We start from the raw sequence: 55,447 nt of genomic DNA on the forward strand, positions 1-55,447 counted from the left end.
TCGCGGTGCGGTGGACGGAACGCGGTGCAGTGCGGCGGGTCGGGGCCGGACGCACGCAGGCGTCAGGCGTCAAGCGCCACGCGTCAGGCGAGCCCGAGGGTCGCGAGCGCGCCAGCGTGCCGCACGAGACCTGCCGCGACGGCGTCGGGATGCGCGGCGTACCAGTCGAGATGCGCCTCCCGGACCTGCTCGACCGGCACGACGGCCCCGTCGACGACCCAGTGGTCGGTCGCCTCGTCGCTCAGCCCGAACGCCTCGATCACGGCCGCCTCACGCGGCGCGTGCACCCGGTCGAGCAGAGGGCGCCCCGGGTCGACGACGTGCTCGGGCAGCCCGAGGACCGCCCGCACACGCCCCGCCGCCGCCGCGAAGACCGAGTTGCCGGGGTGGTTGAGCGTCCGCATCTGGTCGAACAACGGGCGCAGGAACAGGTCGGACAGCACCACCGTCTCGTTCGCGGCCTCGCGTCGGCGCAGCTGCTCGAGGGACTCGTCGGCCACCGCATGCACCGCCGCCACGTCGAGTCGGCCCGCGAGCCCGGTCGGCCCGACGGCGCGGCCGTCGAGACGGGCGGCGGCCTCGGCCAGCACGCGGAGGTCGTGGTACTCGACCACGGGCGGCACGAGCGATAGGTCGCTGGGCGGCCGGACGATCGCATGGGTCGGATACAGCCCGGCGACGCGCAGCACCGGCACCCGCACGAGGCGTCCCCCGGCCGGCAGCAGCGACGCCAGCTGAGCCGTGCCGAGCGGCATGCCGTGATAGTCCGCCCGGACGGGCTGCGAGACGAGCACCGCGGCGCGCTCGAGCCAGTACCGGAGGTAGGGCAGGTCGTCGACGGTCAGCTCGTGAACGGCCGGGATGCGGACCGTCGCCAGCGCAGGCCCGTCGAGCATCACGCGCAGGCTCTCGGCCTGGCAGTTGCCCACGACGACGGTCGCGTCCGCCTCGGGCCCGTCGGCGAGCGAGTAGAAGGCGCCGTAGTGGTGCGACCGGGCGTCCGCGTCGACCGGCGGCGCAGGGCGACCGGCCCGGCTCGGGACGGAGGACGAGGAGGCGCTCATCACCCCAGCATGGCCCGCCCGGCCCCGACGCGGTCAGCGCCCGTAGCTGAGCCGCCGCAGCGCCCATTCGGCCGGTCCGGCCCGGCCTGCGCGTTCGAGCAGCACCGCCACGACGACGGTGACCAGCCACACCGCGACGGCGATCAGGCCGATGCGGAGGGTGCCCGCGCCCTCGCCGAGACCGAGCGACCAGGGCTTGAGCAGCGCCACGAACAGCACCGACTGCAGCAGATAGCAGGTGAGCGACCGACGCCCGACGGCAGCGAGCGCACCGACGACCGCGGCACCGACCCCCGGTGCCGAGGAGGCGCGGGTCGACCGACCCGCCGACCACCAGCCCACGAGACCGAGGAACGCGAGGGCCCCCGCGATGCCCGTCGTGCCGTGCAGCATCCCGAGCAGGTAGAGCACGACCGGACCCGGCTGCCCGACCCCGACGGTCGCGAGCACGAGCGGCAGGGCGCCGACGATGCTGATCGGGAACCCGATGAGGGCCAGGCGGCGGAGCAACGGCAGGTGCGCGGCCGGATCCTCGAGCACACGTCGGCGCCCGAGCAGGGTCCCGACGGCGGCGATCGGCAGCAGCATCGCGACGGTGAACGGCGCCGTGACGGCGAGCCCGAGCAGGGCGATGACCCGCCAGAGCAGATCGCCGAGCACGGTGTCGGGGCCGATCGGCAGCCAGCTGGTGTCGCCCATCCCCCCGGCGAGCCCGTCGACGCCTGCGACCACCACGAAGACGACCAGCGTCGACCAGCCGATCACCCGGAACGTCCGGTCGCTCGCGGCGAAGAGACCCGCCAGGACGAGTCCGAGCGCCCCGTAGCTGAGCAGGATGTCGCCCTCGAAGAGCAGCACGATGTGCAGCGCGCCGAACACGATCAGCCAGAGGCTCCGCCGCAGCAGCAGCGCACGGGCGGCGTTCCTCGGCACGCCGCGCTCGGCCTGCCGCCGTATCAGCACCGTGAACCCGTAGGCGAAGAGCAGGGTGAAGAGCGGGAACGCGCGGTTGTCGACGAACGTGCCGACGATCACGTCGGCCACGCGGTCGCCCGTGGAGCCGTCGACGGGTCGGGCGAGCGGCCCGAGCACCCGATCGCCGATGTAGTACACCGAGTTCGCCAGCGCGATGCCGAGCAGGGCGATCCCGCGCAGCAGATCGGGGGCGATGAATCGCTCGGACGCCGCGACGGGGCCGCTGTACGCGACGGGTGCGTCGCGGACCGCGACGGCCGGGGCGATCGGAGGCCCGCCGACCGGACGAGCCGCGCCGGAAGGCGTCCCGTCCGAGGATGTCGGAGAGGGCAGGCGCGGGCCGGGCGGCGGAGCGGCCGGCGATCGGTCGTGGTCGTCTGGGCTCGTGGTCACGGACCCAGCCTGGCCGACGACCGGCGCCTCCCACCTCCGCCGAAGGAGGGAGATGGTGGAGTCGGCCTCCCCCCCTCCGGCTGGGGAGGAGAGGGGCTCGGGGGCCGGTCAGAGCTTGGCGGCCAGCTCCGGGTCGGTGGGCTCGACGAGATGGCTGCCGTCGGGGAACACCACGACGGGGATGTTCGTGCGGCCGCTGACGGCGTAGGCGCGATCGGCCCCGTCGGCGACGGCCTCGAGGTCGACGTAGTCGTACTCGACGCCCGTCGAGTCGAGCAGCGCCTTCGAACGACGGCAGTCGCGGCACCATTCGGCGCCGAACATGAGGATGCGGTCGGGGGCACTGTCAGACATGAGCAGGAGTGTAATCCTCGACCCCTGAGTCCCACCGGGACGGCCGAGGAGGCGCGGGTAACGTCCCCGACACACGGCGCTGCTAGACACGCCCCATGCTCGAGATCACCGGCGCCACGCGCATCGTCGTCGACGAGACGACCGAGACCACCGGCAGCCTCTTCGTCGACGGCGGGGTGATCGTCGACGGCTCGTCGGGGGTCGTCACCGAGACCGTCGACGCGAGCGGCTGCGTGGTCACCCCCGGCCTCGTCAACGCCCACCACCATCTGCTGCAGAGCGGATTCCGCACCCTGCCGGGCACGCGCGGCGTGCCGATGAAGGACTGGCTGCCGACGATGGCGGCGGCCTACGGCGCCGCGCGGATCGACCCCTCGCTCGTGTCGGCGACGACCGCCGTCGGGGTCGCGGAGGGCCTGCTCAGCGGGGTGACGACCGTCGCCGACCACCAGCTGAACTGGCCGTCGCCCGAGACCGCGACCACCGACGACACCGTGGCCGTCGCCCGCTCGATCGCCGACGCCGCCCGGGCCCTCGGGGGCCGCCTGGTGTTCGTTCGCGGCTCGGCGCGCGACGACCCGCAGTCCGCGGCCGCGTCGGCGGAGGCGATCGTGCGCGACCTGCTGACCCGCGCCTCCGGGGACATCCCGACCGGCGGGGTGACCGACGACGGCATGCTGCAGATCGCGGTCGGACCGGCCGGCGTGCACAGCGACTCGCGCGAGACCTTCCAGCTGCTCGGCGAGGTCGCCGCCCGCCACGGGCTGAGGAGGCGCACCCAGGCGAACGAGCAGGTCGACGTCGTGATCGCCCTCGAACGGTACGGGCGCCGACCGCTCGATCTGCTCGACGAGTGGGGCTGGCTCGCCCCCGACGTCACCGTGGCCCACCTCTGCGCCGTGGACGCGAGCGAGATCGCACGGCTGGTCGCCGCCGGCGTCACGGCCACCCACGCCCCGGGCTGCGACCTGCCGATGGGCTGGGGCATCGCGCCGGTGGCCGCGCTGCAGGCCGCCGGCGTCGTGGTCGGGCTCGGCACGAGCGGCGGCGGCAGCAACGACGCCGGTCACCTGCTCGCCGATGCGCGGCTCGCGATGCAGGTCGCTCCGCTGGTCGGGCCCGCCCTCTCGGCCCGGACGGTGCTCGGCATGGCGACGGCGGGCTCCGCGGCCGGCCTCGGGCGCTCCGAGCTCGGCCACCTGCGGCCCGGAGCCGCGGCCGACCTCTGCCTCTGGGACGTCTCGGGCGTCGCCGACGCCGGCGTGGCCGACCCCGTCGCGGGGCTGCTCTGGGCGTCGCCGGGACGCCGACCGCGTGACGTGTACGTCGCAGGCCGACCCGTGGTGCGCGAGGGGCGCCTCCTCGCCGCCGACGAGCGCGACCTCGTCGCCGCCCTCGCCGCCCGCCTCGCTCGCTGAACGCCGCGCCGCGCTGAACGCCGCGCCGCGCTGAACGCCGCGCCGCGCTACAGGTCGAGCACGAGCCTCGGGCACGCCGCCCGCGACACGCAGACGAACATCCGGTCGTTCGCGGCCTGCTCATCGGGCGTGAGGATCGAGTCGCGGTGGTCGACCTCGCCCTCGAGCACAGTGGTCTCGCAGGTGCCGCAGGTGCCCTCGCGGCAGCTCGACAGGACGAGCACGCCGGCCTCCTCGACGACGTCGAGCACCGACCGGTCCGGAGGCACGGTGACGGTCAGCCCCGACTCCGCCAGCTCGACCTCGAACGCCTCGTGCAGCACGGGCTCGCCCACCGCCTTGGGCTCGAACCGCTCGACGACGACCTGCCGCCCGGCACCGGCGACCTCGATCGCCTCCACCATGCGCTCGGGACCGCAGCAGTACGTCGTCGTGAACGCGGCCATGCCGGCGAACAGGCCGTCGAGGTCGAGCCGCCCGCCCTCGTCGCCGACGTGCAGCACGAGGCGGTCGCCGTGCAGCGCCGTCAGCTCGTCGAGCATCGCCATGGTCGAGCGCGAGCGCCCCGCGTAGTGCAGCACGTAGTCGACCCCGGCGTGCGCGGCGGCGCGGGCCATCGCCGAGATCGGGGTGATGCCGATGCCGCCCGCCACGAGCACGTAGGAGGTGCCGCGTCGGGGCTCGAACTCGAAGTGGTTGCGCGGCCCGGCGATCCGGACCGTGTCGCCGACGGCCAGGTGCTCGTGGAGCCAGGCCGAGCCTCCTCGTCCGTCCGGCTCGCGCAGCACGCCGATCCGCCAGGTACCGGCCACGGGGTCGCCGCAGAGCGAGTACTGCCGCACCTCGCCGCCGGGCAGGGCGACGTCGACGTGGGCGCCGGCCTCCCAGCCGGGCAGCGGCGAGCCGTCGGGCGCGGCGAGGTCGAAGAGGTCGACGGCGTCGGCGGCGCGCGTGCGACCGGTGACGACGAGGTCGAGGGCGGTCTCGGACAGGCGGGTCGGGGCGGTCACACGGGCTCCGGTCTCTGTTTGACGACGAACAGGCGGTAGCCGCCGTCGTCCACGGCGTTCCAGCGGTGCGGGGTGCCGCCGACGTAGTAGAGCGAGTCGCCCGTCTCGAGCAGCCGAGTGCCCTCGGGCCTCAGGTCGACCTGCAGACGGCCGGCCAGCACGTGGACGAACTCGTCCTCCGCGTGCCGGAAGAACTCGCCGGGATCGCGGTTGTAGCCGGTCATCTCCATCGGATGGAACGGCCGGTCGCCGTGGGTCAGGAGGCGCGCGGACGCCTGCCCGTAGCTGCCCGTCGAGCCGTCGTCGGCCGACACGAAGACGACCCCCGGCTGGTCGTCCGAGCGCCGCCCGTCGACCGGGGCGAGCAGCTCGACCTGGCTCGACCCGAGCGCTCGGGCGATCTTCTCGAGCGAGACCATGCTCGGCCGGGTGAGGCCGCGCTCGAGCTGGCTGAGGAACGGGTGCGACAGCCGCGCCTCGCCGGCGAGCTGGACGAGGGTCAGCCCGCGAGCGCGACGGAGGGCGCGGATGCGGCCGCCGACGGCCAGCGCCTGCTGGTCGACGGGAGCGTCGAGGGACGTGACGGGGGCCTCCTGGGTCGGGTGGTCAGACGAGTGTCTATCACGGGGTCCGGTGCGGGATCCGAGCAATTTACACGGCGAAACGGTCGCGTCATCTGTCGGAAACGAGCCGTCCTTAGATTGACCCATGTTGACGCCATCAACATTCTGCGCGCAACCCGACACACCCGCCCGACCCGCTCCGAGCCTCCGATCACCCGATCGACGCGACCGAGCGGCACCCCCGATCCCGATCCGGAGGCTCCGCCGTGACCCGACTCCCCCGCCAGCTCTCGCTGCTGCGGAACGCCGCGCTGCCCGACGGCTCGACGGTCGACGTGCGGATCGAGGGCGACACCGTCGCGGCGGTGCTCCCCGCGGGCACGGCGCCGGCGGCCCCCGGGTCCGAGACGCTCGACCTCGCCGGCCACGTGCTGCTCACGGCGCCGGCCGAGCCGCACGCGCACCTCGACAAGGCCCTCTCGTGGGACGCCATCCGACCGCCGATGGGCGACCTCGAGCTCGCGATCGCCTCGTGGCGGGTCTACGCCGCGACGATGACCGTCGACGACATCGCCGACCGCGCCCGCCGCCAGCTGCTCGCCATGCTCGCGCAGGGCACGACGGCCGTCCGCACCCACGTCGACGTGCTGCTCGGCGGCGACGCCACGCGGGGCGCCGAGGCGCTCGTCCGGGTGCGCGACGAGCTGCGCGACCTGATCGACGTCGAGATCGTCGCGCTCGCCTCGCAGGACTCCCCCGACTCCGACGTCGAGGCGGTGCTCGATCTGGGCGTCGACCTCATAGGAGGCGCACCCCACCTCTCGAGGGACCCGCAGGGCGACCTGCACCGCCTCCTCGACCTGGCCGAGCGCCGCGGCGTCGGCGTCGACCTGCACACCGACGAGAGCCTCGACGGCGCCGTGACCCTCGACGCCTTCGCCCGCCGGGTCGTCGACTGGACCACGACGGTGTCCGCCGGGCACTGCAGCCGGCTCGGCTCGATGCCCGTCGAGCAGCGGGACGAGGTCATCGCGGCCGTGCGCGCCGCCGACATCGGCATCATCGCGAACCCCATCACGAACCTCTACCTGCAGGGCTGGGACCGCCCCGTCTCCACTCCCCGCGGCCTCACCGCCCTGCGCCCGCTGCTCGACGCCGGCGTCCGCCTCGCGGCCGGCGCGGACAACGTCCGCGACCCGTTCAACCCCCTGGGCCGCAGCGACGCGCTCGAGACGGCGATGCTGCTCGTCACCGCCGGGCACCTCACCATCGACGAGGCCTACGCGGCGGTGAGCGACAGCGCGCGGTCGGTCATGGGCCTGCCGCAGGCCGGAGCCGTGGTCGGGGCGCGAGCCGAGTTCCTGGCGATCCGCGCCTCCTCGCTGGCCGACGTCGTCGCGAGCGCGTCGCCCGACCGCTTCGCCGTGCACGCCGGGCGCCTCGTCGCCGCGAGCCGCGTCACCCGCGAGGTCGCCGACCCCGCGCCCACCGCCGCCGAGCACGCCCTGACCCTCACAGAGACCAGGTGACCCGACCATGACCACCACCACACCGACCATCGCTCCCCCGACGGCCACGCGCACCGACACCCTGCTCGACTTCCGCGACGTCGCCATGCGGTTCGCCAACGGCACGGTCGCGCTCCGCGACGTCGACCTCACCGTCGACCGCGGCGAGTTCGTCACCGTCGTCGGCCCCTCCGGCTGCGGCAAGTCGACGCTGCTGCGCATCGCCTCCGGTCTCGAGCGCGCCTCGGAGGGCGTCGCCGAGGTCGACACCGACCGGATCGGCTACGTGTTCCAGGACGCCACGCTCCTGCCCTGGCGCACGGTGCGCGACAACGTCGAGCTGCTCGCCGAGCTCAACGGCGCGTCGAAGGCGGTCCGCCGGGCCGCCGCGCAGGAGTCGATCGATCTGGTCGGCCTCTCCGGCTTCGAGTCGAACCTGCCGAAGGAGCTGTCGGGCGGCATGCGGATGCGCGCCTCGCTCGCCCGGTCGCTGACCCTCGACCCCGAGCTGTTCCTCTTCGACGAGCCGTTCGGCGCCCTCGACGAGATCACCCGCGAGCGCCTCAACGACGAGCTGCTGCGGCTGTTCGTCGAGAAGCGCTTCGCCGGCCTGTTCATCACCCACTCCGTGTCGGAGGCCGTGTACCTCTCGACGCGGGTGATCGTCATGTCGGGGCGGCCCGGGCGCATCGTCGGCGAGTTCGACGTGCCGTTCCCGATGCCCCGCGACCCCGAGATCCGCTTCACCGCCGAGTTCGCCGAACTGGTCGGCGAGGTCAGCCACGCACTCCGAGAAGGGCACAACTGATGGCCGTCGACACCCGCGTCTCGTCCGCCGAGCCCGCCGTCACGACGGCCACCCGCCTCTCGGGGCCCAAGCCGCCCCGGCGCGCGACGTCGCCCCGCGCCGAGCGCGTCCGCAACATCGTGCTGCCGATCGTCGTGTTCTTCGTCCTGATCGGCGTCGGCTACGGCATCGCCTCCTACTACGACCAGGTGCGGGGACTGCCGTTCCTCGTGCCGTACCCGCACCTCGTCGTGAACGCGCTGCTGTTCGACGCGGACTTCCGCCCCGACCTGCTCGAGGCGCTGGGCAACACGACCCTCATCGCCGTCATCGGGCTCGCGATCGCCATCGTGATCGGCATGGCCTGGGCCGTGCTCATGGTGCAGGCCACCTGGATCGAGAGCGCGCTGTTCCCCTACGCGGTGGTGCTGCAGTGCATCCCGATCCTCGCCCTCGTCCCCCTCATCGGGTCGCTCTTCGGCTACGAGATGCCGTCGCGCATCATCGTGACGGTCATGTTCGCGCTGTTCCCGATGGTCTCGAACACGCTCTTCGGCCTGCAGTCGGTCGACAAGGGCCAGCGCGAGCTCTTCCAGCTGCAGGGCGCCTCGCGGCTGACCCTGCTGACGAAGCTCCGGTTCCCGGCGGCCCTGCCGTCGATCTTCATCGGGCTGCGCAACTCGGCCGGCCTGTCGGTGATCGGCGCCATCGTCGCCGACCAGTTCTTCCAGCGCGGCAACGGCGGACTCGGCGTCCTCATCTCGGTGATGAACCAGCGCCTCAACGGCGCCGAGATGTTCGCCGCGATCGTCGTCGCCAGCGTGCTCGGCGTGCTCGTCTTCGTCGCGTTCGGCTGGCTCCGCCGCGCCGCGATCGGCAAGTGGTACAGCGCCAACTGACCCCGTCCCTCCCTGGCGCCGCCGGCCCCGCCGACCCGTGCCTCCCTCCGCTCACCCTCCGCACCACGGCACCGCCCTGCTCCACAGCACCGCACCGTCCCACCGCACACGCCCGGCTCCATCCCCTGCTCCACCCTCGACAGGAGAACCCATGCCCCGTCCCTCCCGCACCCTCACGGCTCTCGGCATCGTCGTCGTGACCGCCGCCGCCCTCTCGGCCTGCTCGGGCGGCTCGACCGACGACGCCGCGCCCCAGGCGGCGGCCAGCGGCTCGGCCGTCGACCTCTCGGGCGTCTGCCCGGCGACGGTCGTCATCCAGACCGACTGGAACCCCGAGGCCGAGCACGGCCACGCGTACCAGCTGCTCGGCGACGACTACACCGTCGACGCCGACCAGAAGTCGGTCACCAGCGACCTCGTCGTCGGCGGCGAGCCGACCGGCGTCAAGGTCGAGATCCGCGCCGGCGGCCCGGCGATCGGCTTCAACACGGTGCCGTCGCAGATGTACCAGGACGACGAGATCACGATGGGCTACGTCACGACCGACGTCGCCGTGCAGAACTCGGCCGACCTGCCCACCACCGCCGTCTTCGCCGAGAACGACATCTCGCCGCAGATGATCATGTGGGACCCGGAGACCTACCCCGACGTCAGCACCATCGAGGAGCTCGGCACCGAGCTCGAGGCCGACGGCGGCGTGGTCCGCTACTTCGGCGGCGCCGCGTACATGGACTACCTGGTCGGCAACGGGATCCTCCCCGAGTCGGTCACCGACGGCAGCTACGACGGCACCCCCGCGAAGTTCGTCGTCGCGCAGGGCAAGGACGCGCAGCAGGGCTTCGCCACCGCCGAGCCGTTCGTCTACGAGAACCAGGTCTCGGCCTGGGGCAAGCCGCTCGACTACCAGCTGATCAACGACACCGGCTACCCGATCTACCCCGAGGCGATGTCGGTCCGCACCGGCGACCTCGAGGAGCTCACCCCCTGCCTCGAGAAGCTCGTGCCCGTGCTGCAGCAGGCCGACGTCGACTACTTCGCCTCGCCCGACGCGACGAACGAGAAGATCGTCGACCTGGTCGACCAGTACGACACCGGCTGGGTCTACGACGAGGACGTGGCCGCCTACGCCGTCGACAAGATGAAGGAGCTGAAGATCGCGACCGACGGCGACAACGGCTACGTCGGCGACATGGACGAGGAGCGCATGCAGACGATCATCGACCTCGACACCGAGATCTTCGAGAAGCAGGGCTCGACCCTCAAGGAGGGCCTGGTGCCCTCCGACCTCTACACGAACGAGTTCTTGGACGACACGATCAGCCTCGGCTTCTGATCACCCGGGGGCCCGGTGCGAGCCGGGCCCCCTCCCCTTCTTCAGACAGGACGCACCATGAACGACATCCGGCCCCCGGCCTCCCCGGAGGCGCTGGTCGCCCTCGAGGGCGAGCTCCGCACCCTGCTCGGCGAGCGCGGCGTCTCGGTCGAGCTCGCCGCCCGCGAGAAGGCGTCGCTCGACGGCTCACGGCTCTCGCCCGTGATCAGCGAGCAGCTGCCCCTCGGTCTCGCCGACCTGGTCGCCTACCCGGCGACCGCCGAGCAGATCGCCGAGGTCGTGGCGGCGGCCGTCCGGCACGGCGTGCCGATCACCCCGCGCGGCAAGGGCACCGGCAACTACGGTCAGGCGATCCCGATGTCGGGCGGGCTGGTGCTCGACATGACGCGGGCCAAGGCGATCGTCGAGGTCGGCGACGGCTTCATCACCGCCGAGGCGGGCGCGACCATGGTCGCGCTCGAGCAGGCCGCCAACAAGGCGGGTCAGCAGATCCTGATGTACCCGTCGACCGCGCAGTCGTCGCTCGGCGGGTTCCTGTCGGGCGGGTCGGGCGGCACCGGCTCGATCAAGCACGGCTCGAACAGCTCGGGCTTCGTCACGGCGCTCGACGTCGTGCACGCCTCCCCCGACGCGCGGCTCGTGCACGTCGAGGGCGACGACGCGCAGCCCTACGTCCACAACTACGGCACGGCCGGCATCATCGCCCGCGCCACCGTCCGCCTCGAGCCGCTGCAGGACTGGCGCGGCTTCTTCGCCAGCTTCGACACGTTCGAGCAGGCGCTGAGCCTGATCCGCCCGTTCGCCGCCCTCGAGCCCACGCCCCGACTGGTCAGCGCCGACCTGCCGACCCTGGCCGACGCCCTGCCCGCCGACCCCGGCATCCCCGCCGGACGGGTGAGCCTGCGCGCCATCCTCGACGTCGCCACGGTCGCCGAGGCGACCCGGCAGGTCGAGGAGGCGGGAGGCCGCGTCGAGGACGTCCGCGAGGGCGCCCAGACCTCGATGAAGATCAGCATGATGTCGTACAACCACCCGATCGAGTGGCTGCAGAAGGCCTACCCCGACCGGTACTTCCACGTCGAGGTCTCGGGCGACGCCCTGGTCGACCGCATCGACGAGGTGCACGCCGTCTACGAGGGCGGGATGCTGCACATCGAGTCGCAGCACGGTCGCCCGATCGGGATGCTGGCCGGCGTCTACACGACCGCCGACGACGTCTACGCGGGCTTCGCGAAGCTCAAGGACCTCGGCGTCGGGTACCACAACCCGCACCAGTGGTTCGTCGACTTCGAGCCCGCCCGCACCCGCGAGCTCGCGGCCGGCACCGACCCCGATGGGCTGCTCAACCCGGGCAAGCTCGTCGACCCGACGACCGTCGGCGGTCCGGACACCGGGGTGAAGGGCGGGCACGCCGCGCCCACCGGACGCATCGGCATCGACACGGGGGTGAAGGTCTCGTGAGCGGCGGGGACGACACGACCCGCGCCTCATCGGCTCCCGGTCGCCGCTCGCGCGACCTGATCGAGCTGAGCGGCCCGGCCGCGGCCGCCGCGCTGAACGAGGACAGCATCCTCGTGCTGCCGACCGGCGCCATCGAGCACCACGGCCCGCACCTCCCGCTCGCCACCGACTGGCTCATGGCCGACCTGATCGGCCGGGCCGTCGTCGAGGAGGCGGCGGCCGCCGGTCAGGACGTCTGGCTGCTGCCCTCGCTCGCCTACTCGAAGTCGGACGAGCACCACTGGGCGCCGGGCACGATGTGGCTGAACGCCGAGACGCTGCTGCAGACCGTCGTCGACATCGGCCGCTCGATCGCCGCGACCCCGGCCCGGACGGTCGTCTTCTACAACGGGCACGGCGGCAACATCGCCCTGCTGCAGGTGGCCCTGCGCGAGCTGCGTCGCCGCTTCGGGCTGCGCACCTTCCTGATGGGCACCGGCATGGCCCCGGGAGACGGCGTCAACGGACCCGACGAGCACGGCTTCGGCGTGCACGGCGGTCACAGCGAGACGTCGATGATCCTGCACCTGCGCCCCGACCTGGTCGACATGAGCCAGGCGGCCCGGTGGATCCCCGACCACATGATCGACCTCGAGCACGTGAGGTTCAACGGCGGACCGGTGCACTTCGGCTGGCTGAGCGACGACTTCGGCCCGGCCGGCGTCGTCGGCGACGCGAGCGGGGCGAACGCCGAGTGGGGCGCGACGCTCTACGAGACGGCGCTGCGCAAGGGCGTCGACGCGCTGGCCGAGATCGCGCGATTCCGGCACCGGCCGCCGTCGGGGCCGGTGGGGTTCGGGGCGTGAACCCGAGCGCGGGGTCGGGTCCGGTCGCGGTCGCGGGGTCGCCCGGCGCCGCGCCCGGCACCTCGCCTGGGCCCGTCCCCGCTCCCGTCCCCGACGACGCCTGGGCCTTGCTCACTGACTGGCTGCCCGCGGACGACGACCCCGACCGGCCGCAGATCACCCTGTCGACGGTCGACCCCGACGGCGGGCCCGACGCCCGCACCGTGCTGCTGAGCTCGTTCGACCGCGACGGCTTCGCGTTCCACACCGACGCGGCGAGCCGCAAGGCGGCGCAGCTCGAGGCGGACCCCCGCGTGGCGGTCACGGTGCTCTGGCCCGGCTTCACCCGGCAGATCGTCGTGCGCGGCGTCGCGGCCAGGGCCGACGACGACCGCATCGCCCGCGCCTACCGGGCCCGCTCGCCGTACCTGCAGCAGCTCGCCTGGCTCAACTCGCACGACTTCGCCGCGCTGCCGCTCGACGAGCGCCGGGCGCGCTGGGCCGCGTTCGAGCGGGAGCACCCCGACGGCTTCGAGCAGCCGACCGGATGGACCGGTTTCGTCGTCCGCCCGACCCGCCTGACCTTCTGGACCAGCGCCCCCGACACGGCCAGCCGCCGCCGCGAGTGGTCGCTCGGGCCGGACGGCTGGGCGCACGCGTACCGCGCGGGCTGAGCGACCGGTGCGCGAGCGACCGTCCGGTCGTGGCCGCCCCGGGGACGAGACGTGCCCGCCGATGACGACCCGCGCCTCCTCGGCTGAAAGAATCGGACGACCCGTGCCGTGACGAAAGGACCCCCGTGAAGAAGTTCCGTGCCGACCAGGCGCGCATGCACCTGATCATGATGCTCGCGCTGACGTTCACGACCGGCATCATCGACGCCGTCGGCTACCTCGGCCTCGACCGCGTGTTCACGGCCAACATGACCGGCAACGTGGTGATCCTCGGCATGGCGATCGCGCAGGCCGACGGGCTGCCGATCGTGGGGCCCATCGTCGCGCTCGTGGCGTTCATGATCGGGGCCGCGCTCGGCGGGGCCCTGCTGCGCTCGGCGCGCACGGGCTGGTCGGGTCGCAGCACGATCGCGTTCTCGGTGACCGGCACGGTGCTGCTCGGCCTCGGGGTGTCGTGCTTCGTCGTGCTCCCGGTCGAGGGGTCGCCGTGGGCGTTCACGATCACCGGGCTGCTGGGGGCGGCGATGGGGCTGCAGGCCGCGGCGGCCCGCAAGCTCGCGGTGGCCGACGTCACCACGGTGGTCGTGACGTCGACGATCGTCGGGCTCGCGTCCGAGTCGAAGATCGCCGGGGGCACGGGCAAGAACTTCCCGCGGCGGGTGCTCGCCGTGCTGATGATCCTCGTCGGCGCGGGCGTCGGGGCGCTGCTGCTGCAGGTGCACATCGGCGTCGGCATGGGCACGGCGGGCGGCCTGACGCTGCTCGTCGCCTTGGCGGGGCACCTGCTGCGGATGCGGCGGAAGGAGCTCGAGGCGGCAGCGGCCGCCGAGGCTGCCGGCGCGTCGTCGGACGAGGAGGCGCGGGTCGCCTCGACCACGGAGGGCACCCGTGCCTGAGACCTCCCCGACCCCGTTCGACCTCGTGCTGCGCGCCGAGCGCACCCTCGTCGAGGGCGTCTGGCGCCCCGCGGCGGTGGGCGTGCGCGACGGCGTCGTCGCCGCGATCGGCGCACTCGACGCGCCCTTCGCCACGACCGGGCTCGACGCCGACCGCACGCTGCCCGCCGACCAGGTGCTGCTGCCGGGCATGGTGGACACCCACGTGCACGTGAACGAGCCCGGCCGCACCGAGTGGGAGGGCTTCGCCTCGGCGACCCGCGCCGCGGCGGCCGGCGGTGTGACGACGATCGTCGACATGCCGCTGAACAGCATCCCGCCGACGGTGACCGTCGAGGCCCTCGAGCTGAAGCGCGCCGCCGCCGCGGCGCAGTCCGTGGTCGACGTCGGCTTCTGGGGCGGGGTGATCCCCTCGAACCTCGGCACGGGCGACCTGCGGGCCCTGCACGAGGCGGGCGTGTTCGGCTTCAAGGCGTTCCTGTCGCCGTCGGGCGTGGACGAGTTCCCGCACCTGTCGACCGAGCAGCTGTTCGCCGCCCTGCGCGAGCTGACGGCCTTCGACGGCCTGCTGATCGTGCACGCGGAGGACCCCGGGCAGCTCGACGCCGCGGCGGCCTCGCTGGAGGTCACGGCAGGAGGCGCGGTGTACGACGACTTCGTCCGGTCGCGCCCCGAGGCGGTCGAGCAGACCGCGATCGAGCACGTGATCGACGCGCTGCGCGAGACCGGCGGGCGCGCTCACGTGCTGCACCTGTCGTCGGCGTCGGCGCTGGCGGCGATCCGGGCGGCGAAGGCCGAGGGCCTGCGGCTGACGGTCGAGACCTGCCCGCACTACCTCACCTTCGACGCCGAGTCGATCGGCGACGGCGAGACGCAGTACAAGTGCTGCCCGCCGATCCGGGACGAGCGCAACCGCGAGCTGCTCTGGGAGGCGCTGGTCGACGGGACGGTCGACATCGTCGCCTCGGACCACTCCCCCTCGACGGCGGCGCTGAAGTTCGCGGGCGACGGGTCGTTCGACCTCGCCTGGGGCGGGATCGCCGGACTCGAGGTGAGCTTCCGCGCCGTGTGGACGGGGGCGCGGGCGCGGGGTATCGCGCTCGAGACGGTCGTCGGGTGGATGTCGTCGGGGACGGCGGCGCTCGTCGGGCTCGGTGCGACCGGTTCTGCCGGGGCCGCTGCGCCAGGGTCTGCTGCGCCGGGGTCCGCCGGGCGGGCGCCGAAGGGGTCGATCGCCGTCGGGGGTGCGGCCGACCTGGTCGCGTTCGCGCCCGAGACGCCGTTCACGGTCGACGCGTCGACGCTCCGGCACCGCAACCCGGTGTCGGCGTTCGACGGCGCGTCGCTGATGGGCGCGGTCGCGGGGACCTGGGTGGCAGGCGTCCTCGTGGACTCCGACGCGCCTCCTGCCCGGCTGCTGCGCCGGGTCTGAGGCCCGCCGCGGCCGACCGTCACGACGGACGCGGCGTGACATCGGTCATGGATGGCGGTGACGTCACGACACTTCCGGCGCGGTGGGATCCGCGGTCTGCTGGGGGACGGCCTCGGGACTCCGAGGTGCCGTCCCCGAGATGAGGAATCGATGCGCCGACCCCTGAAGATCGCACTGTGGACGGTGGGCGTCCTCGTGGCGGTCCCTGTCCTGACCCTGGCGACCACGTCGATCGTGAACGTCGTGGCGACGAGGTCCGATCTCGCCGCGATCACGCCCTACGGCGAACTCGTGCCGGTGGACGGCAAGGAGATGAACGTCGTCGTCAGCGGCACCGGCGACGAGACGATCGTCCTCCTGCCGGGTCTCGGCACCGCCGCGCCCGGCCTCGACTTCCAGCCGCTGATCGACGAGCTCGACGACACCCGTCGGGTGGTCGCGGTCGAGCCGTTCGGCACCGGGCTCAGCGACCAGGCCGACACCCCGCGGACCGCCGCGAACATCGTCGGCGAGGTGCACGAGGCGCTGCAGCAGCTCGGCGTCGATCGCTACGCGCTCATGGGGCACTCGATCGCCGGCGTCTACGCCCTTGAGTACAGCGAGCGGTACGCGGACGAGCTCACCGCGTTCGTCGGCATCGACAGCAGCGTGCCCGACCAGCCCGGCTGGGACACCCCGGTGGCGACCGACGGGCTCGCACAGCTGCGCGACCTCGGTCTGCTCCGGGTGGCGTCCGCCCTCGGTGGCGACGCGTACGAGGGGCTGCCGTACGACGAGGCCGCGAAGGACCAGATGCGCCGACTCACGACGAAGAACGCGACCGCCCCGACCCTGCTGGACGAGATGGACCACGTGACGGCCAACTTCGCGTCGGTCAGCGGGGAGACCTTCCCGGCGACCCTGCCGGTGCTGCTCGTCGTCGCCGAGGACGATGCGGACGTCGAGGGCTGGCTCCGGCTGCACGAGGAGCAGGCGGCGAGCGTCGAGGAGGGGCGGGTCGTCGCCCTCGACGGCGATCACTACCTGCACCACACCCGATCGCCCGAGATCGCGGATGCCACCGACGGGTTCCTGGAGTCCGTCGCGGCGCGCTGAGCCCGTGCCTGCCGGGAGGCGCGTGTCCCGCCGGGTCGGCGGGGCGACTCCTCGACGATCAGGCCGCGCCCACCGCCGCACGGAGCTCGCAGCTGAAGTCATGCCGTCCGTGCGGCACGTCGACGACCGTTCCGTCCGGCAACGACACCTCGCCGGTCGTCCCCACCGGCAGAGCGACCGTCAACCGGAGCACTCCCCCGTCGACCCGCCACTCCGACGAGACCTCGCCGTACGGGGAGATGTGACGACCCGACGCGTGAGTCAGACCGCCGCCGGGGCGAGGAGCGAAGCGGACGCGCCGCCACCCGGCCGCCGCCGGAGCGAGCCCGGCGACGGTCGAGTGCAGCCAGTCGGCCACGGCGCCGAGGGCGTAGTGGTTGAAGCTCGTCATCTCGCCGGGGTTCACGGTGCCGTCGGGCAGCATGCTGTCCCACCGCTCCCAGATGGTCGTGCCGCCCATGTCGACGGTGTAGAGCCACGACGGACAGGAGCGCTCGAGCACCATGTCGTACGCGCGGTCGACGTGCCCCGTGCGGGTCAGCGCGGGGGCGACGACGGGCGTTCCCGCGAAGCCCGTGGCGATGCGATTGCCGGCCTCGGCGACGAGCTCGGCCAGGCGGTCGCCCCCGGCCTGCGCCTCCTCCCCGCCGACGAGCCCGAACTCGAGAGCGAGCCCGTAGGCGGTCTGGGCGTCGCTCGTCGTCCGACCGTGGCCGTCGGTGTAACGGCCGACGAACGCCTCGCGCACCTCGTCGGCGATCGAGCCGTATCGGGCGGCGTCGTCGTGCCTCCCGAGCACGCCGGCCGTCTCCGCCAGGTGCCGCGTCGACCAGTACAGGTAGGCGGTGGCGACGAGGTGGCGGTCGGTCAACGCGTCGGCCGGGTCGTCCGGCGGGGCCGCCGGGTCGAGCCAGTCGCCGAGCTGGAAGCCCTCGTCCCAGATCCGGTCCTCTCCGGCTCGCGACAGGATGAGGTCGACCCAGGCCTTCGCGGAACCCCACTGCCGGGCCAGCACGCCGGCGTCGCCGAAACGCTCCCAGAGGGTCCAGGGCGTGAGCACGGCCGCGTCGCCCCAGACCGCGCCCGGCTCGATCGGCTCCCACGACGGGCCGCCGGGGATCCGCGGCACGAACCACGGCACGGTGCCGTCGGGCAGCTGGTCGATCGCGAGGTCCTGCAGCCAGGAGCCGAGCATCCCCGAGCAGTCGAACAGGAAGGAGGCGGTGGGCGCGAACACCTGGATGTCACCCGTCCAGCCCAGACGCTCGTCGCGCTGCGGGCAGTCGGTGGGGATGTCGACGAAGTTCCCCCGGGTGCTCCAGAGGACGTTCTCGTGCAGGCGGTTCAGGCCCGGATCGGAGCTCGTGAACCACCCGGTCCGCTCCATGTCGGTGTGCAGCACGCGGGCCACGACGGCGGAGGGGTCGAACTCTCCCGGCCAGCCCGTGATCTCGGCGTAGCGGAAGCCGTGGACGGTGAAGCGCGGCTCCCAGGTGGTCGGTCCGTCGCCGCGGAGGATCACGACGTCCTCCGCCGCGGCCAGACGGAGGGTGCGCCGGTAGAGCTCGCCGTCCTGGAGCACCTCGGCGTGGTGCAGCGTGATCTCGTGGCCGGTGTCGCCGTCGACCGTGATGCGCAGGCGTCCGACGAGGTTCTGACCGAAGTCGAGCACGACGGTGCCGCGCGGTGTCGTCCGGTGGGCGACCGGCGCGACCTCCTCGGTGCAGCGCACCGGCGGCTGCTCGGGTGCGACGAGGGTGCTCGGGTCGCGCTCCGCCAGGGCGACGGGGGTCCAGCCGTCGTCGTCGGCGCCCGCGATCGACCAGCCGTCGCCGTCGAGCCGCAGGTCGTGACGTTCGCCGTCGTAGAGCCCGCTGAACGCGATGGGGCTGGGCTGCGCCTCCCACCGGTCGTCCGTGGCGACGACCACGCGCCTCCCGTCGGCGAGTTCGACCTCGAGCTGGGCGAGGAACGAGAGGTCGGTGCCGTAGAGGTCGTGGTATCCGCCGTTGAAGCCGAGGCGGCCGCGGTACCAGCCGTCGCCGAGCCACGCGCCCACGACATTGTCGCCGGCGACCAGGAGCTCGGTGACGTCGTAGGTGCGGTAACGCAGACGGGCGTCGTACGAGGTCCAGCCCGGCGAGAGCTCGTCGTCGCCGACCCGCACGCCGTTCACCTCGGCCTCGAAGACGCCGTGAGCCGTGGCGTAGAGACGAGCGGAGACGACGGGCGCGTCGAGCCGGAAGCCGCGGCGCACGCGGGAGGGGCGGCGGTCGGTGCCGGGCTCCTCGGCCCAGGCGCCGCCGACGGGCCGGGCCTGCCAGTCCGAGGCGAGCAGGAGGCCCGTCTCGACGGGCTCCGGGCGGCTCCACGGCGAGACCGACCCGTCGAGTCCCGTCACCCGGACGCGCACCTCGACGCGCTCCCGCGAGCCGAGGTCGGCGAAGGGCCAGTCGACCAGCACCTGGTCGGTCGTGTCGAGCACGACCGTCTCGGTCGCTCCCGACGCGGTGTCGAGGGCGATCTCGGCGGACGCCTGCCGCCAGCCGGAGGGACCGGCGAGCCGCCAGGAGAGGCGGGGTCGCGGGGTGCCGAGGCCCAGGGCCTCGCCGCCGTGCTCGATCCGGAGATCGGTGACTGCAATGCTCATGGTCAGCCCTTGACCGCGCCGGCGGTCAGCCCCTTCTGCACTTGCTTGTTCAGGAACAGGTAGATGACGAGGATCGCGACGACGTTGAGGCAGATCGCGGCGAAGAGCGGTCCGTACTGCACCGAGCCGAACTGGCCGGTGAAGTTGAGCAGGCCGACCTGCAGCGTGCGGAGCGAGCCGGAGTTCGTGAAGGTCAAGGCGATGAGCAGGTCGTTCCACAGCATGAAGAACTGCACGAGACCGACCGTGAAGAGGGCGTTGCGCACCATCGGGAGGCCGACGAGGAAGAACGACCGGATCAGACCGGCGCCGTCGAGGGTGGCGGCCTCGAAGATCTCCCGCGGGACGGCCCGGAAGAACGTGGCCATCAGGAACACGGCCAGCGGAAGGCTCGTCGCCGTGTAGGTGATGAGCAGGGGCCAGAGCGTGCCGGTCAGGCCGAGGCGGAAGTAGGCGGCGAACAGCGGCAGCAGGATCATCTGCGTCGGCACCATGATGCCGGCGAGGAACGTGATGAGGATCGCGCCGCGGCCCTTCCAGACGAGCACCTCGAGGGCGAAGCCCGCCATGGAGCCGAACAGCAGCACGAGCAGCAGCGACGGGAAGACCGTCAGGATCGAGTTCGACGCGTACTGGGCGAAGTTCCCCTGGGTCCACGCGAAGACGTAGTTGTCGAGGTTCCACTGCTGGGGCAGCGCCCAGACGGGCTGCTCGAGGAACTCGGTCTGCGTCTTGAACGAGCCGAGCAGCATCCAGACGAGGGGGCCGACGACGATGACGAGGAGGAGCGCGACGAGGGCGCCGCTGACGATCTGCCCGAGGCGTCGCCGGGGTGCGGGACGACGCCGCGGCGTCGGGCGGCGGGCGGCGGCGGTCGGGACGGGGACGGTGGTGTCGACGGAGGTCATCGGTCAGTCCTTCGTGAGGTCGCGTCGGTTCGCGCGGAAGATGAAGACGGTCACGAGCAACGACACGACCGTGAGGAGGAACGCGACGGTGCTGCCGTAGCCGTACTGCCCGAAGCGGAACGACGTGTCGAACATGTAGATCGTCAGCGGGCTCGTCGACGTGCCGGGGCCGCCGTTCGTGAGGGCGAGGATGCTGTCGAAGACCTTGAGCGTGCCGTTGACGGAGAAGATCAGCGACGAGATCAGCACGGGCAGCGAGAGCGGCAGCACGATGCGTCGGACCAGGCCGAAGCCGGAGGCGCCGTCGATGCGGGCCGACTCGAAGACCTCCTCGGGGATGTCGAGCAGTCCGGCGTAGAGGAGCACGCCGTAGAAGCCCATCGACCGCCAGACGTCCATGATGATGATCACCAGGAACGCGGTGCCGCCGTCGCCGAACCAGTCGACGGACGACAGCCCGATGGCCTCGAGGGCGGTGTTGACGAGGCCGTTCCGGGGTGCGATGGCGAACATCTGCTGGAACAGCAGGGCCACGGCGACGGTCGGCAGGACGACCGGGAAGAACACGAGGGTGCGGACGGCGCTCGACCACTTCCGGAGCACGAAGACGTAGAGGAGCGAGAGCAGGTAGCCGAAGCCGACCTGCAGGATCGTCATGAGCACGGCGTACCGGACGGTCAGCAGCAGCGCGTCGCGCACCCGGGTGTCGGTCAGGAGGCGCTGGTAGTTCTCGAGCCCCGAGAAGGTGAACCCGGTGATCGCGTTGCCGCTGGTGAGGGTGTAGCCGAACGAGACGATGATCGGGACGAGCATCACGACGGAGTAGATGAGCAGCGCCGGCCCGATGAGGATCAGGGTCGCGCGCCGGTCGCCGAGCAGGGGGTTCATGAGGGGCCTTCGGTGCGAGCGGGAGGTCGGGTCGGGGTCGCGACGGGGCGGGGACGCGCTCGGCGTGCCCCGCTCCCGTCGCGGGAGGCGCTAGCCCAGGTCGCCCTGGACGAGCGTCATGAACTCCTCGGCCGTGATGGCGCCGGTGACGAGCTGCGCGGCGTTCTGCTGCGAGGTGGTCGTCGCCTGCGTGCTGAAGTAGGCCTCGAACCACGGGATCGTCGTGTCGGTCTCCGAGATGCGGTCACGCACCTCCGTCGTCAGGGCGTTGCTCGAGGCGTCGCCCGAGACCGTGAAGCCGGAGATGCGGCTGCTGTCCTCCAAAGCGACCTGGCCGTAGTTCTCGGCGATGCAGGCGACCCACGCCTTGCTGTCGTCGTTCAGCGCGCTCGGGTTGATCGTGAAGGGCAGACCGACGTTGGCCACGAGCTCGCTGCTGTCGCCCTCGCCGCCCTCGACGTCGGGGAACGGCAGGTAGCCGATGGCGTCCTCGCCGATCCGGTTCGCCGTGTCGTCGGCGAAGTTGCTCAGCACCCAGCTGCCCATGTAGAGCATGGGCGAGCTGCCGTTGAGGAACTCGTTGATCGAGGTGTCGTAGTCGATCGAGCCGACGCCCTCGCCGAAGTAGCCCTCCGCGCCGAGGTCGGCGACCTGCTGGGCCGCGGCCACGTACTCGGGGTCGGTCAGCGAGGCGTCGCCGTCGGCCACCGCCTGGAGGGCGTCGGCGCCGAGCTCGCGCTCGATGAGGTTGCCGACGAGGCGGGTGAGGGGCCAGCCCTGCTCGCCGCTGGCGGCGAAGGGGGTCAGCCCGGCGTCCTGGAAGGTCGCGGCCGCGGCGACGACGTCGTCCCAGCTCTCGGGCACGTCCACGCCGTTCTCGGCGAACTGGTCCTTGTTGTACCAGATGCCCTCGATGTTGTACTCGGTCGGCAGCACGAGGAACTCGCCGTCGTAGAGCGACTCGACGGTCGACCGCGCGGCCGGCTCGATCGAGTCGGCCACCCCGAGCTCGTCGAAGAGCTCGTCGAAGTGCGCGACGAAGCCGGCGTCGTCGAGCTGCTGGACGAGCTCGTTGGTGTCGACGGCGTACATGACGGGCAGGCCGCCCTGGCCGGCGAGGAGCTGGACCTGCTGATTGAGGTTCGTCTGCGGGACGGTCTCGACCTTGAGCGGCATGGCCTCGTTCTCGGTGGCGCAGGCGCCGTCGGCGAGAGTCTGAAGCGTTGCAGGGACGACCTCGTTCTCGACGTTGCCGAGGACGGTGAACTCGGTGGCAGCCTGACCCGATCCCCCACCCGAGCACGCGGTGAGAGCGGCGATGGTCAGGCCGGCGACGGTGAAGGCGGCAACACGGCGAGCGGTGCGGGGCATCATTCCTCCTTGAATGGTGGGCGCCTCAGAAAAGTTGAAGCGCTTCATAATCAACTGACCGGACCGGGCTTGTCAATACCCGTTCGAGGCCGATCGCGAGCTAAGCTCGGCGCCACGATGACCACCTCGACTCCCTCCTCGCACCGACGACCGCCCGTGATGGCCGACGTCGCACGGCTGGCGGGCGTCTCGCTGGGGACGGTCTCGAACGTCGTCAACGCCCCGGACCGGGTCAAGCCGGCGACGCGGCGGAAGGTCGAGGACGCCATCGCCTCCCTCGGGTTCACGCCGAACACCTCGGCGCGCACCCTGGCCGCCGGGCGCGGCACGCTCGTCGGGTTCGTCGCGGTCGACCTGGGCAACTCGTACTTCCTCGACATCGCGCGCGGCGTCGAGCGCGAAGCCGACCTCGGTCAGCAGTCGGTCCTGCTGGGCAACTCCGACGTGGATCTCGACAAGCAGACCGGCTACCTCAAGCTCTTCGAGCAGGCGCAGGCCGCGGGGATCGTGCTGGCCCCGTTCGACGGCCCGATGGACGAGGCGCGGCGCCTGCGTCAGCGCGGCCTGCGTGTGGTCAACGTGAACTGGCCGGGCGAGCCGGACGAGAGCTGCGGGGTGGTGGTGGACGAGGTGCGGGGCGGTCGCCTGGCCGCGCAGCACCTCCTCGACCAGGGACGTCGGGAACTCGTCTTCGTCGGCGGTCCGCTCGATCTGACCGCCGTGCGGCACAGGTTCGAGGGCGCGTCGGCGGCGGCCCGCGAGGCCGGGGTGCCTCTGCAGCTGGTCACGACGGCGGCGCTGACCGTGCGGGCCGGGCTCGCCGTCGGGAGCGACCTCCTGGCGCAGGACGCCGCGGCTCGGCCGGACGGCATCGTCGCCGCCTCGGACGCCCTGGCGTCGGGGATCGTCCAGTCGCTGCTGCTCGGCGGCGTGCGCATCCCCGACGACGTCTCGATCACCGGCTACGACGACAACCACTTCGCTCAGGGCACGACGCTCCCGCTGACGACGGTCGGTCAGCCCGGCGTCGAGATGGGCGGCCAGGCCATGCGTCTGCTCCGCGACGAGCTCGACAACCCGGCCACCCACCGCCACGAGACGGTCGTGCTGCCGCCCCGCCTCATCGTGCGCGGCAGCTCGCTGCAGCGGCCGGGCGAGGGATCGTGAGGATCGTGAGGATCGCCCGTCCCACCGCCGGGAGATCCGCCTCGTCGTGGGCGACGCCGTCGTGCCCGGCGGGAGCATCCGCGCGGAGACATCCGCCGCGTGCTCACCGGCTGCGGCGCCGAGCTCGACCACACTGAACGCATGCCCCTCGCTGCCGGTCACCGACTCGTCGACGGCCCTCCCCCGGTGGAGGACTACCTCCGCCTCCGACGCGACTGCGGACTCTCACCCAAGACCGCCGATCAGGCGACGGCCGCCATCGCCGGCTCGTGGACCTTCCGACACGTTCTCGACGCTGAAGGCGACGTCGTCGGGATGGGCCGAGTCGTCGGAGACGGCGGGTGGTACTTCCTCATCGCCGACATGGCCGTCCTCCCCGCCCACCAAGGCAGAGGGATCGGGAGCGCCGTGCTCGACGCCCTCCTCGACCACATCCGAGCCTGCGCCCCCGCCGGGGCCTACGTGACGTTGACGGCCGATCCACCCGGCACGCGGCTCTACGAGTCCCGCGGCTTCACCGACGTCGCGCCCGACCGGACCGGCATGCACCACGTCATGCCGTCGGAAGCAGACCGCTGAGCGCTCGAGCGGTGCGCGGTCGCGCCGTGCGTGGTCGCGCGGTGCGTGGTCGACGACTCAGGTGAAGAGCGCGCGGAGCGCTCGATTCACGCAGAGAAACGACTCGTGGCCTGAGTTGCCGACGGTGCGCCTCCGCAGGCGCGGCAGGCACGGCGCACGTGGCACATGGCTCGTGGCGGCGGGACGCGCTTCGCGGCAGCTCGGTCGGCAAGTCAGGCTCAGCACGCTCCGGACGCGCGGATCGCGGCGAAACGGGCCCTTGAGCCTGAGTCGCCGACAGGGCACCTCCCGATGCGCGACAGGCACAGCACGCGCGGCACGTGGCGGCGGGACGCGCTTCTCGGCAGCCCGGTCGGCAAGTCAGGCTGAGCACGCTTTGGGCGCGCGAATCTCGGCGAAACATGCCCGATGGCCTGAGTCGCCGACAGGGCGCCTCCGCAGGCGCGGCAGGCGTGGCAGGCACGGCGCGCGTGGCACGTGGCAGCGGCCCGCGCTTCGCGGCAGCCCGGTCGGCAAATCAGGCTGAGCACGCTCCGGACGCGCGAATCACGGCGAAACGGGCCCTTGAGCCTGAGTCGCCGACAGGGCGCCTCCGCGTGCGCGGCAGGCACGGCGCACGTGGCACGTGGCGGCGGGACGCGCTTCGCGGCAGCCCGGTCGGCAAATCAGGCTGAGCACGCTCCGGACGCGCGAATCACGGCGAAACAGGCCCGATGGCCTGAGTTGCCGACAGGGCGCCTCCGCAGGCGCGGCAGGCACGGCACGCGCGGCACGTGGCGGCGGGACGCGCTTCGCGGCAGCTCGGTCGGCGGGCCGGTCGGCAAATCAGGCTGAGCGCGCCCGGGGCGCGCGAAGCGCGGTGAAACGGGCCCTGGGGCCTGAGTCGCCGACGTCGATGCCGACGGACGGTCGGAGACGGGGCACCGCGGCCAGAGGCGGAACGGGGCGAGAGCGATGTCCTCGCCCCGGCGACTGCCTAGGCTCGGCCCCGTGAAAGCCGACCGGAACGCACCTGACGAGAACGCGACGGCCTCGCCGCCGTCCGACGCGGTCCCGTCGACGAGCCGACGCCGACGCCGACGCCGACGCCGACGCCCGAGCCCGAGCCCGAGCCGGCGCCGGCTCCTGCTGCTCGCGTCGGCAGCGGCCGCCCTCGCCCTGATCACGATCGGTGCGCTCGTGTTCACCGGCACCCTCTGGCCGACCCGCACGGCGGCTCTGCGCTATCCCGTGCAGGGCGTCGACGTGTCCGCCTACCAGGGCACGATCGATTGGGACGTCCTCGCCGCCGAGGACATCGACTTCGCGTGGATCAAGGCGACGGAGGGCTCCGGCTATCAGGACCCGCGATTCGCGGACAACTGGGCCGGTGCTCACGCCACCGACCTGCTCGTCGGCGCGTATCACTTCCTCAGCGTCGACAGCCCCGGGGCCGACCAGGCGGCCAACGTCGTCGACACCGTACCCCGGAACCGCGGCGACCTGCCCGTGGTGATCGACGTCGAATGCTACGCGGAGTACTGCGCCGCGCCTCCTGACGCTGCCGCCGTGCGCGAGGTGCTCGACCCGTTGCTGGAGGCGGTCGAGCAGCACTACGGCCGGCCCGCCGTGCTCTACGCGACGCGCGACTGGTACGAGCGCTACCTGTCCGACGGCTACGCCGAGAACCCGATCTGGTTCCGATCCGTGGCCACCTCGCCGACGCTCGTCGACGGTCGCGACTGGACGTTCTGGCAGTGGTCGGCGCGGGAGAGACTCGACGGATACGACGGCGACGAGCAGCTCATCGACATGAACGCGTTCGACGGTGGTCGCGCGGACCTCGACGAGCTGCTGCTGCCCTGACGCGTCATGCCGGCTCGGCGTCCGCCTGGACCGGGTGGCGGCTCTCGCCCGCGTCTCGTCGGAACGCGGTGACGATGACGGCGCCGAACGCGGTCAGGCCGGCGAGGGCGGCGAGTCGGAGGACGCGGATCCAGAAGGTCCAGGTGTCCATGACGGCCCGGGTGACATCGGGCGGTGTGATGAGCGTGGTGCCGCACGAGTATGCGGGCGGCCACGACTCCCGGGAGAAGGAACCGGGGTGTCCGGCCAGACGGCAGAACTCGGGAGCATCGAGAGCCGGCCCGTAGCCGACGCCGGCGGGAGTCCAGAGGACGATCCGCCACAGGAGGAGGCACAGCACGGCGACGATCGCCGCGATGCCGGTCGCGGCCAGGACGAGCACGCCGACGACGAGGACCACGCGCGCCCGCGCCCGATTCGTGGTCGTCCTGTCCATCTCCCGACCGTAGGTCGACTGCCGGCCGCCCGGCGTCGCCCGGAAGGCGGACCGTCATGGGCCGGGAGTTGCACCTTCCGTAGCGTCATGTGGTCGGGTGGTCTCACGTCCCGCTCAGGAAGGTCCCCGCATGCATCCGTCGTTCATCCCTCCTCGTCAGGTCGCGATCGGCGATGCGGCCGCGTTCGTCGGAATCACGCCGCGGGCGATCCGCCACTACGAGGACATCGGCCTGCTCGCCGGGATCGAGCGCGGCAGCGACGGTCGTCGCCGCTACGGCTACGACGAGATGATCCGGCTGCTCTGGATCCGCAAGATGGCGGACGCCGGCATCGCCCTCGACGACATCCGCGACGCCTTCGGCGACACGGCCGCCTCGGGTGCGGACGGCGACGACGTCTCGCGCGTCCTCGAACGGCTGGAGGCGAATCTGATCGTTCAGGAGGCGGAGCTCCAGCGGCAACGGACCGCACTGAAGAGCATGGCCACCCGGGGCAGCAGGGTAGGTCTGCTCGACGAGTTCGTCGCCGAGCGCCTCGAGGGCCTGCCCGAGGGCTCCCTGCGCCGCGACGACCTGGACACCCTGCTCGTGACCGAGCGGATCTTCGGCCCGCTCGGTGCGGCCATCCAGGCGGGACGGTTCGTCGCGCTGGCTGCCGACCCGCGCCTCCGGGAGGAGTCCGATCGTGTCGATGCGGCCGAGGAGGCGCTCGACGACTCGGTCGCCGTCGACGACCCGCGAGTGGCCCAGGTGGCCGCCGAACGCCACGCCTTCGAGGTCGCGCTGTTCGCCGCCATCGACGCGTCGGGGCAGCCGGAGGACGACGACGCCCTCCTGGACGCCTGGGATGCCCTGCACCCCGAGGGCGTCGAGACGGACGATGACGCGACCGATCACCAGTCGGGTCCGCGGCGGGGATCGGAGGGCGTCGCCGCCGTCATCAGCAGGATGCCCTACGACTTCTCTCCCGCCCGCCTGCGCTGCATGGAGCTCGCGCAGGAGCTGGCCGCCGAGGCGCTCCTCACAGGGGAACCCCCTCGCGGATCGGGCGACACGCCGGTCGCCGAGGTCAGCCCGCGGTGATCGCCCGAGCGGCGAGCTCGGAACCGAGCATGGTGTCCATCGCGGCGTCCACGAGGGCGTCTCCGTGATGGCGCGCGAGTCGGCGAGACGCGACGAGCGCCGCGATGCCCTGCATCGTCGCCGCGAAGAGCATCTTGAACGTCTCTCGCGAGTCGTCGGCTGAACCGCCGGCCGGCGCCGGCCCCAGAGCGCCGTCGAGCGTGGCGAAGAGGACGCCGGCCGCTTCCTGGACCCCGTCGGATCGGCGGGACGTCTTGGTCTCGAACATGAGATCCATCAGCGCCGCATCGTCGATGGCGAAGTCGACGTAGGCGTGACCGACCAGCCTCAGCCGGTCCGGTAGAGAGCCCCCACCGTGCAGCGCACGGCGGACGGCTGCGGTGAGCCGTTCGAAGCCGAGCTCCGCCAGGGCGTCGAGGAGGGCTTGCCGATCCACGAAGTGGCTCCGCGGAGCCCCGTGACTGACGCCGGCCCGACGAGCGAGGTCGCGGAGGGAGAGCCCGGCCACGCCCGATTCCCGAACGACGGTGGTCGCCTCGTCGAGCAGCACCGCCCGCAGGTTCCCGTGGTGGAAGGGTCGTTCCGTCATCCGGCCATCTTAGACCGCGTCTAGACATTGACTAGTTACTAGACAGCGCCTAGATTGACGGCATGACATCTTCGCGTTCCCTCCTGGTCCTCGGCGCCACCGGGCAGACCGGCCAGCACTTCACCCGCCTCGCCCTCGATGCGGGGCACCGCGTCCGAGCCCTGGCGAGAACACCGGGCAAGCTCTCGATCTTCCACGACGATCTCGACGTCGTGCAGGGATCGATCGACCACGAACTCGACCTCGGAGCCCTCCTCGACGGTGTCGACGCGGTCGTGATGATGCTCGGTGACGTCCGGGCACAGCGCGACCGGCAGGTCAACACGACGTTCGTCCGATCGCTCGTCCCCGCCATGCGGCGCTCCGGCACCCGGAGGCTGCTCTATCAGGCGGGCGGGCTGAGCGCCGCACCGGGCACGCGCCTCCCTCTCGTCCTCCGAGCCGTGCGGAGCACGATCGCGCGGGGCTACATCGGTCAGCACGAGGACAACGAGGCCGTCATGCGGTACCTGGATGAGGAGGCCCGAGACATCGAGTGGATGGTGCACCGCGCCGGCATCGGCTCCGACGGCCCCTCGAAGGGCGAGCTGCGACGATCGTCGTCGTCGATCAGCATCGGCACGTTCGTCGACTGCGCCACGTACAACCTGCGGACCCTGCTGGACGACTCGGCGGTGCACACCTTCGACAGCAGCGCCTACCGGCGAGACTGACGCCCTTCGCCCCGCCAGGACAGGTGCGACCGGCGCGAGCTCCTTGAGACCTCGCCGGCACCGACGTACGGTGGAGGGGTCGACGGTGACGAGGGAGTGATCATGGACGAGAACACGGACCAGCGACGGGGGCGACTCCGACTTCAGCGCCCGACGTTCAGCGGCTCGTCCGTCGGCTGGGGCATCGGCGCGTTCTTCTGGCTGTTCTGCGCGGTCCAGACTCTGGTCGGCGTCGTTCAGGACGGCGGCACGACGTTCGTGGGCGCCCTGGTACTAGTTGCGCTCGCGGCCCTGGCCGTCGTCTGCATCATCGGCACCGTGGCGACCATCCGGCATCCTCGCCCCGCGCCTCCTGCCACGGACACGTGAGAGCCGGCCAGGGAGCCTTCAGCGGTTCACGTGGCTATCCGTCGCGCCGGGCTGACGGCCCCACAGCCTGGGCGGTTCGCTGAATCGGCGCTCTGCTGGACTGACACGACCGCGCGGGCGGTGAAGGCGATGGGGGCGCGGGCCGCCTTGTCCCCGTAGGGGGAGTGGACGACATCTGCACCCACGCCGAGGGGTCGCGCACCTAGTGTTCGACCATGCACGACTTCGCGTCATCCCGGTCCGCCTTCATCGGTGCCGCGACCTGGTTCGCCGACACGGTCGCCGAGCTCGATCTCACGCCTCCGGGATGGGAAGCAGCCGCGTTGGGCGTCTGGTCCCGACGCGACCTCGTCGGTCACACCTCGAGGGCCCTCTTGACGGTCGAGGACTACCTCCGGCTCGAACCCTCGTCCTCGACGCTCGAGACCATTGACTACTACCGGGTGGTCCGTTCGGGCCGCGCCGACCCCGACGACGTCGCCGAGCGCGGTCGTCGAGCCGGCGTCGATCTCGGTCCGAGCCTCCCCGAGGCCGTTCGTTCGATCGTGGATCGAGCAGCCGATCTGATCATCCGTCAGCCGGCCGACGCGCTCGTGTCCACGCCGGTCGGCGACTGGACGCTGGCCACCTACCTGCCCACCCGGATCTTCGAGCTCGTGGTCCACACGCTCGATCTGCGCCGAGCCGCGGGGTTGGACGGCGACATCCCCGCGGGGCCGAGCCGGGCAGCGCTGGAGGTCCTCGGGATCCTCGTCGCCGACAGCCGGCCGGAGGAGGCGCCGGCCCTTCTCACGACGCTGACCGGTCGAAGCGTCATGACCACGATCTACTCGGTCCTCTAGGCGGATGGCGCCCCGCACCTCGTCTCCCCCTGCGAGGTGGAGTGAGTAGTCGATGGCGGAGGCCTTGGCCGTCCGAGACGGTCTGCCCGGGGATCGACAGCGCGCGTTGCCGGCGGGATACGCGGGCGGCTGCGACCTTGCCGAGAAGAGCGGACCGGGTTCCGACGGGCCGCCTACGTTCAGGTGGACCAGGCCGGTTCTCGGCCGTTGACTCAGAAGGAGCATCATGTCGATCGGAGACAAGGCCAAGGACGCAGTCCAGAAGGCGGCGGGTCACGTGGAGGAAGCCGTCGGAAAGAAGACGGACGACGCCGAGCTGACCGCCCAGGGCCAGAAGGACAAGGCCATGAGCGAGGACCGCCTCGAGACGGAACGCGCCAAAGACGGCAGCAACTGACCCACCAGCATCGTGAAAGGCCCGGAGCTCACGCTCCGGGCCTTCGTGTTTCCCCGCTCCGCCACGCGTGACAGCCCTCGAACGAGAGCCCTGGAACCAGCCGAAGGTCACGCCGGCGAGTCGAGCGCGGCCTGGATCGCCCTGATGCTCGCCCCGAGAGCGCCCGACGAGAGCAGCCCCGGCCCGAGCGGACCCGACGAGTCCTCCCCCAGGCGCGGCAGCCGACGCAGCGCGGTACGGACCGGGCCGCTCATGTGCTGGAGCTGCCAGGCGATCTCGGACGCGCCTCCTCGGCCCGGATCGGTCGACTCGACCGCCCTGGCCGCGTAGGCCGCCGCGCCCAGAGCATGGGCTCCCATGTGCGCGACGCCGGACGCCTGCCCGGCGGCCCAGGCGGCAGCCTTGCCCGCGGGTGACGTCGCCGAGCGCGAGGCCCGCCCGGCGTCGAACCGTCGACGGATCTCGCCGGCCGCGTCGAGCTCGCCGCGGGCGAAGGCTCGGGCTCGCTCGATGCCGTCGCGTGCCCGGTCGTCGTCGGACGCCTCGGCCTCGAACAGCGGCAGGACCCGCTCGGCGCAGTCCGCCGCCCACGCGGCGACGACGCGACGCTCGGCCTCGGTCAACGCCTGCGGAGACACCATGCCTGAACCCTGGCACACGAGCCGAGGAGGCGGGCGCCGGGTCGCGCAGGACGACCTACGATGACTAAACGAACCGTCGCGGACTGCCCGGCCTTCGCCCCGACGCCGGACCAGCGTGCATACTCGGCCGCGGCGCCGACCGACCCTGATCAGGTCCGCGACTCGGTGCGCCGGGGCTTCAGCCGCTCCGGCGCATCGGTCGCGGGCACCCACTCGCAGGTGAACGACCCGCGGTATCCGAACAGGAACCCGAAGACGCGATTGCGCACCTCGAGGTCGACGTGGAACCTCTCGTCGTCGTCCGACCACCATTCGTGCAGGGTCGCGCGGCCGCTGAACAGCATCGGGAACCGGAACGCGATCGGCCCCTCGTAGAACCGCTGCGCGTCCGAGGTCAGGACGAGACCGCCCCGCTCGTCGACGGCGAGGTCGAGATCGACCGCGAGGTGCTGGTGCGTCCCGAGGTAGTCGAGCACACGTCCGCCGGCGAGCACCATCGTGGCGTCGAACCGCGCCGTCCGCCCGGGCTTCGTCGTGTACGTGCGGACGAAGGTCACGGTCTCGCGGCCGAACCGGTCGCGGTACGGGTAGTTCTCGATCGTGAACGGGAGACCCTCGCCGACGTCCGGCACGAGGATGTTCCGCAGCCGTCCGATCTGCAGGAACGGCACCGTCCACCACGGCCCGCGCCGGATCGACGACATGACCCCGCGTCCGATGCACGCCTCGGCGGCGTCGAGGCCGACTCCGAAGCGTCGTCGCATCATCGGGTGCAGGCGCGGAAAGTCGTCGCCGAGCGCCGACTCGAACACGGACGTCATCGGTCGCCGCTCGGATCGGGCAGTGCCGCCAACGTGGCGGGTGCGTCCTGCAGCTGGTCGCCGCGGCGGCTGCCGCCCTCGGGTGCGCGCCGGGTTCGGGAGGCGCGGGGCCGGTCCCGTCGCCACACCTGCAGAACCGAGAGGAGCGTCCACACCTCGGGTTCGCCGCCGCCCTCCAGCCAGATCCGTAAGCGGTCGAAGCTCCAGGCGGTGGCCCACCCCAGGAGCGGCCGGACGACGAGGTCAAGGGGGCCCCACCCGGCGTCGTAGTCGTAGCCCGTGATGAAGCGCGTTCGACCGTCATCGGTGGGGACGTACCGCCAGTAGCCGCGTCCCGCCCGGATGGGCGACAGCCGATCGTCGGTACCGAAGCGCAACGCCGACGTCCGAGTGCCGTCGGCCCGTCGGCGTTCGCCGATGCTCACCCCGGTGCCGTGCACGTCGTGGACGATCGTGCGTCGGACGTACGTGAACTGCGCGGCCCCGTCGGCATCGGCCGCTTCGGGCAGGATCTCCGAGAACCGGAGATCCCACCGCACGTGCTCCTGGGGATCCTGCGACGCCGCCCACACCCGTTCGATGTCGGCGTCGATGACGGTCTCGACATAGATTCCCCTGGTCCCCACGTGCGGAAGCCTATCCACGACGATGCGCCCGTGGGTGGACTCATCCTGGTGATCTACTACCCCGACGCCCACGGCGACAGTGCCGACCGGCTGCGCCTCCTCTCGACCTGGGACTCCGGCACGCCCACGTCCGCGATCGACGCGCGCGGCTAGCGACTCAGCGACGCCGCCGCCTCACTCGGCGGCGGTGAAGCTCCACTCGGGCTTGCCGCCCGCAGCATTCGAGGTGATCGTCGTCCCGAGGATGATGAACCGCGCCTCCGAGTCCGTCCTCGGGCGGTGCTCGACTCCTCGGTCGACGACGAAGACGTCACCGGGTACGAGCTCGACGTCGTGCGTCCTGAGTTGCACGGTCAGTGCACCCTCCAGGAGGACGAAGGTCTCGTCCTGGTCGTCGTGGTGGTGCCACTCCGTCGACCCTGCGCCCTTGGCGACCTTGATCAACGTGCCGTTGGCTGTCGCGAGGGTGCGCTGCGACCAGAACTCGGTGAGCGCGTCCAGGGTCGCCGTCGCGCTGACGGGTCCGGACATCACCTGCGCAGGGTCCGCGTCGGTCGTCGTCGTGCCGTGGATGGGTTCCTCGTTCATGACGTCATCTTCTCGGAGACGACAGCGGATGTGAACGGCCACCTGGACAGCGCTGGCCCTTGTCTTCGAGCTCCATCAACGACGCGCCGCCGCCAGCACGTGGGGTCAGGCTACGGCTGGGATCGAACGCCGATACTCGATCGAGGGACTTTCCCGCTGAGCCGGCGGCTATCGATATGGATCCGCTGACCGTGGGGTGAACCGTCCTGCACGGCGCGCAGCTTCCTCTGCACCGTGGGTGTCCGAGCAGGAAGGGCCATTCGGCCTGGAATGGTGTCACTGCCACGCCCGCCCTCTCCGGCTGTCGGCCAGGGACGGCCGATGAAAAGAGATCCGAAGCGATGAAAGACAAGAACCGCCCGCCCATCCACGGCTACCGATCGCTGATCGTGGACTGGCTGCAGAAGAAGAAGTACCGCGAGGCGCGGCTCGACGAGAGGGTCGAGTTCAGCGTCGCGTACACCGAGCAGGGCTCTGAGCCGGGTCTCGACACCATCCTCGAGACCGCGATGTATGGCGGGTCCTGGCTGGGCGGCCCGGCCGTCGGCATCACCCAGGAGCAATGGCCTCGTCGCCGCGACGGGCACCCCCTCGCCCACGTCGCCTCCTTCCATCTGAGCGAGGCATCCGGAGTCATGGACTCGTCGATGCGCGCAGACTGGCCCGACACCCGCGAAGACCTCCCCCACGACGGGATCCTGCAGATCTTCCACGACCTCGAGACGTACGGCACCGAGCCCGAGGACGGCGATACCGGTGGTTGGCTCGTCCGCTGGCTCCCCGTCCCCGACCTGACACTGCTCGCCGGCTCCCCCGCCGATCTCGACCTCCCGACCGATGCAGCTCAGGAGGTGACGGCGATGGCGACGTTCTCGATCCCCACGTCGCTCGACCTCGGCGTGACGACCGAGAAGGCGCTCGACGCGGCCGAGGAGGCGACGATCGCCTTCGAGAGGATGTGGAACTGGCAACGAACACGAGACCGCGATGCAGGACCCGCTCCCATCACGCACCTCTACGGCTACTCGCAGGCCGGGCACACCGTGGCCGTCGAAGACATCCTCCCCGAGTGCCTCCCTCTCACGGCTCCTGGGGACTCTTTTCGACTCGTCGCCGACATCGAGAGCAGCACCACCCTCGACGGCTGGTTCGGCGACGCGTCGCCGCTCGAGGTCTGGATGCGGCAGAGCGACCTCGACGCCCGCGCATTCCACCACGCCTGGTGCATCATCCGCGCAGACTGAGACGAGCTGACGCCCGGTGCACGATGGGCAATCGGACAGTCAACGCTCGGTCGACTGACGGCCCAGAGCCTGTCCCAGGCCAAGCTGTGAAGCGGCAATCCGCCCGCCGCCACCCCGGCAACAGCGACTTCCGCCACCCCGGCAACAGCGACGAGTGCGCGAGCGTCGCCGGCGAGGACCTCGCGGCCGCGGTCGGACTGCACTGGCCCGCGGTCGCCGACATCGACGACGCCGGCCCGTACTTCGACCCCAGACACACCGTGCACGTCGGTCACCGCCAAGACGATGAGGAGGCGGCGGAGGCCACCCGGGTCCTCGGGCTCGTGGTCTCGGCGAAGGAGGCGCAGGCCCGGACACCAGGACAGCTCGCCTCAGACGTGCGCGCAGTCGCCGGCACCCGCTACTGGCTGCAAGTGGATGCCGACATCCTGGACCCGAGCGTGATGCCGGCAGTCGACAGCCCCGACCCCGGCGGCCTCACCGCTGCAGAACTGACGGCTCTCCTGCAGCACCTGGCTCCTCACGCCATGGGGATCTCCATCACCGTGTTCGACCCCGATCTCGACCCGGCCGGCGACTACGCCAGAACTCTGACCGAGATCCTCACCACAGGTCTCGACCAACTCAGCCGGAACGCCTGACCGAGCCCGCTGGAGGGTCGTCTCTCGGACACCCAGCGCACCCGCATCTCGATTGAGAGTGGTATCTATCCTTGGCTGGTGGAAGCAAATGACCTCGTGGCGGAAGTGGAACGGGCATTCGGCGCCTCGACGGCTGCCGGCGTGTCCTGGGCAGACCCACACGCTGACCGAGACATCAGGGACGAGGAGTACTCCCGCGTCACCGACCCAGAACGTTACCGAGTGATCGGAGCAAGGGCGATGGCCTGGATCTCCGCGGTGACCGAGCTGGGTCTCGCCACTCAGCACAGCGCCGAAGTCCCAACCTGGACTTCTGAGTCCGAGACCTCTCGGGCCATCAAGGTCACACCGAAGGCGCCCGGGGCCTTGTCGATAGTGGTTGTCCTGGGTTGGTTCGAGAGCGATCAAGCGACTGTCGCTTCCATCGAGGTCGGCATGCCGCCGGTCACCATCGAGATGCTGCCGGTCTGCGGGTGCGACGCCTGCGACAGCGGCAGCGAGGATCTCCTCAGTTCGGTCGACGGGGCTTTCCTCGGCATCATGGACGGGCATTTCCTCTACGCGGAGGGCCGAGACTGGACGATCACTGCCACCAAGGATGGGTGGTCAGGTACCGGCAGCCAAGATTTCGACGCGCTGGTGAATGCGGCCCGCAATGGGCACGAAATCGGCAAGAGAATGCTCACCGGAGCCAGATGGTGGTCCTAGGGCCAGCGCCCTGTGAAGCATCCCCTACCGGCCAAGCCGTCGACGCCCGGCGGAGGATTGAAACCTGACCAGGTAGCCGTCCGGATCCTGGACGAGGAACTGCTGCACGCCGGCTTCCTCCTCCCCGACGCGGTACCACTTCGTCTCCAACTGCATGAAGAGCTCGACACCGGCGTGGTCGAGCACGGTGGCCAAGGTGCCACTGTCAGGAACGGTGATCTGGAAGTTCACTCCTCGACCCAGGGGGTGCTGCAGAGGGCTCGTGACCCAGTTCCTCCCGACTCCGACCTGCTCGAGCATGACGTGCGCCGAGCCGAGGACGATGTACGCGAAACGCTCGTCTGGTCGTGAATAGCTGATGGCGAAGCCGCACAGGCCACACCAGAAAGCGATGCTCCGATCGAGATCGGTGACGAGCAGCTCCGGGACGAGCGCGGGTTCCAAGGCATCAGACACCCGTACATCGTCGCACCCGGATCCCATCACTCACGCCTGCCCTCTCATCGATCCCTACTCGGACGACTCGCGGAGTCCGCGTGCGCCCTCCAGGCCAAGATGCACCCCCGGGGTCGGCGGGGCCGTGTCGCCGTGAGATAGTGACTGTTGGTTTACTAACTACGTGGCCCGACCAAGAAGCAGATCTGACGAACAGGTGCTCGACGCTATCGACGCGGCCCTGGCCGAGCGTCCGCCCATGACTCCGTGGGCGCTTCGGGACGTAGCACCGGCGGCCGGCATGACTCCCGCAGGTCTGATCAAGCGGTTCGGCTCGAAGGACGCCCTGCTCCTCGCGTTGGCACGGCGTTGGATCCAGAGCATCCCCGACGGCCCCACCCGCCCAGGCGACGACCTGGCGGAGCTCCGCGCCTACCTCGACACCCACTTCGCCGCCCCTTCAGCCGCGGCAGCCGTCTCCGGCCTCAGCGCCCTGATGCGCGACCTCGGATCCCCCGCCGCCGCATCCCTCCTCCGCGAAGGGTGGAGCAAGCAGGCCCGCTACCTGGCCGCGCTGCTCGACCACCTACCTCTGCGCCCGGATGTGGACCCGCATCGCGCTTCGCTGACCCTGCTCGATGCCCTGCACGGCAGCCTCTACCGCCGCGCCGTCGAGCTCGACCCGACCCCGCCCACCCGTACCCTCGACGACCTCCTGGAAGGCTGGACATGATCCACGACCGCAACTGGAAGGGCTGCGTGTTCATCGGCACGAGCCTCGAGGGATTCATCGCGCGACCCGACGGCAACCTCGACTGGCTCACCGACCCCACCCCTCGACCCCACACCACGGGCACATCAAAGCATGCGGCCCTCACTTGGGAGACATTCTTTCCCACGATCGACACGCTCGTGATGGGACGCACCACCTACGAGACGGTCCAGGGATTCGACCCGTGGCCGTTCACGGAGAAGCGGGTCATCGTGCTGAGCACGAGACTCCATCCGGACGAACGGGTGGAGATCGCGCGCACGGTCGACGACGCCGCCGACATGCTCAGAGCCGGAGCGGCCGCACGGGTCTACGTCGACGGCGGCCGCACCATCCAGTCATTCCTGGCAAAGGGGCTCATCGATGAGATCACCGTCGCCATCGCCCCCGTGCTGATCGGACGAGGACACCGCCTGTTCGGCGACCTCGCCGACGACGTACAGCTGACCATGCGCGGGCACCACAGCAGCGAAGGCGACGGCCTGCTCCGCGTGACCTACGACATCAGCAGGCCATAGGCGGCGACTATCACGTGTCCGGTAAGAGATCGGTCACCGAACGGAGGCGCGTGTGAACCCGTCTCCCGCGGCCACTCGGCTCGAGACGTCTCGATAGACCAGTCCGGAACTGATCTCGATGAAGGATCCCCTATCGGGCACGTTGCATGCGCCCCGGCTTGTCATTGAGACGGCGTCGGCTCCTCAGGCTGGGGCCATCGCCACTCCGGCAGCAGATCACGGAGTGGTGCCGTCCTGCCGTGGCCGAGAACGACCGTCGCCCCGAGGTTGGAATCGTCGATCTGCCGAATGAATTCGCGGCAGCGACCGCACGGGGGGAGCACGGTCACTCGTCCGTCAGCGGCCCGCCACAGGGCGACGATGCGCGCGATCGCGTACTCACCGCTGGTGACCATCGAGGCAATGGCGGCGTGCTCGGCGCAGAAGCCGGTCCCCGAGCCGGTGTCGATGCAGACACCCGTGTGGATCACACCGGTGGTCGTCTCGAGAGCAGCGGCAACGTCGCCAAAGAGACGATCACCCACGCGGTGCGGGTTGATCCTGGCTCGAGCGACCTCGATGAGGTCGGCATGTGCGCTCATCACCCCAGGATAGGCAGAAATGCGCTCCCCACCCTGCGAGAGGGAGGGCCTGCGGTCGAACGCTAATTGCTTCCCACTGAGACACGCGCGAGCTCATGGGCTAGGTCTGCGGGGGTCCCGTGCGCGCCTCGGTCGCCATGCGTACGTAGCTCGCCATTCTGGGGTCCGAGAATCGATACACACCCTTGGCGATGCGCCGCAAGATTGAAGAACCATCGTCGGACACGAGGCGCTGAAGAAAGTTGTTGAGCGAGGCCTGCGTCATGCTCGTCCCCGTCTGTCGCTCAATTGCATCGCGGAGAACAGATGAACTGAAGTCCTCAGAGGTAACTGTTGCCGCCGCAAATACGATGCTTCGGTACATCTCAGTCATGCCGGAACGAGTCGCTAGGTCGTAGTCGCGCTTCAGGCTGATTTCTGCATCTTGGACAGCTAGCTGCAGCGCTGCATTTAGGTCTTCTTGGGCAATCTCAGCTCGCCCATCCGTCACGGCCTGCTCCGCACACTTGAGAGCGATCAAGTGCGTGAAGTGGGGGTACCCAGCGCTCAGGCGAACAATCGATGTCACAACTTCTGGAACAAAATGCAGTTTGGCAGCACGGCCGCCCGTCTCAATAATCTCGCGTAACTCCGGATCTGTCATCCGCGAAAGTTGCGTCTCTTTCAGGCACCGTTGAACGGAGGGATGGGCTGCGGTGAGCTCTTCTCCCGTGGCGGCTATGCCCACAATCATGATTTTGAAGTTTGAGCCGGCGTCGCTTAGAAGCTTGATGAGTTCCGCCAGCTTGCGCCGATCCTCGGGGTTCCCGACAGCATCCGTCTCATCTACTACGAGAAGCCCTGTCAGATCTCCAATTGCCTCAGCCACCGTAGAAGGACTGAGGGAGTGGCTCGCCGCATAACTAGCGACGATCGACTTGGCCTTCTCGCCTTTGACGAACTTGGCATCGCCGACAATTTTCTTATCGTCCTGCTCGGACACATTCACCAGCGTCAGGTCCGCGCCGACTGCTGCCAAAGGAGCCTTGACGATGGACTCAAATGTGTCCGACTGGTCACATCGCTTCACGTAGATGGTGGTTAGCGAGATGACCGTAAGAAATGACGCAACTACGTTCGCCAGAGAGCTCTTGCCGACCCCCCGCTCCCCGTAAAGCAAGACGTGCTGGCCGGGGGTATTCAGCGTTTCAACCAGTTTCTGAACTTCGACCTGTCGGCCGAACAGCAAGTCCGATTCAGCGATCGGCTGGTGCGGCGTAAAGATATTGCGAATACCGGAATCGGCTATCTTCTTTTCTCGCTCCAGTCCGAAAAAACGCCCGAGTGCAGGGAAGGACGATGACATGGCCAGAGCCTAGCGACAGCTAGCCCTCCTACGCTCGGGGCGCGCATCTGTCCTTCGATCTCAACCTACGACTGCTCAGCCCTCTGAAGCGCTCTATAGACCGTGGAGCGAGCCACTCCAAACAGCTCCGCGATCTCACTCGTGGTGTAGGCGCCGGTGCGGTGCAGCTGCACGAGGTGCTTCTCCTGCGAAGCAGTCAGCTTGGGCTTGCGGCCGCGGAGCTTGCCGGCGGCCTTGGCGATCGCCATGCCTTCGCGGGTTCGTGCACGGATGAGGTCGGCCTCGAACTCGGCCACCATGCTGAGGACGTTGAACAGCAGCCGGCCGACCGGGTCTTTGGGGTCGTGGACCGCTCCCCCAAGGTTCAGGGCGACGCCCTTCTCTGTCAGCTCGTCGGCAATGTCTGTCGCATCGCGCAGTGAGCGGGCGAGGCGGTCAAGTTTGGTGACCACGAGGACGTCGCCGGCACGGCACGCAGCGAGGGCCTCGCGGAGTCCCGGCCGAGCTCGAGTGGTACCCGACAAGCCGTGGTGAACATGCACGTGCTGTTCGTCAACACCCAGTGCTGCAAGACCGTCACTTTGTGCTGCGAGATCTTGTCCCGAGGTCGACACACGGGCGTATCCGATGAGCGCCCGATGACTGTAGCGTTCAGACCCCCTTCACCGGGCATTTTTGCGGGTCAGGCATACGCGAATTCGCAGGCCATGCGCCACCTGACCTCGCACGGCCGAAGCGGGCTCGTGAAGGTGTCCCGATGGACGACCCTTATCTGCCAAGGCGCTCTCGGTATCCCGGCGAGCAGGGAACGACAAGAGAGGGTTTACTTATGGCAAACCCTCTCTTCGGCACTTATTTCTTGGAACTGGTGATGATGGCCACGACGCCAGTTACCACGCCCGCCGCTCCTATGAGCAGACCGGCGGTGTAAGCAAAACCAAGGCCAAAGTTGACGCCGGTTTGATCGCTGTACGTGATTATGGTGTCACTGACTGCCGTAAGAAGGAATCCCACAGAAAGCAGAACCACAGCCGTTACAAAAATCGGACGCTTATTCATTAGTTATTTTTTCCCTTACCCTTTTAGAACTGAGCGCCGAAAATGCGCACACCGCTGTAATAGCCTTGCGCAATTCATGCGCAGTTATTTCTTTTGAATCCGGGCTTGTATGTAGCGATGCAAATATTCATGAGATTCGTTCTGAACTGCAAATCGCAGTCTTTACGATTCATTTTTGAGCCGTAGCAGATGTCGTGTTTGTCGCACGCAGGGCGGAAATTGGCGTTTCCCCAACGATCTGGGCTCAGGGTACAGCCATTCGGTACTACGGCCGCGCTTGCTTGGGAAGAGGTCCCACCAGTCGTTGACGTGGACGCACTCGAGTCTTCCGCGGGCTCATTGCTGGGAACGGTCTCTCCCTCATTCGCAACCCGGAAGCGCCATGTCTCCGTTTGCACCTGAGTCGTTGTGGTCCAGCTCGTCAAAGCCCGAATTTTGGCGCTCCACCCGAAGGTGTGACCCCGGGGAAGGTCGGTAAGAACGGCGGGCTCGTTGCCGGTGGCTGGGACGGTCAGGGTTGTGCCAGCCGTGAGGTCTGTAACAACGTAGGAAATTTGCGAGTCGGACGGCAGCAGGCCAGTCCGGGGTGATAGAGGCGTGAGAACAGCAGTACCAGGCTCAGTTACGGAGTTGTGGGGCACTGATGGCGACAGGCTTTCTTGCGACCAGGCGCCCACACCGAACTCATAAGCAGAAACGGGACCGTCGGCCGCTGAATCGGTCAGGAATGCTTCGAGAGCGATCTTCCCGGTAAGGCCATAGAGCATGGTCGTGAAATTGCTTGTCGACGTCTCACTGAGCGTAAAACTGTCTTGAGGCACGCCGTTCACATTGAGCTGAAGTGTTTGATCTGAACTGCTCGCCGCAGGTGCGCTTAGCCGGCACAGGACACCGTCTGCTCCATCGCCCGGGTTCGTGACCCACGCACCCGCTGCATAGTCGCCGTCGCAGCTAATTGTCGGGGCCTTCAGTGACGTGTACCACCCCTGGAGGTCGAGGATGAAGTGGATAGGGTTTGCCCCATTGTTCTTGATCCGGATCTTGCCGTTGGCGCCGACTTGGGCGATGACGGTGTTGGAGTGGATGTTGCTCGGAACGTAGTTGATCGACGTCGTAGCCGGCGCGGCCGTTCCGTCGGGCCAGACGACCGCGGATCCGCCCGTGCTGGAACCATTGAGCGCGCTGAGGGTCATGGCGACGGCGGTGAGGCCGGAACCGGATGCCGGGATGCCCTTCACACCAGCGACGGGAATGCTCACTTCAGCGCCGCCCTGGACGACGCTGTACGGGCTGACACGTGTGTCGGCGATGCGAGCAGCTGCAGGAGTGAAGACAGCACCGTCCTCAGCCTTGGTGAAGTAGCCCTGGATGTCGACGATGACGTCGATGGCTCCCCCGGTGCCGGCGTGGATCTATGTCCTCGACCTCGACGTCTCGAGCTCCGAGAGCCCCAACAGCCTCAGCATCTGGAAAGTTATAGCCACCGACGCCGCATCCATGTCCCACTACGCCCTCGACCTCGCCCCGCAAGCCGCCCTCGAAGAGGGCGGCTCAATAGACCGACTGCTGTCCACCATCAGGACCCGACTCGCAGTTCTTCTACCCGAGTTGCGTGTCTAACGCCTGCACCAACTCGTTCCTGCACGCCCACGCACTGACCAGAGTCAGCCCAAGACGACATCTGCCGCGTTTTGATCCTCTAGCTTTCTCGGCCCAGGTAGGTGACCTTGAAATCACTTCCAAGCTCGCGCCGGAGGTCTCGGGCGATTCGATTCCCCCAAGCCACGTGAGACTCAGTACTTCGTTGCCCGCGCGCTTCCCAGGCAGCAACCCACTCGTACAGCTCAGTAGTTAGTCGCTTTGAAAGACCATATTCCTCTGGCGCAAAATTGAATGCATTTTCCGGACTGTAAAGTATGTTTTCACGAAGTGGCCAGGCAAGGCCTGGTAAGAGAGTTAGTTCAACTTCGCGATACATGCTACTCCTAAACTGTTGTAGTCATTAAGAACCTGGATAAGCCGATTGAATTCGATTATCAGTCAATTTTACCCAAACTACGATCATATATGTGCGAACGACTTTACCGTTGCGCTTGATTTCTAGCCCACTAGAATAAGCAACATTAGAACCACTTGAATTCGAAGATGCTGCTTGCGAATAGCTGAGGGCTTTTTGTATTGCAACCTTAGCAAGGCCATCCCATGTCGTTACATTAGAACCGGCCGCTGCTTGAGGATATTTAGCAATGATATTGGCAAAATCGCCTCCGTGCTTGCCAGAAATATGACGCCATCCCCAGTCTCTACCTTCGCGTACGTTATCCTTGTTCGCGTCGCCTACCCCGCACTGCAAATATGCTTTACGGCTTTTAGCATTGTAAAAGGTTTTCTTGGACCATGTATTCAAATTTTTGGTCGATTTATCCCCGGCCTTACAACCAGGAGCCGCAAGCATGATGCCAGCATCTGGCATGCTTACCGTCTCGCCATCTAGCGTGATCGACCATTCATCGGATGTCGTCGGGGTTACCTCAGATGGCGAAATGGGTGCCGAGTAACCCTCCGGCCCATCGATCGACTCAAGCCAGAAGGCCAAAGTTCATAAGTCGACAAATCCTGTGCCCGCAGCAAATTGCCCCACTACGGTTGCCATCACGAGCACCTTCTCGTGGTCCCTCGTTGAAAGCATCAAGCACAGGGGCTGAGCGCCCCGCGTCCGAGACCACCGCGGGGCACTCCTCTCACTCCCCCACCGGCCCGTCGTCGGCCTTACGCGCCAGAGCTCGGTACAAGGTGGTCCGATCGATCTGCAGATCCCGCGCGACCTTCGCCTTAGGCACCCCCGAGCCGATCAAGCCACGCACCTCGACGAGCTGCTCCACGGTCAGCTTCCGCGATCGCCCCTTGTACTTCCCCGCCGCCTGCGCCAACCGGATACCTTCCCGCTGCCTCTCTCGGATCAGGGTCCGCTCGAATTCCGCGAACGCACCCAGCAGATTCAACATCAGCCGGCCGATCGCGTCCTCGGTGTCCCGACTGTAGGTCTGCTGTTCTTTCACGAACACCACCGAGGCGCCCTTGCCCGTGATCTCGTCCACGATCTCCCGCAGGTCCGTCAACGACCGAGCAAGCCGGTCCATCGACGCCACCTTGACGACGTCGCCTTCTCGGACGTAGCGGATGCACTCGAGCAATGCGACTCGGTCGGTTCGGGATCCGCCGGACACCTTCTCTTCGAACACCCGGTCGACGTCACCGATGGTCTCGAGCTGCCGGCCCAGATTCTGATCCACCGAGCTCACCCGGACATACGCAACCGTCTGCGTCTTGTGCTGCACCATCCCTAGACCGTGACACACACCTGTAGCGAAAACCCCAGAACGCGCCCTAACGCCACGCGAGCCGCGCACTCTGCCCTCCGTGGCGCTGGGGTATAGCCCAGAGCAACCCGGCTCAGCGTCCGGTAGTCGACCGCCCATGGGGCCGCTCAGGAGACCGTGCTCGTGGCGCTCTGCACCTCGCCAGCCGAGGCCTGGCACAGCTCGCCAGCTCATGACCCGTTCACCAGCCAAGGCCGCCATAGCTCGCACGGTCACGACCCCGCTCACCGAGCTGAGCCCCCGGTGCACCCCGTTCGCCAGCCTGGGAGTCGCAAAGGTCGAACCCCCAACTGTCGCGCTCAAGAACCCCCGACATCCCTAAGACGTGTGCGCCCGGCGACGGCTGGTCGTGATCGCGAGACCGGCCGTCGCGATGGCCACGATCATCGCCAGGAAGCTCGTCACATAGAGCGGGCGGGCCCAGGGCGAGTGGTCGCCGCCGCTGATGCCGAAGCCGTCGGCGAGCTGCATACCGGGAGAGAACGCGACGAAGAAGAACGAAGGCGCTCCCCCGACCAGGAGGAGCGAGTAGCCGAATGCGAGATGGCTCAGGGCCAACCCGTCGGAACGAGACGCCGACACCGCCAGCGAGGCGGCCGCGGCGACTCCGAGCACGGCCCAGAGGATGACGGGCGCCGGCGAGAAGGACTGGCCCGCACGATCGAGCTCGACGTGGATCTCCGACAACGTGGCACCCGGCACCGCCGCCAGGGGATTCCAGACGAGCACCTGCAGCGAGCCCACGACGGCGTACCCGACGACGAGCGCCGTCCCGACGAAGGCGACGATGACACGAGGTCGAGAGGACATGCGGCCACGCTACGAGGAGCCCTCGACCCCCGTCGTCCTCCCGCAGGACGATCCGGGGCGACCATCGGACGACTGACGGCCGATCTTCGCGGCCCGGCCCCCGACCCGATCGGGGGCTCTTCTCCGACCACCCTCCCGCATACACTGCAAGAGGGGGTCGAAGCGCTCGAGCACACCTGCACCGCCTCCGGCGATCAGCTCCAACGTGGTCGCCCGCCACCGACGAGACAGGGGAATTCTTGCTCGACTCGCTCACGCTGCGCGTCGCCTTCGGGGTCATCACCTTCACGCTCTTCCTGCTCTTCGCGTTCGTCACGTTCCGCAGCACGAGGTCGGCCTTCAGCTTCTGGTGGTGCGTGGCGCTCGTGCTCTTCATGGCCGGTTCCGTCGCCTACCTGCAGGACGGCACCGCCAACCAGATCTGGGGCAACCCGCTCGGCAACGGCGTCATCGTCGCCGGCGCCGCCTCCGTCTGGATGGCCAGCCGCTCCCTCCGCGTCCGACCCACCCCGTGGTGGCTCGTCGTGGGCCCGGCCACCGTCCTCACCACCGTGTCCAGCTTCGACTCGCCCGCCACCAACGACTGGTCCGGCGGACCCCTCTACCTGTCACTGATGGGCGTCCTCATCGGCCTCTCCACCCGCGAGATCGTCCTCATCGACCCCGGACTCTCCCGCACCCGCTGGCCGCTCATCCTCTCCTCCGGCGCCCTCTCCCTGTACTACCTCGTCCGCTTCGTCGTGTTCCTCGTGGACGGACCGCGCAGCGACGTCTTCGTCGCGTTCTTCGGAACGCCTTCGACGACCCTCATCACCCTGCTGCTCCTCGTCGTCGTGTCGTTCAGCATGGCCTCCCTCAGCGGCGAGCAGACGTCGAAGGCGTTCGCCGCCCGCGCCGCCCGGTCACGTCAGGAGCTCGTCGACGGAGGCGCCGTCCAGCGCCGCCTCCTCCCCCAGTCCACCCCCGACCTGCCCGGCTACGACGTCGCCGGCGCCTGCGTCCCCAGCGGCGCCGTCAGCGGCGACTTCTTCGACTGGCAGCGGACCCCGCGCGGGCTCGTGGCGACCCTCGCCGACGTCATGGGCAAGGGCGTCGGCGCCGCCATGATCGCCGCGACGGTCCGGGCCTCCCTCCGCGCCGCCCAGCCGTCCCGCGGCCCCGGCCACACGATGACCGTCGTCGACCAGGCCGTCGAACCCGACCTCGGCGCCAACGAGGCCTTCGTCACCCTGTTCCATGTGCAGCTCGACGCGGAGACCGGCGAGGTCCAGGTCGTCGACGCCGGCCACGGCCTCGGCATCATTTGCCGTGCCGACGGCACCCGGGACGTCATCCCCTCTCTGAACCTGCCCCTCGGGGTCTACGGGACCCAGTCCTGGGCGACGAGCACCGCCCGCCTCGACCCCGGCGACCTCCTCCTCATCTGCAGCGACGGGGTCCTCGACCTCTTCGACGACGACACGGAGCCGCTCGCCCGAGCCGCCGACACGGCCACCGCCGCGGAGCCGACGGCGGCCGGAGCGGTGATGAGCATCGCGAACCTCGCCTCACAGGGCAACTACCCCGACGACGTGACCGTCGTGGCCATCCGCCGCGACACCGACGACACGGTGACGCCTGGCCGTCTCTGACTCCGGTCGGCCCCTGCATCCGGACCCGCGCCTCCCACCCGCGACGGTTCGCCGAGCGAAGGCACGAAAGGCACGCGAGGCCGAAGGGACAGAGGTGAGGCCGACGTCACGTACCCCTACGCGGCGGCCCCACCCGAGAGCAGGAGGACCCGAATCCCTGTACCCCGGTCTCGAACGACGTTCCGTCGCACGATCCGCCGCACAAGGTACGCGTCTTCACGGAGTCGTGCTTGGTTTTCGTTCGAGGTCGAACGAGAAGTCGGTGGCGCCCTCCGGTTCGGGCCGGAGGACGCCGTGCCTCCCGACAGCTCGTGGGGTTTAGCCAACACATGTCATTTGGGTGGATCAGGGCTAGGTAGTCCCGGGGAGGCAGCCCTGAACGGTAGTCCTCGACGTCTCCGGCGATCACAGGTTCGGCGTCCCCCACCTCCGCCGTGACGCGGATCAGCCCTCGGCGGCCCGCGTCAGCGCGGCCAGCACCTCGCCCATGACCTCGCCCGGAGTCACCTCGCCGGTGGCCGGCGAGTCGAACGCCGAACCGAGGGCGACATCGATCAGGAGGCGCGCCAGGGTGTCCGAGGTCAGCCCGGTCGCCTGCACCGTGCCTCCCTGGAAGACCTGCTCGATCAGGCCCCGCAGCTTCTCGAGCACCGCCCGCCGCTGCTCGACGAACACGACCATGACCCGCTCGTCGGCGAGCGCCTGCGACCGGAACTCCGACATCAGCGCGAAGTCCTCGGCCTGACCCGGGCCGTACGGCTCGAACGCCCGGCGCACCGCGTCGGGCAGCGACGTGAGGGCCGTGCCGGGCAGCATCATGTCGTCGAGCGCCCGCAGCGCCGCGTCCGTCTCGCGACGCAGCAGCTCGACGACCAGGTCGGCCTTCGACGCGAAGTTCGAGTAGACCGCGCCCTTGCTGAAGCCGGCCTCGCGGGCGACCTCGTCGAGGGTCGTGGTGTGCACTCCCCCGGTCGAGAAGAGCCGGGCCGCGGCGACGAGCAGGCGCTCGCGGACCTCCGCCTTGGGCGGTCGAGTCGTGGGCGCATCGGCGGAGCTCACCATGACCCCGAGCCTAGGGGACGCCTGCCGCCCGATCGCGGAGGGCTGTCCACGATGCGCAGCAGGTGCCGTCCTACTCGAGCTCGGCGAGGTCGGCGTAGAGCCCGGTGATGTCGCCGATGCGCGTCCGGCCCCGGCGCGGATGCTCGGCCAGCACCGCCGAGGCGAGCAGCGCGGCCAGGCTCATCGCGGCCGCGTAGCTGTCGAACGGCGACGGGCTGTCGACGGGGCACTCGAGTCGCAGCACTCCGGTCGCGCGCGCGGTCACGTCGCCGATCATCACGACGGGCACCCCCTGCTCGACGAGCGCTCCGACCAGCCCGGCGAACCCCGCCGGACGACGCCGGAACCCCACCAGCACGACCACGTCGCGCGCACCGAGCCCGGCGAGCTCCTCGCCGATCGACTGCCCGGGCTGCGGGGCCAGCCGCACGTCGTCGCGTGCCTGCACGAGCTGCTGCCGCAGGTGCGACGCCACGGGGTAGCTGTTGCGGAACCCGGCGACGACGACCCGGTCGGCTCCGGCGATCAGCCGCGCGGCCGTCTCGAGACGTCCGTCGGCGAGACCGTCGAGCATCCGCTGCAGGTTGCGGTGCTCGGCCGCCGCGTGCTGCGCGAGATCCGAGGAGGCGCTGGCCGAGCCGATCGGCACGCCCCGGCTCCGCGACGCGCGCGCCTGGTCACGCACCTCCTGCGCGTCGGTGAAGCCCAGACGGCGGAACAGCCGTGACACGGTGGCCTTCGAGACCCCGCTCCGCTCGGCGATCTCGGTCGCCGTGTAGACGGCGAGATCGTCGAGGTGGTCGAGGATGAAGTCGGCGGCCCGCTGCTCGCGCGGGCTCAGGGCGCCGTAGCCGGAGTCGATCCGGTCGCGGATGCCGCCGACGGAGCCGGGCTCGGAGCCGGGCTCGCTGCCGGGCTCGGATGTGCTCGCGCCGGCGCCCGCGTCGCCCTCGGCATCCGTCACGCGTCCGCGCCCGCGTGCCGCGCCGCGAGCGCCCGCACCGCGGCGTCGAACGCGTCGAGCGCGACGGCGACGTCGCCCTCGGTCACGATCTCGTCGGGGTGGTGACTGATGCCGCCGTTGCCGCAGCGGACGAAGAGCATCGCCCAGTCGGTCAGCTCGGCGACGGCCATGGCGTCGTGCCCGGCCTTCGAGAAGAGGGTCATCGGGTCGGCGTCCCCGGTCGCCACGATGCCGTCGCGCACGACCTCGGCGAGGTGCCTGCTCGCGACCACGGCCGGAGCCGAGTGCGTCTCGTGCGCCTCGAAGATGAGCCCGCGGGTCGCGGCCGTCTCCGCTGCGGCCGCCTGGATGGCGGCCCAGACCTCGTCGCGCCGGTCGTCGTGCTCGGCCCGCAGGTCGAGGCTGAACTCCACCAGCCCCGGGATGACGTTGACCCCGCCCGGGAACGCCTCGAGCCGCCCGACGGTGGCGATGCAGCCGGCGTCGCGTGCGAGACGCTCGACGGCGAGCACCACCTCGCTCGCTCCGGCCAGGGCGTCGTGGCGACGGTGGAACGGCACCCCGCCCGCGTGCCCGGCGACGCCGGTCATGGTCAGCTCGAACCGCCGCGCTCCGGCGATGGACGACACGACGGCGAGCGCCCGGTCGGCCTCCTCGAGGTACGGCCCCTGCTCGATGTGCGCCTCGAGGTACCCCACGACGGAGTCCCGAGGAGGCGCGGCCTCCCCCACCGCCTCGGGGTCGAGCCCGAACGCGACGAACGCGTCGCGCAGGCTCACGCCCTCCGCGTCGGCCAGCTGCCACCAGGCGTCGTCCCAGGTGCCGGCGACGGCGCGCGAGCCGAGCAGGGCGGTGCCGAAGCGGGTGCCCTCCTCGTCGCCGAACGCGAGCACCTCGACGGCGAACGGGAGCCGGACGCCCTCGGCGTTCAGCCGCTCCACGACCGCGATCGCGAGCAGCACGCCGAGGATCCCGTCGTAGCGGCCGGCGTCGGGCACCGTGTCGAGGTGCGAGCCGAGCAGCAGCGCGGGCGCCCCGGGCTCGGCGCCCTCGTAGCGTCCGCGCTGGTTGCCCGCGGCGTCGCGCCAGGTGGTCATGCCGGCCTGCTCCATCCAGCGCCCGGCCATCTCGTTCACCCGGGCGTGCTCGGGGCTGAGGTAGACGCGCGTGATGCCGGTGTCGCTCGACGAGACGGCGGCGAGCACGTCACAGCGCTCGAGCACGGTGCGCGCCTCGTCGAGGGCCGGGGCGCCGGTCGAGGGCGGGACCTGCGGGCCGGGGGCGGTCTCGGGGCTCACGCTGCGCCTCCTGCGGTCCCGTCCGTCGACGCCGCCTCGGGCGCGATCGTGCCCGCGTCGGCCCGGGTCTCGACCGGCGAGCTCGCCGCGGCCCGGTCGGCGTCGGCGTAGACGTCGTACGCCGCACCGACTCCGCCGCCGGTCGTGACGGGGGCTCCGGCGCGGCGCAGCACGGCCTCGAGCGCCGAGAGCGTGGTGAGCACGGTGTCGCGGCGCGCGTTGTAGCCCATGGTCCCGATGCGCCAGACCTTGCCGTGCAGCGGACCGAACGAGGTGCCGATCTCGATGCCGAAGTCGGTCAGCATCGCGCCGCGCACGGCGTCGCCGTCGACGCCGTCGGGGATGACCACCGCGACGACGTTGTTCATCTTGTGCTCGAGGTCGCCGAACACCTCGAGGCCGAGCCCCTGGACGCCGGCGAGCATGGCCGAACCGTGCAGCGCGTGGCGGGCGACGGTCTGGTCGAGGCCCTCCTCGACGACGAGGCGGGCGCACTCGCGCGCCCCGTAGAGCATGGTCGTCGCCTCGGTGTGGTGGTTCAGCCGCTGCGGGCCCCAGTAGTCGAAGATCATCGCGAGGTCGAAGTAGTTCGAGGCGATGCGGCGCGAGCTGGTCACGTCGCCCTCGGTGCGGATGCCGGCCTCGACGGAGGCGCGCGACCGGATGGCCTCGACGGCCCGGGCCGAGAAGGTGGCCGGCGCCGAACCGGACGGACCGCCCAGGCACTTCTGCAGCCCCGCGGTGACGGCGTCGAGCCCGAGGGCGTCGGTGTCGAACGCGTTGCCCGAGATCGAGGCGGTGACGTCGGTGTAGAAGAGCACGCCGTGCTGCGCGCAGACCTCGCCGAGACCCTCGAGCGGCTGGGCGACGGTGGTCGAGGTGTCGCCGTGCACGACGGCGAGCAGCTTCGGCTTCACCCGCTCGATCGCGGCGGTGATCGTCTCGAGCGGGAAGACCTGGCCCCACGGCACCTCGATCACGTGCACCTCGGCGCCGCAACGCTCGGCGATCTCGCGCAGCAGGTGCCCGAAGCGTCCGAAGACCGGCACGAGCACCCGGTCGCCGGGCTCGATCAGCGAGACGAGCGCGGCCTCGATGCCGGCCCGCGACGTGCCGTCGACGAGCACGGTCTGCTCGTTCGCGGTCTGGAACACCTCGCGGTAGAGGGCCTGGGTCTCGTCCATGTAGGCGGTCATCGCCGGGTCGTACTGGCCGACGAGCTGCGCCGACATCGCACGCAGCACGCGCGGATCGGCGTTGATCGGGCCGGGGCCCATCAACAGGCGAGCGGGCGGGTCGATCTGCTGGAAGACTCGTTTCACCCGCCCCATGCTACGCAACCCGTGTTTCAGGCAGGTGAACTCCCGAGGGCGATCGAGCCGTCGGGCCGGCACCGGGCCGAGGAGGCGCGGTTCAACTCGGCCACGCCGCCGCCACCCCCAGCAGCGCCAGATCCGACCCCCGCGGCCCCACGAAGCAGAGCCCGACCGGCGCGCGGCGTCGAGATGCCCCGTCGGGGGCCCTCGAGGCGTCCCCCTGCCCCTGACGGGTCGCCTCGACGGGCACGTGGAGCACCGGCGCCGAGACGGCGGGCGCGCCGAGCACGCCGGCGACGCAGGTCAGTCCGAGTGTGGCCGAACGCACGGCGTCGACCTCGGCGGCCGTCGCGCTGAGCGAGGGCGCGGCCGACGACGCGCTCGGCAGCAGCAGCACCCGTCCGGCGAGCGTGGACTCGAGGCGGTGACGTTCGTGCTCGAGGGCGACCCGCGCCTCCTCGGCCTGCTGCGGTGAGATCGTCGACCCGAACGCGAAGCGGGCGGCGACGTCGGGGGCGAGCTCGCCCGGATGGGCGGTGATCCAGGCGCCGTCGGACCGCCAGGCCTCGAAGGCCTGCCGCACGCGGAACAGCTCGAACAGGTGCGCGACGTCGCCGAGAGCGACCTCCTCGGGGCGGGCGACGGCTCCCGAGGCGACGGCCTCGTCGACGGCCGACGTGAAGGCGGCCCGCACCTCGGGCGACACCGGGGCGAGCAGCGTCGGGTCGACGACGAACGACGGCTCGACGCCCCGCTGCTCGGCCCTCGGCAGCGAGGTCGCGGCCGTGCGTCGGAGGGTGTCGACGTCGCGGGTCAGCCAGCCGACGGTGTCGAAGGTCGGGGCGAGCGGCAGCAGTCCGGTGCGGTCGACGGCGCCGTGCGTCGTGCGGATGCCCCAGAGCCCCTGGTACGACGCGGGCACCCGCAGCGATCCGCCCGTGTCCGTGCCGAGCGCGATGCTCGCCTGACCGAGCGCGACGGCCGTCGCGGGGCCGCTCGTCGAGCCGCCCGAGATCGCCCCGGGCACGGCCGGATTCGGCGGGGTGCCGTACGCGGAGTTGCGGCCGGCGATGCTGTACGCGAACTCGTCGGTCCGGGCGATGCCGCGGAGATCGGCTCCCGCGTCGACCAGACGCTGCACCGCGGCGGCGTGCCGGGTCTCCGGCGTCGCGCCGGCGAGGTACGCGGGCACGCCGGCGCCGATCGCATGACCGGCGACGGCGAAGAGGTCCTTGACAGCGACGGTCTCGCCGGAGAGCGGGCGGGTCGCATCGTCCGCCGAACCGGGACCCGCAGGAGGCGCGGTGCCCGTCGACCCGTCGCCTCGCGCCCCCGAGACGAGCGGCTCCCCGACCACGCGCCAGACGCGACGGTCGATCGCGGGCGGCGGGGCCTGCACCTGCGCGGACGCGATGCGCCAGGGGCGGAGCGGGGCCTCGGCGAACGGCGCGCGTCGCCAGAGCTGCGTCACGACGCCGCGTCCACCGCCGGCCGGCGCGTTCACCGACACGATCAGCGCGGCGTCGCCGTCGAGCACGCGCACGTGGCACTCGACCACGCGGCGGAGCGGGCCCGAGCCGCGCCTGCCGCGGAACGCCGTGATGGCGTCGTGACCGACGAGGAGACCGCCGGCGTCGGCGCGCATCACGGTCGCGGTCGGCTCGAAGGCCGCGGCGAGCGCCGGCTGGTCGTCGGCGGCGAGCGCGCGCTCGTAGGCGTCGAAGGCGGCGAGCAGGCCGTCGGGGAGGTCGCCCTCGACCGTGGTGGGGGTGGCGTCCGAGCCGACCCGCGCCTCCTCGGGGACGCCGTCAGCCACGGTGCACCCCGGCGAAGTCGGCGACGCGGATGCGGGCGTGCACGCCGGTGACGAGGTCGACCACCTGCGAGATGTCGAAGTCGGTCGCAGCGCTGAGGTAGGCGTAGGCGAGGGTCTCGTCCATGCCGTAGCGGGCGCGGAGCAGAGCGATCGCGGCTCGGACGCAGGCACGCACCGCCTCGTCGAGGTCGGGGTCCATGCCGGTGGGCACGAGGTGGTCGGTGGTCTCGGCGAGCGGGCCGACGAGCTCGCCGAACTCCGCGACGGCGACGTCGTGCGGCACGAGGTCGAAGCGGACCGTGACGCGCAGCGAGGCCTCCATCGCGGTGAGCGCGACCTCGCCGTCGCCCTGCGCGAAGTGCGGGTCGCCGACGTAGGCGAGCGCGCCCGGCACCTGCACCGGCAGGTAGAGCGAGGCCCCCTCGGTGAGCAGGTTGATGTCGATGTTGCCGCCGTGCGCCCCGGGCGGCACCGAGTGCGGGCGGGTGCCGCCGGCGACGGCCACGCCCATGATGCCGAGGAACGGCCGGAGCGGGAACCGCACGACGTGCTCGCCGCCGGCGACGAGCGGCAGCGTGCCGACCAGGCCGTCCGTGCTCGCGGCGGCGCCGGGGGTGCCAGCGGCGCCGGGGGCGTTGGGGCTGCCGGGGCTGTCGGCGCGCGGCTCGCGGTCGACGGCGGCGAAGACGCTGACGTTCTCGGCGCCGAGCGGGTACTCGCCGGCGAGCGCCCCGCGGCCGTGGCGGTTCGAGACGATGCCGTACGGCACCCTCGGCGTCGCCGTGAGCAGGGTGAGCTTGACGAGGTCGCCGGGCTGGGCGCCGCGCACCTCGATCGGACCGGTGACGACGTGCGGGCCGTCGACGGCGGCGTCGCGCCCCGAGAGGTCGGAGGCGGCGATCGCGACGGCGTCGAGCAGCACCTGGTCGGCGGGGACGCCGTGCGAGGCGAAGAAGGCGAGCGGGTCGCGGCCCTGGTCGTCGAGGACGCCCTCGTGACTCACCGTGTCGATCGTCACGGTCGACCCCGGCTCGACCGAGAGGACGGGAGCGTCGGAGGCGCACGGCAGTCGACCCCAGAGCGTCGTCCCCGGGGTGGCCGGCAGATAGACGTCGCCGGGCCTCTCCCCCTCGCCGGGCTGCAGGATCGGGACGGCGGGAACGGGTGCTGCGCCGGGCTCGGCTGCTGCGCCGGGCTGCGGGGCCGGTTGCTGGTCGGTCATGCGGCGGGGCCTCTCGATCGTGCGCACCCGGGTGCGGTCCGATCCCGGGTGGCTTCGACCCTAGTGACTCGGCCGTCCCTCCCGAGGGCGGTCCTGAAACAAGCAGTTCACAATCGGCCCATCCTGAAACACGCCGTTCACATGGTCGTGTGAGGATCAGCGCATGGCGATCATCCTCGGCGACAACCAGTACGGCAAGGCGGAGTCCCGCCTGGTCCGCATCGTGCGCGACTCCCCCCGGCACGAGATCCGCGACCTCAACGTGACCACCGCGCTGCGCGGTCCGTTCGAGGCCGCCTACCTCGACGGCGACCAGTCGGCCGTGCTGCCCACCGACACCCAGAAGAACACCGCGTTCGCGTTCGCCAAGTCGCACGGCGTGCAGTCGATCGAGGGCTTCGGCCTCGACCTGGCCCGCCACTTCGTCGACGACATCGCCCCGGTCGAGGGCGCCCGCATCGAGATCGAGGAGTACGCCTGGCAGCGCGCCGTCGTCGACGGCGTCGAGCACGACCACACCTGGCTGCGCAGCGGCCAGGAGGTGCGCACGGCGGCCGTCACCGTCGACGCGAGCGGCGACCACGTCGTGGGCGGCCTGAAGGACCTCGTGCTGCTGAAGTCGACCGGGTCGGAGTTCGCGGGGTTCCTCAGCGACGAGTTCACCACGCTGCCCGAGACCCACGACCGCGTGATGGCCACCGCTCTCGACGTCAAGTGGCGCTTCACGTCGGTCGACCTCGAATGGGACGCCGTCTACGCCGAGATCAAGCGCCTGCTCGTCGCGCAGTTCGCGACGCTCCAGTCGCTGGCCCTGCAGCAGACCCTCTGGCACATGGGCAAGGCCGTGATGGAGGCGGTGCCCGAGATCGCCGAGGTGCGTCTCGTCGCCCCGAACAAGCACCACTTCGCCTACGACCTCGACCGGTTCGGCCTCGAGAACGCCAACGAGGTGTTCTGGGCCGCCGACAGGCCGTACGGTCTGATCGAGGCCACGCTGATCCGCGACGACGCGCCCGCGGCGGGCGACGCCTGGCGCGCCTCGGCCGGCCTCGCCTGACCGGCTCCCCCGCACCTCCCCCTCACCGACCCGACCCGACACCTCCAGGAGGCGCCATGCCCCACTCCGACGACGCCCGCTGGCTCGCCCGAGCCATCGACCTCGCGGTCGCCAACGTCGCCGACGGCGGCGGCCCGTTCGGCGCCCTCATCGTGCGCGACGGCGAGATCGTCGCCGAGGGCCAGAACCGGGTCACCCGCGACCTCGACCCGACCGCCCACGCCGAGGTCGTCGCCATCCGCGCCGCCTGCTCGGCCGTCGGCGACTTCTCGCTGGCCGGCACGACGCTCTACACCTCGTGCGAACCGTGCCCGCTCTGCCTGTCGGCCTCGCTCTGGGCCCGGGTCGACCGGGTGGTCTTCGCGGCCGACCGGCACGACGCCGCCCG

Annotated in this window: 58 protein-coding genes (1 of these 58 cut by a window edge); 29 read left to right on the plus strand and 29 right to left on the minus strand. The window is 70.5% G+C overall.

From position 1 onward, the window contains the following. Positions 1-83: 83 nt before the first annotated feature. The 3 genes from FFA01_RS08125 to FFA01_RS08135 all read right to left on the minus strand — a co-directional run bounded on the left by FFA01_RS08125 (position 84) and on the right by FFA01_RS08135 (position 2,786). Positions 84-1,064 (minus strand): WcbI family polysaccharide biosynthesis putative acetyltransferase, encoded by a 981-nt coding sequence (locus tag FFA01_RS08125; protein ID WP_146854834.1) that lies wholly within the window; start codon positions 1,062-1,064, stop codon positions 84-86. Between the two features lie 33 nt (positions 1,065-1,097). After that, on the minus strand, positions 1,098-2,432 hold the full coding sequence (locus FFA01_RS08130) for a DUF418 domain-containing protein (protein ID WP_244289759.1): 1,335 nt from the start codon (positions 2,430-2,432) through the stop codon (positions 1,098-1,100). A 108-nt stretch (positions 2,433-2,540) separates the two neighbouring features. Continuing rightward, complete coding sequence (locus FFA01_RS08135) at positions 2,541-2,786, minus strand: glutaredoxin family protein (RefSeq protein WP_146854836.1); 246 nt, start codon at positions 2,784-2,786, stop codon at positions 2,541-2,543. Between the two features lie 95 nt (positions 2,787-2,881). On the opposite strand from FFA01_RS08135, the gene FFA01_RS08140 reads away from it, so the two are divergent. Continuing rightward, positions 2,882-4,204 carry an amidohydrolase family protein gene (locus tag FFA01_RS08140; protein WP_146854838.1) on the plus strand — a complete coding sequence of 441 codons (1,323 nt, stop codon included), beginning with the start codon at positions 2,882-2,884 and terminating at the stop codon, positions 4,202-4,204. Between the two features lie 47 nt (positions 4,205-4,251). On the opposite strand, the gene FFA01_RS08145 is transcribed toward FFA01_RS08140, so the two are convergent. Together FFA01_RS08145 and FFA01_RS08150 are read right to left on the minus strand one after the other, a co-directional pair. Next, complete coding sequence (locus tag FFA01_RS08145) at positions 4,252-5,214, minus strand: PDR/VanB family oxidoreductase (protein ID WP_244289760.1); 963 nt, start codon at positions 5,212-5,214, stop codon at positions 4,252-4,254. After that, entirely contained in the window at positions 5,211-5,864 is a 654-nt protein-coding gene (locus tag FFA01_RS08150) for a helix-turn-helix transcriptional regulator (RefSeq protein WP_244289761.1), read from the minus strand. The genes FFA01_RS08145 and FFA01_RS08150 overlap by 4 nt, the downstream gene beginning before the upstream one ends. Positions 5,865-6,043: 179 nt before the next feature. On the opposite strand from FFA01_RS08150, the gene FFA01_RS08155 reads away from it, so the two are divergent. From FFA01_RS08155 to FFA01_RS08200, 10 genes are all read left to right on the plus strand, one after another. Continuing rightward, positions 6,044-7,306: an amidohydrolase family protein gene (locus FFA01_RS08155; RefSeq protein WP_146854842.1), complete on the plus strand. Its 1,263-nt coding sequence runs from the start codon at positions 6,044-6,046 to the stop codon at positions 7,304-7,306. Between the two features lie 7 nt (positions 7,307-7,313). After that, positions 7,314-8,093: an ABC transporter ATP-binding protein gene (locus tag FFA01_RS08160; RefSeq protein ID WP_146854844.1), complete on the plus strand. Its 780-nt coding sequence runs from the start codon at positions 7,314-7,316 to the stop codon at positions 8,091-8,093. Next, positions 8,093-8,971, plus strand: coding sequence for an ABC transporter permease (locus tag FFA01_RS08165; RefSeq protein WP_146854846.1), 879 nt, complete (start codon positions 8,093-8,095; stop codon positions 8,969-8,971). The genes FFA01_RS08160 and FFA01_RS08165 overlap by 1 nt, the downstream gene beginning before the upstream one ends. 151 nt (positions 8,972-9,122) lie before the next feature. Then, on the plus strand, positions 9,123-10,304 hold the full coding sequence (locus FFA01_RS08170) for an ABC transporter substrate-binding protein (RefSeq protein WP_146854848.1): 1,182 nt from the start codon (positions 9,123-9,125) through the stop codon (positions 10,302-10,304). Between the two features lie 57 nt (positions 10,305-10,361). Further along, positions 10,362-11,765, plus strand: a complete 1,404-nt coding sequence (locus FFA01_RS08175) for an FAD-binding oxidoreductase (protein ID WP_146854851.1) — start codon at positions 10,362-10,364, stop codon at positions 11,763-11,765. Continuing rightward, a complete protein-coding gene (locus tag FFA01_RS08180) occupies positions 11,762-12,610 on the plus strand; it encodes a creatininase family protein (protein WP_146854853.1) in 849 nt (282 codons plus the stop codon). The genes FFA01_RS08175 and FFA01_RS08180 overlap by 4 nt, the downstream gene beginning before the upstream one ends. Beyond that, positions 12,607-13,263, plus strand: a complete 657-nt coding sequence (locus FFA01_RS08185) for a pyridoxine/pyridoxamine 5'-phosphate oxidase (RefSeq protein WP_167627318.1) — start codon at positions 12,607-12,609, stop codon at positions 13,261-13,263. The genes FFA01_RS08180 and FFA01_RS08185 overlap by 4 nt, the downstream gene beginning before the upstream one ends. Before the next feature lie 125 nt (positions 13,264-13,388). Then, the gene (locus tag FFA01_RS08190; protein WP_244289762.1) at positions 13,389-14,159 is read left to right on the plus strand and encodes a YoaK family protein; all 771 of its coding nucleotides are present in this window, start codon (positions 13,389-13,391) and stop codon (positions 14,157-14,159) included. After that, a complete protein-coding gene (gene allB, locus FFA01_RS08195; RefSeq protein ID WP_146854857.1) occupies positions 14,152-15,591 on the plus strand; it encodes an allantoinase AllB in 1,440 nt (479 codons plus the stop codon). Before FFA01_RS08190 ends, allB begins: the two co-directional genes overlap by 8 nt. Before the next feature lie 150 nt (positions 15,592-15,741). Next, positions 15,742-16,686 carry an alpha/beta fold hydrolase gene (locus FFA01_RS08200; RefSeq protein WP_146854859.1) on the plus strand — a complete coding sequence of 315 codons (945 nt, stop codon included), beginning with the start codon at positions 15,742-15,744 and terminating at the stop codon, positions 16,684-16,686. 58 nt (positions 16,687-16,744) lie between these two features. On the opposite strand, the gene FFA01_RS08205 is transcribed toward FFA01_RS08200, so the two are convergent. The 4 genes from FFA01_RS08205 to FFA01_RS08220 all read right to left on the minus strand — a co-directional run bounded on the left by FFA01_RS08205 (position 16,745) and on the right by FFA01_RS08220 (position 22,503). After that, complete coding sequence (locus tag FFA01_RS08205; RefSeq protein ID WP_146854861.1) at positions 16,745-19,336, minus strand: family 78 glycoside hydrolase catalytic domain; 2,592 nt, start codon at positions 19,334-19,336, stop codon at positions 16,745-16,747. A 2-nt stretch (positions 19,337-19,338) separates the two neighbouring features. Next, complete coding sequence (locus tag FFA01_RS08210; protein WP_146854863.1) at positions 19,339-20,244, minus strand: carbohydrate ABC transporter permease; 906 nt, start codon at positions 20,242-20,244, stop codon at positions 19,339-19,341. A 3-nt stretch (positions 20,245-20,247) separates the two neighbouring features. Further along, positions 20,248-21,132, minus strand: coding sequence for a carbohydrate ABC transporter permease (locus tag FFA01_RS08215; protein ID WP_146854865.1), 885 nt, complete (start codon positions 21,130-21,132; stop codon positions 20,248-20,250). A 90-nt stretch (positions 21,133-21,222) separates the two neighbouring features. After that, positions 21,223-22,503 carry an ABC transporter substrate-binding protein gene (locus FFA01_RS08220; protein ID WP_244289763.1) on the minus strand — a complete coding sequence of 427 codons (1,281 nt, stop codon included), beginning with the start codon at positions 22,501-22,503 and terminating at the stop codon, positions 21,223-21,225. Between the two features lie 117 nt (positions 22,504-22,620). On the opposite strand from FFA01_RS08220, the gene FFA01_RS08225 reads away from it, so the two are divergent. From FFA01_RS08225 to FFA01_RS08235, 3 genes are all read left to right on the plus strand, one after another. Beyond that, positions 22,621-23,670: a LacI family DNA-binding transcriptional regulator gene (locus tag FFA01_RS08225; protein WP_146854869.1), complete on the plus strand. Its 1,050-nt coding sequence runs from the start codon at positions 22,621-22,623 to the stop codon at positions 23,668-23,670. A 141-nt stretch (positions 23,671-23,811) separates the two neighbouring features. Next, entirely contained in the window at positions 23,812-24,249 is a 438-nt protein-coding gene (locus FFA01_RS08230) for a GNAT family N-acetyltransferase (RefSeq protein WP_146854871.1), read from the plus strand. Positions 24,250-25,239: 990 nt separating this feature from the next. Then, the gene (locus FFA01_RS08235; RefSeq protein WP_244289764.1) at positions 25,240-26,094 is read left to right on the plus strand and encodes a glycoside hydrolase family 25 protein; all 855 of its coding nucleotides are present in this window, start codon (positions 25,240-25,242) and stop codon (positions 26,092-26,094) included. Between the two features lie 4 nt (positions 26,095-26,098). On the opposite strand, the gene FFA01_RS08240 is transcribed toward FFA01_RS08235, so the two are convergent. Then, positions 26,099-26,530, minus strand: a complete 432-nt coding sequence (locus tag FFA01_RS08240; RefSeq protein ID WP_146854876.1) for a hypothetical protein — start codon at positions 26,528-26,530, stop codon at positions 26,099-26,101. Between the two features lie 130 nt (positions 26,531-26,660). Here FFA01_RS08240 and FFA01_RS08245 point away from each other — a divergent pair, with 130 nt between their 5' ends. Next, on the plus strand, positions 26,661-27,614 hold the full coding sequence (locus FFA01_RS08245) for a MerR family transcriptional regulator (protein ID WP_146854878.1): 954 nt from the start codon (positions 26,661-26,663) through the stop codon (positions 27,612-27,614). On the opposite strand, the gene FFA01_RS08250 is transcribed toward FFA01_RS08245, so the two are convergent. Further along, positions 27,601-28,203: a TetR/AcrR family transcriptional regulator gene (locus tag FFA01_RS08250; protein ID WP_146854880.1), complete on the minus strand. Its 603-nt coding sequence runs from the start codon at positions 28,201-28,203 to the stop codon at positions 27,601-27,603. The genes FFA01_RS08245 and FFA01_RS08250 overlap by 14 nt on opposite strands. A 62-nt stretch (positions 28,204-28,265) precedes the next feature. Here FFA01_RS08250 and FFA01_RS08255 point away from each other — a divergent pair, with 62 nt between their 5' ends. The 4 genes from FFA01_RS08255 to FFA01_RS08270 all read left to right on the plus strand — a co-directional run bounded on the left by FFA01_RS08255 (position 28,266) and on the right by FFA01_RS08270 (position 30,524). Continuing rightward, positions 28,266-28,916 (plus strand): NAD(P)-dependent oxidoreductase, encoded by a 651-nt coding sequence (locus FFA01_RS08255; protein ID WP_146854882.1) that lies wholly within the window; start codon positions 28,266-28,268, stop codon positions 28,914-28,916. Positions 28,917-29,018: 102 nt separating this feature from the next. Next, entirely contained in the window at positions 29,019-29,285 is a 267-nt protein-coding gene (locus FFA01_RS08260) for a hypothetical protein (RefSeq protein WP_146854884.1), read from the plus strand. Between the two features lie 215 nt (positions 29,286-29,500). Then, positions 29,501-30,127, plus strand: coding sequence for a maleylpyruvate isomerase N-terminal domain-containing protein (locus FFA01_RS08265; RefSeq protein ID WP_146854886.1), 627 nt, complete (start codon positions 29,501-29,503; stop codon positions 30,125-30,127). A gap of 226 nt (positions 30,128-30,353) precedes the next feature. Further along, positions 30,354-30,524 carry a CsbD family protein gene (locus tag FFA01_RS08270; protein ID WP_146854888.1) on the plus strand — a complete coding sequence of 57 codons (171 nt, stop codon included), beginning with the start codon at positions 30,354-30,356 and terminating at the stop codon, positions 30,522-30,524. 107 nt (positions 30,525-30,631) lie between these two features. Here the strand turns inward: FFA01_RS08270 and FFA01_RS08275 are convergent, their stop codons facing one another. The 3 genes from FFA01_RS08275 to FFA01_RS08285 form a co-directional block, all read right to left on the minus strand. Next, positions 30,632-31,165 (minus strand): putative immunity protein, encoded by a 534-nt coding sequence (locus FFA01_RS08275; RefSeq protein WP_146854890.1) that lies wholly within the window; start codon positions 31,163-31,165, stop codon positions 30,632-30,634. A gap of 149 nt (positions 31,166-31,314) precedes the next feature. Continuing rightward, entirely contained in the window at positions 31,315-31,986 is a 672-nt protein-coding gene (locus FFA01_RS08280; protein ID WP_146854892.1) for a DUF4166 domain-containing protein, read from the minus strand. Beyond that, entirely contained in the window at positions 31,983-32,612 is a 630-nt protein-coding gene (locus FFA01_RS08285) for an SRPBCC family protein (protein WP_146854894.1), read from the minus strand. The genes FFA01_RS08280 and FFA01_RS08285 overlap by 4 nt, the downstream gene beginning before the upstream one ends. 30 nt (positions 32,613-32,642) lie before the next feature. Between FFA01_RS08285 and FFA01_RS16415 the strand changes: the two genes are divergently transcribed. Beyond that, complete coding sequence (locus FFA01_RS16415) at positions 32,643-32,765, plus strand: hypothetical protein (protein WP_259394114.1); 123 nt, start codon at positions 32,643-32,645, stop codon at positions 32,763-32,765. 21 nt (positions 32,766-32,786) lie between these two features. On the opposite strand, the gene FFA01_RS08290 is transcribed toward FFA01_RS16415, so the two are convergent. Next, a complete protein-coding gene (locus FFA01_RS08290) occupies positions 32,787-33,200 on the minus strand; it encodes a cupin domain-containing protein (protein ID WP_208720869.1) in 414 nt (137 codons plus the stop codon). A 341-nt stretch (positions 33,201-33,541) separates the two neighbouring features. On the opposite strand from FFA01_RS08290, the gene FFA01_RS08300 reads away from it, so the two are divergent. From FFA01_RS08300 to FFA01_RS08310, 3 genes are all read left to right on the plus strand, one after another. Next, on the plus strand, positions 33,542-34,444 hold the full coding sequence (locus FFA01_RS08300) for a DUF1963 domain-containing protein (RefSeq protein ID WP_146854896.1): 903 nt from the start codon (positions 33,542-33,544) through the stop codon (positions 34,442-34,444). An 86-nt stretch (positions 34,445-34,530) separates the two neighbouring features. Further along, a complete protein-coding gene (locus tag FFA01_RS08305; protein WP_244289765.1) occupies positions 34,531-35,085 on the plus strand; it encodes an arginase family protein in 555 nt (184 codons plus the stop codon). 78 nt (positions 35,086-35,163) lie between these two features. Further along, on the plus strand, positions 35,164-35,793 hold the full coding sequence (locus FFA01_RS08310; protein ID WP_146854900.1) for a DUF6226 family protein: 630 nt from the start codon (positions 35,164-35,166) through the stop codon (positions 35,791-35,793). A gap of 24 nt (positions 35,794-35,817) precedes the next feature. Here the strand turns inward: FFA01_RS08310 and FFA01_RS08315 are convergent, their stop codons facing one another. After that, complete coding sequence (locus tag FFA01_RS08315; protein WP_208720870.1) at positions 35,818-36,249, minus strand: bleomycin resistance protein; 432 nt, start codon at positions 36,247-36,249, stop codon at positions 35,818-35,820. A 238-nt stretch (positions 36,250-36,487) separates the two neighbouring features. Here FFA01_RS08315 and FFA01_RS08320 point away from each other — a divergent pair, with 238 nt between their 5' ends. Further along, positions 36,488-36,961: a TetR/AcrR family transcriptional regulator gene (locus FFA01_RS08320; protein WP_146854904.1), complete on the plus strand. Its 474-nt coding sequence runs from the start codon at positions 36,488-36,490 to the stop codon at positions 36,959-36,961. Continuing rightward, complete coding sequence (locus FFA01_RS08325) at positions 36,958-37,518, plus strand: dihydrofolate reductase family protein (protein WP_146854906.1); 561 nt, start codon at positions 36,958-36,960, stop codon at positions 37,516-37,518. Before FFA01_RS08320 ends, FFA01_RS08325 begins: the two co-directional genes overlap by 4 nt. 161 nt (positions 37,519-37,679) lie before the next feature. Here FFA01_RS08325 and FFA01_RS08330 read toward each other — a convergent pair whose 3' ends face one another. From FFA01_RS08330 to FFA01_RS08345, 4 genes are all read right to left on the minus strand, one after another. Next, positions 37,680-38,099 carry a cytidine deaminase family protein gene (locus tag FFA01_RS08330; RefSeq protein WP_146854908.1) on the minus strand — a complete coding sequence of 140 codons (420 nt, stop codon included), beginning with the start codon at positions 38,097-38,099 and terminating at the stop codon, positions 37,680-37,682. 100 nt (positions 38,100-38,199) lie between these two features. Beyond that, positions 38,200-39,444, minus strand: coding sequence for an nSTAND1 domain-containing NTPase (locus FFA01_RS08335; RefSeq protein WP_146854911.1), 1,245 nt, complete (start codon positions 39,442-39,444; stop codon positions 38,200-38,202). A gap of 65 nt (positions 39,445-39,509) precedes the next feature. Further along, positions 39,510-40,073, minus strand: a complete 564-nt coding sequence (locus FFA01_RS08340; RefSeq protein ID WP_146854913.1) for a recombinase family protein — start codon at positions 40,071-40,073, stop codon at positions 39,510-39,512. 504 nt (positions 40,074-40,577) lie between these two features. Further along, positions 40,578-41,762, minus strand: coding sequence for a phospholipase A2 family protein (locus FFA01_RS08345; protein WP_146854916.1), 1,185 nt, complete (start codon positions 41,760-41,762; stop codon positions 40,578-40,580). Positions 41,763-41,871: 109 nt separating this feature from the next. Between FFA01_RS08345 and FFA01_RS08350 the strand changes: the two genes are divergently transcribed. After that, entirely contained in the window at positions 41,872-42,123 is a 252-nt protein-coding gene (locus FFA01_RS08350) for a PDDEXK family nuclease (RefSeq protein ID WP_146854918.1), read from the plus strand. 382 nt (positions 42,124-42,505) lie between these two features. Here the strand turns inward: FFA01_RS08350 and FFA01_RS08355 are convergent, their stop codons facing one another. The 3 genes from FFA01_RS08355 to FFA01_RS08365 form a co-directional block, all read right to left on the minus strand. Further along, positions 42,506-42,976 (minus strand): hypothetical protein, encoded by a 471-nt coding sequence (locus tag FFA01_RS08355; protein ID WP_146854920.1) that lies wholly within the window; start codon positions 42,974-42,976, stop codon positions 42,506-42,508. Positions 42,977-43,244: 268 nt separating this feature from the next. Continuing rightward, entirely contained in the window at positions 43,245-43,844 is a 600-nt protein-coding gene (locus tag FFA01_RS08360; RefSeq protein WP_146854922.1) for a recombinase family protein, read from the minus strand. Between the two features lie 357 nt (positions 43,845-44,201). After that, entirely contained in the window at positions 44,202-44,693 is a 492-nt protein-coding gene (locus tag FFA01_RS08365; RefSeq protein WP_146854924.1) for a hypothetical protein, read from the minus strand. A gap of 239 nt (positions 44,694-44,932) precedes the next feature. Here FFA01_RS08365 and FFA01_RS08370 point away from each other — a divergent pair, with 239 nt between their 5' ends. Beyond that, complete coding sequence (locus FFA01_RS08370) at positions 44,933-46,324, plus strand: PP2C family protein-serine/threonine phosphatase (protein WP_146854926.1); 1,392 nt, start codon at positions 44,933-44,935, stop codon at positions 46,322-46,324. Positions 46,325-46,768: 444 nt separating this feature from the next. Here the strand turns inward: FFA01_RS08370 and FFA01_RS08375 are convergent, their stop codons facing one another. From FFA01_RS08375 to FFA01_RS08400, 6 genes are all read right to left on the minus strand, one after another. Beyond that, on the minus strand, positions 46,769-47,386 hold the full coding sequence (locus tag FFA01_RS08375; RefSeq protein ID WP_146854928.1) for a TetR/AcrR family transcriptional regulator: 618 nt from the start codon (positions 47,384-47,386) through the stop codon (positions 46,769-46,771). Positions 47,387-47,456: 70 nt separating this feature from the next. Beyond that, entirely contained in the window at positions 47,457-48,350 is an 894-nt protein-coding gene (locus FFA01_RS08380) for a MurR/RpiR family transcriptional regulator (RefSeq protein ID WP_244289766.1), read from the minus strand. Further along, positions 48,347-49,648, minus strand: a complete 1,302-nt coding sequence (locus FFA01_RS08385) for an allantoate amidohydrolase (RefSeq protein ID WP_146854930.1) — start codon at positions 49,646-49,648, stop codon at positions 48,347-48,349. Before FFA01_RS08385 ends, FFA01_RS08380 begins: the two co-directional genes overlap by 4 nt. Next, complete coding sequence (locus tag FFA01_RS08390; protein ID WP_146854999.1) at positions 49,645-50,925, minus strand: pyridoxal-phosphate-dependent aminotransferase family protein; 1,281 nt, start codon at positions 50,923-50,925, stop codon at positions 49,645-49,647. The genes FFA01_RS08385 and FFA01_RS08390 overlap by 4 nt, the downstream gene beginning before the upstream one ends. 136 nt (positions 50,926-51,061) lie before the next feature. Then, positions 51,062-52,780: an AtzH-like domain-containing protein gene (locus tag FFA01_RS08395; protein ID WP_146854932.1), complete on the minus strand. Its 1,719-nt coding sequence runs from the start codon at positions 52,778-52,780 to the stop codon at positions 51,062-51,064. Then, positions 52,773-54,002 carry an acetamidase/formamidase family protein gene (locus FFA01_RS08400; protein ID WP_146854934.1) on the minus strand — a complete coding sequence of 410 codons (1,230 nt, stop codon included), beginning with the start codon at positions 54,000-54,002 and terminating at the stop codon, positions 52,773-52,775. Before FFA01_RS08400 ends, FFA01_RS08395 begins: the two co-directional genes overlap by 8 nt. A 163-nt stretch (positions 54,003-54,165) precedes the next feature. Between FFA01_RS08400 and pucL the strand changes: the two genes are divergently transcribed. Continuing rightward, entirely contained in the window at positions 54,166-55,059 is an 894-nt protein-coding gene (gene pucL / locus FFA01_RS08405; RefSeq protein WP_146854936.1) for a factor-independent urate hydroxylase, read from the plus strand. A 56-nt stretch (positions 55,060-55,115) separates the two neighbouring features. After that, on the plus strand, positions 55,116-55,447 hold the 5' portion of the coding sequence (locus tag FFA01_RS08410; RefSeq protein WP_146854938.1) for a nucleoside deaminase. 145 nt of this gene lie beyond the right edge of the window; only the first 332 of its 477 coding nucleotides appear in the window; the start codon lies at positions 55,116-55,118; its stop codon lies beyond the right edge, outside the window.

Source organism: Frigoribacterium faeni (genome assembly GCF_007988805.1).
Lineage (GTDB): Bacteria > Actinomycetota > Actinomycetes > Actinomycetales > Microbacteriaceae > Frigoribacterium > Frigoribacterium faeni.

Bases quoted from the DNA above. Each gene is read 5' to 3' on its own strand.
- FFA01_RS08205 (WP_146854861.1), bottom strand. From the start codon at position 19,336: ATGAGCATTGCAGTCACCGATCTCCGGATCGAGCACGGCGGCGAGGCC.
- FFA01_RS08225 (WP_146854869.1), top strand. From the start codon at position 22,621: ATGACCACCTCGACTCCCTCCTCGCACCGACGACCGCCCGTGATGGCC.
- FFA01_RS08255 (WP_146854882.1), top strand. From the start codon at position 28,266: ATGACATCTTCGCGTTCCCTCCTGGTCCTCGGCGCCACCGGGCAGACC.
- FFA01_RS08355 (WP_146854920.1), bottom strand. From the start codon at position 42,976: ATGCCAGATGCTGGCATCATGCTTGCGGCTCCTGGTTGTAAGGCCGGG.
- FFA01_RS08125 (WP_146854834.1), bottom strand. From the start codon at position 1,064: ATGAGCGCCTCCTCGTCCTCCGTCCCGAGCCGGGCCGGTCGCCCTGCG.
- FFA01_RS08265 (WP_146854886.1), top strand. From the start codon at position 29,501: ATGCACGACTTCGCGTCATCCCGGTCCGCCTTCATCGGTGCCGCGACC.
- FFA01_RS08160 (WP_146854844.1), top strand. From the start codon at position 7,314: ATGACCACCACCACACCGACCATCGCTCCCCCGACGGCCACGCGCACC.
- FFA01_RS08335 (WP_146854911.1), bottom strand. From the start codon at position 39,444: ATGTCATCGTCCTTCCCTGCACTCGGGCGTTTTTTCGGACTGGAGCGA.
- FFA01_RS08365 (WP_146854924.1), bottom strand. From the start codon at position 44,693: ATGTCCTCTCGACCTCGTGTCATCGTCGCCTTCGTCGGGACGGCGCTC.
- FFA01_RS08290 (WP_208720869.1), bottom strand. From the start codon at position 33,200: ATGAACGAGGAACCCATCCACGGCACGACGACGACCGACGCGGACCCT.
- FFA01_RS08330 (WP_146854908.1), bottom strand. From the start codon at position 38,099: ATGAGCGCACATGCCGACCTCATCGAGGTCGCTCGAGCCAGGATCAAC.
- FFA01_RS08240 (WP_146854876.1), bottom strand. From the start codon at position 26,530: ATGGACAGGACGACCACGAATCGGGCGCGGGCGCGCGTGGTCCTCGTC.
- FFA01_RS08300 (WP_146854896.1), top strand. From the start codon at position 33,542: ATGAAAGACAAGAACCGCCCGCCCATCCACGGCTACCGATCGCTGATC.
- FFA01_RS08400 (WP_146854934.1), bottom strand. From the start codon at position 54,002: ATGACCGACCAGCAACCGGCCCCGCAGCCCGGCGCAGCAGCCGAGCCC.
- FFA01_RS08140 (WP_146854838.1), top strand. From the start codon at position 2,882: ATGCTCGAGATCACCGGCGCCACGCGCATCGTCGTCGACGAGACGACC.
- FFA01_RS08250 (WP_146854880.1), bottom strand. From the start codon at position 28,203: ATGACGGAACGACCCTTCCACCACGGGAACCTGCGGGCGGTGCTGCTC.
- FFA01_RS08170 (WP_146854848.1), top strand. From the start codon at position 9,123: ATGCCCCGTCCCTCCCGCACCCTCACGGCTCTCGGCATCGTCGTCGTG.
- FFA01_RS08165 (WP_146854846.1), top strand. From the start codon at position 8,093: ATGGCCGTCGACACCCGCGTCTCGTCCGCCGAGCCCGCCGTCACGACG.
- FFA01_RS08260 (WP_146854884.1), top strand. From the start codon at position 29,019: ATGGACGAGAACACGGACCAGCGACGGGGGCGACTCCGACTTCAGCGC.
- FFA01_RS08210 (WP_146854863.1), bottom strand. From the start codon at position 20,244: ATGACCTCCGTCGACACCACCGTCCCCGTCCCGACCGCCGCCGCCCGC.
- FFA01_RS08350 (WP_146854918.1), top strand. From the start codon at position 41,872: ATGTCGACGATGACGTCGATGGCTCCCCCGGTGCCGGCGTGGATCTAT.
- FFA01_RS08275 (WP_146854890.1), bottom strand. From the start codon at position 31,165: ATGGTGTCTCCGCAGGCGTTGACCGAGGCCGAGCGTCGCGTCGTCGCC.
- FFA01_RS08245 (WP_146854878.1), top strand. From the start codon at position 26,661: ATGCATCCGTCGTTCATCCCTCCTCGTCAGGTCGCGATCGGCGATGCG.
- FFA01_RS08360 (WP_146854922.1), bottom strand. From the start codon at position 43,844: ATGGTGCAGCACAAGACGCAGACGGTTGCGTATGTCCGGGTGAGCTCG.
- FFA01_RS08220 (WP_244289763.1), bottom strand. From the start codon at position 22,503: ATGCCCCGCACCGCTCGCCGTGTTGCCGCCTTCACCGTCGCCGGCCTG.
- FFA01_RS08325 (WP_146854906.1), top strand. From the start codon at position 36,958: ATGATCCACGACCGCAACTGGAAGGGCTGCGTGTTCATCGGCACGAGC.
- FFA01_RS08270 (WP_146854888.1), top strand. From the start codon at position 30,354: ATGTCGATCGGAGACAAGGCCAAGGACGCAGTCCAGAAGGCGGCGGGT.
- FFA01_RS08200 (WP_146854859.1), top strand. From the start codon at position 15,742: ATGCGCCGACCCCTGAAGATCGCACTGTGGACGGTGGGCGTCCTCGTG.
- FFA01_RS08230 (WP_146854871.1), top strand. From the start codon at position 23,812: ATGCCCCTCGCTGCCGGTCACCGACTCGTCGACGGCCCTCCCCCGGTG.
- FFA01_RS08215 (WP_146854865.1), bottom strand. From the start codon at position 21,132: ATGAACCCCCTGCTCGGCGACCGGCGCGCGACCCTGATCCTCATCGGG.
- FFA01_RS08280 (WP_146854892.1), bottom strand. From the start codon at position 31,986: ATGACGTCCGTGTTCGAGTCGGCGCTCGGCGACGACTTTCCGCGCCTG.
- FFA01_RS08375 (WP_146854928.1), bottom strand. From the start codon at position 47,386: ATGGTGAGCTCCGCCGATGCGCCCACGACTCGACCGCCCAAGGCGGAG.
- FFA01_RS08175 (WP_146854851.1), top strand. From the start codon at position 10,362: ATGAACGACATCCGGCCCCCGGCCTCCCCGGAGGCGCTGGTCGCCCTC.
- pucL (WP_146854936.1), top strand. From the start codon at position 54,166: ATGGCGATCATCCTCGGCGACAACCAGTACGGCAAGGCGGAGTCCCGC.
- FFA01_RS08135 (WP_146854836.1), bottom strand. From the start codon at position 2,786: ATGTCTGACAGTGCCCCCGACCGCATCCTCATGTTCGGCGCCGAATGG.
- FFA01_RS08390 (WP_146854999.1), bottom strand. From the start codon at position 50,925: ATGGGCCCCGGCCCGATCAACGCCGATCCGCGCGTGCTGCGTGCGATG.
- FFA01_RS08320 (WP_146854904.1), top strand. From the start codon at position 36,488: ATGACTCCGTGGGCGCTTCGGGACGTAGCACCGGCGGCCGGCATGACT.